56 protein-coding genes (1 of these 56 cut by a window edge) are annotated in these 54139 nt (G+C 74.6%); 24 read left to right on the top strand and 32 right to left on the bottom strand.

Annotated features, from left to right (window positions below; all coding sequences use genetic code 11):
• A protein-coding gene (locus tag ADK41_RS05420) for a winged helix-turn-helix transcriptional regulator (RefSeq protein WP_030831438.1) crosses the window boundary here: on the bottom strand, nt 1-138 show its beginning. It extends 489 nt beyond the left edge of the window; only the first 138 of its 627 coding nucleotides appear in the window; it begins with the start codon at nt 136-138; its stop codon lies off the left edge, out of view.
• A gap of 83 nt (nt 139-221) precedes the next feature.
• Here ADK41_RS05420 and ADK41_RS05415 point away from each other — a divergent pair, with 83 nt between their 5' ends.
• Both ADK41_RS05415 and ADK41_RS05410 read left to right on the top strand, forming a co-directional pair.
• On the top strand, nt 222-1430 hold the full coding sequence (locus tag ADK41_RS05415; RefSeq protein WP_030831435.1) for a pyridoxal phosphate-dependent aminotransferase: 1209 nt from the start codon (nt 222-224) through the stop codon (nt 1428-1430).
• 42 nt (nt 1431-1472) lie between these two features.
• Nucleotides 1473-1799 carry a hypothetical protein gene (locus ADK41_RS05410; RefSeq protein ID WP_030831433.1) on the top strand — a complete coding sequence of 109 codons (327 nt, stop codon included), beginning with the start codon at nt 1473-1475 and terminating at the stop codon, nt 1797-1799.
• A gap of 166 nt (nt 1800-1965) precedes the next feature.
• Here the strand turns inward: ADK41_RS05410 and ADK41_RS05405 are convergent, their stop codons facing one another.
• Entirely contained in the window at nt 1966-2388 is a 423-nt protein-coding gene (locus tag ADK41_RS05405; protein WP_030831432.1) for a winged helix-turn-helix transcriptional regulator, read from the bottom strand.
• A gap of 87 nt (nt 2389-2475) precedes the next feature.
• On the opposite strand from ADK41_RS05405, the gene ADK41_RS05400 reads away from it, so the two are divergent.
• The gene (locus ADK41_RS05400) at nt 2476-3288 is read left to right on the top strand and encodes an NAD(P)H-binding protein (RefSeq protein WP_030831431.1); all 813 of its coding nucleotides are present in this window, start codon (nt 2476-2478) and stop codon (nt 3286-3288) included.
• A 51-nt stretch (nt 3289-3339) separates the two neighbouring features.
• Here the strand turns inward: ADK41_RS05400 and ADK41_RS05395 are convergent, their stop codons facing one another.
• The gene (locus tag ADK41_RS05395; protein WP_030831430.1) at nt 3340-4197 is read right to left on the bottom strand and encodes a helix-turn-helix transcriptional regulator; all 858 of its coding nucleotides are present in this window, start codon (nt 4195-4197) and stop codon (nt 3340-3342) included.
• Between the two features lie 154 nt (nt 4198-4351).
• On the opposite strand from ADK41_RS05395, the gene ADK41_RS05390 reads away from it, so the two are divergent.
• Nucleotides 4352-5311 carry an MBL fold metallo-hydrolase gene (locus ADK41_RS05390; RefSeq protein ID WP_051843382.1) on the top strand — a complete coding sequence of 320 codons (960 nt, stop codon included), beginning with the start codon at nt 4352-4354 and terminating at the stop codon, nt 5309-5311.
• A 190-nt stretch (nt 5312-5501) separates the two neighbouring features.
• Here ADK41_RS05390 and ADK41_RS05385 read toward each other — a convergent pair whose 3' ends face one another.
• A complete protein-coding gene (locus ADK41_RS05385; protein WP_030831427.1) occupies nt 5502-6146 on the bottom strand; it encodes an MBL fold metallo-hydrolase in 645 nt (214 codons plus the stop codon).
• A 183-nt stretch (nt 6147-6329) separates the two neighbouring features.
• On the opposite strand from ADK41_RS05385, the gene ADK41_RS05380 reads away from it, so the two are divergent.
• Nucleotides 6330-6755, top strand: coding sequence for a MarR family winged helix-turn-helix transcriptional regulator (locus ADK41_RS05380; RefSeq protein ID WP_030831425.1), 426 nt, complete (start codon nt 6330-6332; stop codon nt 6753-6755).
• A 132-nt stretch (nt 6756-6887) separates the two neighbouring features.
• On the opposite strand, the gene ADK41_RS05375 is transcribed toward ADK41_RS05380, so the two are convergent.
• Entirely contained in the window at nt 6888-7457 is a 570-nt protein-coding gene (locus ADK41_RS05375) for an SMI1/KNR4 family protein (protein ID WP_030831422.1), read from the bottom strand.
• A gap of 33 nt (nt 7458-7490) precedes the next feature.
• Nucleotides 7491-7946, bottom strand: a complete 456-nt coding sequence (locus ADK41_RS05370; RefSeq protein ID WP_030831418.1) for an ATP-binding protein — start codon at nt 7944-7946, stop codon at nt 7491-7493.
• A 148-nt stretch (nt 7947-8094) separates the two neighbouring features.
• On the opposite strand from ADK41_RS05370, the gene ADK41_RS05365 reads away from it, so the two are divergent.
• The 6 genes from ADK41_RS05365 (at nt 8095) to ADK41_RS05340 (ending at nt 12165) form a co-directional block, all read left to right on the top strand.
• Entirely contained in the window at nt 8095-8922 is an 828-nt protein-coding gene (locus ADK41_RS05365) for a helix-turn-helix domain-containing protein (protein ID WP_030831415.1), read from the top strand.
• Complete coding sequence (locus ADK41_RS05360) at nt 8922-9128, top strand: DUF397 domain-containing protein (RefSeq protein ID WP_030831413.1); 207 nt, start codon at nt 8922-8924, stop codon at nt 9126-9128. The genes ADK41_RS05365 and ADK41_RS05360 overlap by 1 nt, the downstream gene beginning before the upstream one ends.
• Entirely contained in the window at nt 9125-9766 is a 642-nt protein-coding gene (locus tag ADK41_RS05355; RefSeq protein WP_030831410.1) for a hypothetical protein, read from the top strand. The genes ADK41_RS05360 and ADK41_RS05355 overlap by 4 nt, the downstream gene beginning before the upstream one ends.
• A 62-nt stretch (nt 9767-9828) precedes the next feature.
• A complete protein-coding gene (locus ADK41_RS05350) occupies nt 9829-10251 on the top strand; it encodes an acyl-CoA thioesterase (RefSeq protein ID WP_030831407.1) in 423 nt (140 codons plus the stop codon).
• A gap of 276 nt (nt 10252-10527) precedes the next feature.
• Nucleotides 10528-11409, top strand: coding sequence for a lysozyme (locus tag ADK41_RS05345; protein ID WP_030831404.1), 882 nt, complete (start codon nt 10528-10530; stop codon nt 11407-11409).
• A 96-nt stretch (nt 11410-11505) separates the two neighbouring features.
• On the top strand, nt 11506-12165 hold the full coding sequence (locus ADK41_RS05340; RefSeq protein WP_030831401.1) for a peptidoglycan recognition protein family protein: 660 nt from the start codon (nt 11506-11508) through the stop codon (nt 12163-12165).
• A 49-nt stretch (nt 12166-12214) separates the two neighbouring features.
• Here the strand turns inward: ADK41_RS05340 and ADK41_RS05335 are convergent, their stop codons facing one another.
• From ADK41_RS05335 to ADK41_RS05300, 8 genes are all read right to left on the bottom strand, one after another.
• Entirely contained in the window at nt 12215-13429 is a 1215-nt protein-coding gene (locus ADK41_RS05335) for a glycosyltransferase (RefSeq protein ID WP_030831398.1), read from the bottom strand.
• Nucleotides 13426-14226 carry a MerR family transcriptional regulator gene (locus ADK41_RS05330; protein WP_030831395.1) on the bottom strand — a complete coding sequence of 267 codons (801 nt, stop codon included), beginning with the start codon at nt 14224-14226 and terminating at the stop codon, nt 13426-13428. The genes ADK41_RS05335 and ADK41_RS05330 overlap by 4 nt, the downstream gene beginning before the upstream one ends.
• Nucleotides 14227-14319: 93 nt before the next feature.
• Nucleotides 14320-15699, bottom strand: a complete 1380-nt coding sequence (locus tag ADK41_RS05325) for an 8-oxoguanine deaminase (protein WP_030831392.1) — start codon at nt 15697-15699, stop codon at nt 14320-14322.
• A 37-nt stretch (nt 15700-15736) separates the two neighbouring features.
• Nucleotides 15737-16645 carry a factor-independent urate hydroxylase gene (gene pucL, locus ADK41_RS05320; protein WP_030831390.1) on the bottom strand — a complete coding sequence of 303 codons (909 nt, stop codon included), beginning with the start codon at nt 16643-16645 and terminating at the stop codon, nt 15737-15739.
• A 3-nt stretch (nt 16646-16648) separates the two neighbouring features.
• Nucleotides 16649-17035, bottom strand: a complete 387-nt coding sequence (gene uraH / locus ADK41_RS05315; RefSeq protein ID WP_030831388.1) for a hydroxyisourate hydrolase — start codon at nt 17033-17035, stop codon at nt 16649-16651.
• Nucleotides 17032-17556, bottom strand: a complete 525-nt coding sequence (gene uraD, locus ADK41_RS05310) for a 2-oxo-4-hydroxy-4-carboxy-5-ureidoimidazoline decarboxylase (RefSeq protein WP_030831385.1) — start codon at nt 17554-17556, stop codon at nt 17032-17034. The genes uraH and uraD overlap by 4 nt, the downstream gene beginning before the upstream one ends.
• A gap of 134 nt (nt 17557-17690) precedes the next feature.
• Nucleotides 17691-18059 (bottom strand): helix-turn-helix domain-containing protein, encoded by a 369-nt coding sequence (locus tag ADK41_RS05305; RefSeq protein WP_030831383.1) that lies wholly within the window; start codon nt 18057-18059, stop codon nt 17691-17693.
• Nucleotides 18056-18307, bottom strand: coding sequence for a hypothetical protein (locus ADK41_RS05300; protein WP_030831380.1), 252 nt, complete (start codon nt 18305-18307; stop codon nt 18056-18058). The genes ADK41_RS05305 and ADK41_RS05300 overlap by 4 nt, the downstream gene beginning before the upstream one ends.
• 309 nt (nt 18308-18616) lie before the next feature.
• Here ADK41_RS05300 and ADK41_RS05295 point away from each other — a divergent pair, with 309 nt between their 5' ends.
• From ADK41_RS05295 to ADK41_RS05285, 3 genes are all read left to right on the top strand, one after another.
• Nucleotides 18617-18856, top strand: coding sequence for a hypothetical protein (locus ADK41_RS05295; protein WP_030831377.1), 240 nt, complete (start codon nt 18617-18619; stop codon nt 18854-18856).
• A 159-nt stretch (nt 18857-19015) separates the two neighbouring features.
• Nucleotides 19016-19741, top strand: a complete 726-nt coding sequence (locus tag ADK41_RS05290) for a hypothetical protein (RefSeq protein ID WP_030831374.1) — start codon at nt 19016-19018, stop codon at nt 19739-19741.
• Nucleotides 19742-20002: 261 nt separating this feature from the next.
• Nucleotides 20003-20548 (top strand): GNAT family N-acetyltransferase, encoded by a 546-nt coding sequence (locus ADK41_RS05285; RefSeq protein ID WP_030831372.1) that lies wholly within the window; start codon nt 20003-20005, stop codon nt 20546-20548.
• Between the two features lie 138 nt (nt 20549-20686).
• Here ADK41_RS05285 and ADK41_RS05280 read toward each other — a convergent pair whose 3' ends face one another.
• Together ADK41_RS05280 and ADK41_RS05275 are read right to left on the bottom strand one after the other, a co-directional pair.
• Nucleotides 20687-22300, bottom strand: coding sequence for an AMP-binding protein (locus ADK41_RS05280; protein WP_030831369.1), 1614 nt, complete (start codon nt 22298-22300; stop codon nt 20687-20689).
• Complete coding sequence (locus ADK41_RS05275) at nt 22297-23970, bottom strand: AMP-binding protein (protein WP_030831366.1); 1674 nt, start codon at nt 23968-23970, stop codon at nt 22297-22299. Before ADK41_RS05275 ends, ADK41_RS05280 begins: the two co-directional genes overlap by 4 nt.
• Before the next feature lie 140 nt (nt 23971-24110).
• Here ADK41_RS05275 and ADK41_RS05270 point away from each other — a divergent pair, with 140 nt between their 5' ends.
• From ADK41_RS05270 to ADK41_RS40595, 3 genes are all read left to right on the top strand, one after another.
• On the top strand, nt 24111-24950 hold the full coding sequence (locus ADK41_RS05270; protein WP_030831363.1) for a helix-turn-helix transcriptional regulator: 840 nt from the start codon (nt 24111-24113) through the stop codon (nt 24948-24950).
• A gap of 156 nt (nt 24951-25106) precedes the next feature.
• On the top strand, nt 25107-27911 hold the full coding sequence (locus ADK41_RS05265) for a helix-turn-helix transcriptional regulator (protein WP_030831360.1): 2805 nt from the start codon (nt 25107-25109) through the stop codon (nt 27909-27911).
• A 195-nt stretch (nt 27912-28106) separates the two neighbouring features.
• A complete protein-coding gene (locus ADK41_RS40595) occupies nt 28107-28247 on the top strand; it encodes a hypothetical protein (protein WP_267883153.1) in 141 nt (46 codons plus the stop codon).
• 89 nt (nt 28248-28336) lie between these two features.
• Here ADK41_RS40595 and ADK41_RS05260 read toward each other — a convergent pair whose 3' ends face one another.
• A complete protein-coding gene (locus ADK41_RS05260; RefSeq protein WP_030831357.1) occupies nt 28337-29431 on the bottom strand; it encodes a winged helix DNA-binding domain-containing protein in 1095 nt (364 codons plus the stop codon).
• A gap of 101 nt (nt 29432-29532) precedes the next feature.
• On the opposite strand from ADK41_RS05260, the gene ADK41_RS05255 reads away from it, so the two are divergent.
• Both ADK41_RS05255 and ADK41_RS05250 read left to right on the top strand, forming a co-directional pair.
• Complete coding sequence (locus ADK41_RS05255; protein WP_030831354.1) at nt 29533-30462, top strand: polysaccharide pyruvyl transferase family protein; 930 nt, start codon at nt 29533-29535, stop codon at nt 30460-30462.
• A 59-nt stretch (nt 30463-30521) separates the two neighbouring features.
• A complete protein-coding gene (locus tag ADK41_RS05250; RefSeq protein WP_030831351.1) occupies nt 30522-30842 on the top strand; it encodes a DUF3040 domain-containing protein in 321 nt (106 codons plus the stop codon).
• A 324-nt stretch (nt 30843-31166) separates the two neighbouring features.
• Here the strand turns inward: ADK41_RS05250 and ADK41_RS05245 are convergent, their stop codons facing one another.
• From ADK41_RS05245 to ADK41_RS05215, 8 genes are all read right to left on the bottom strand, one after another.
• Nucleotides 31167-32063, bottom strand: coding sequence for a glycosyltransferase family 2 protein (locus tag ADK41_RS05245; RefSeq protein WP_030831346.1), 897 nt, complete (start codon nt 32061-32063; stop codon nt 31167-31169).
• On the bottom strand, nt 32060-32935 hold the full coding sequence (locus tag ADK41_RS05240; protein ID WP_030831343.1) for a glycosyltransferase family 2 protein: 876 nt from the start codon (nt 32933-32935) through the stop codon (nt 32060-32062). Before ADK41_RS05240 ends, ADK41_RS05245 begins: the two co-directional genes overlap by 4 nt.
• A 91-nt stretch (nt 32936-33026) precedes the next feature.
• The gene (locus tag ADK41_RS05235; protein ID WP_030831341.1) at nt 33027-33965 is read right to left on the bottom strand and encodes a glycosyltransferase family 9 protein; all 939 of its coding nucleotides are present in this window, start codon (nt 33963-33965) and stop codon (nt 33027-33029) included.
• Between the two features lie 97 nt (nt 33966-34062).
• On the bottom strand, nt 34063-34212 hold the full coding sequence (locus tag ADK41_RS41560; RefSeq protein ID WP_158717694.1) for a hypothetical protein: 150 nt from the start codon (nt 34210-34212) through the stop codon (nt 34063-34065).
• On the bottom strand, nt 34209-35159 hold the full coding sequence (locus ADK41_RS05230) for a glycosyltransferase (RefSeq protein ID WP_030831338.1): 951 nt from the start codon (nt 35157-35159) through the stop codon (nt 34209-34211). The genes ADK41_RS41560 and ADK41_RS05230 overlap by 4 nt, the downstream gene beginning before the upstream one ends.
• Nucleotides 35156-36151, bottom strand: coding sequence for a glycosyltransferase family 9 protein (locus ADK41_RS05225; protein WP_030831336.1), 996 nt, complete (start codon nt 36149-36151; stop codon nt 35156-35158). The genes ADK41_RS05230 and ADK41_RS05225 overlap by 4 nt, the downstream gene beginning before the upstream one ends.
• The gene (locus tag ADK41_RS05220; protein ID WP_051843380.1) at nt 36148-36714 is read right to left on the bottom strand and encodes a D-glycero-alpha-D-manno-heptose-1,7-bisphosphate 7-phosphatase; all 567 of its coding nucleotides are present in this window, start codon (nt 36712-36714) and stop codon (nt 36148-36150) included. Before ADK41_RS05220 ends, ADK41_RS05225 begins: the two co-directional genes overlap by 4 nt.
• Entirely contained in the window at nt 36711-37715 is a 1005-nt protein-coding gene (locus ADK41_RS05215; RefSeq protein ID WP_030831330.1) for a glycosyltransferase family 2 protein, read from the bottom strand. The genes ADK41_RS05220 and ADK41_RS05215 overlap by 4 nt, the downstream gene beginning before the upstream one ends.
• A gap of 200 nt (nt 37716-37915) precedes the next feature.
• Here ADK41_RS05215 and ADK41_RS05210 point away from each other — a divergent pair, with 200 nt between their 5' ends.
• Both ADK41_RS05210 and ADK41_RS05205 read left to right on the top strand, forming a co-directional pair.
• Nucleotides 37916-38422, top strand: a complete 507-nt coding sequence (locus tag ADK41_RS05210) for a polysaccharide deacetylase family protein (protein ID WP_051843379.1) — start codon at nt 37916-37918, stop codon at nt 38420-38422.
• A gap of 157 nt (nt 38423-38579) precedes the next feature.
• Nucleotides 38580-39020, top strand: coding sequence for a hypothetical protein (locus ADK41_RS05205; RefSeq protein ID WP_030831327.1), 441 nt, complete (start codon nt 38580-38582; stop codon nt 39018-39020).
• Between the two features lies 1 nt (nt 39021).
• On the opposite strand, the gene ADK41_RS05200 is transcribed toward ADK41_RS05205, so the two are convergent.
• The 3 genes from ADK41_RS05200 to ADK41_RS05190 all read right to left on the bottom strand — a co-directional run bounded on the left by ADK41_RS05200 (nt 39022) and on the right by ADK41_RS05190 (nt 44127).
• Entirely contained in the window at nt 39022-41658 is a 2637-nt protein-coding gene (locus ADK41_RS05200; RefSeq protein ID WP_051843376.1) for a S1 RNA-binding domain-containing protein, read from the bottom strand.
• Complete coding sequence (locus tag ADK41_RS05195; protein ID WP_051843374.1) at nt 41651-42526, bottom strand: hypothetical protein; 876 nt, start codon at nt 42524-42526, stop codon at nt 41651-41653. The genes ADK41_RS05200 and ADK41_RS05195 overlap by 8 nt, the downstream gene beginning before the upstream one ends.
• 140 nt (nt 42527-42666) lie before the next feature.
• A complete protein-coding gene (locus tag ADK41_RS05190; RefSeq protein ID WP_158717693.1) occupies nt 42667-44127 on the bottom strand; it encodes a hypothetical protein in 1461 nt (486 codons plus the stop codon).
• Between the two features lie 94 nt (nt 44128-44221).
• Here ADK41_RS05190 and ADK41_RS05185 point away from each other — a divergent pair, with 94 nt between their 5' ends.
• Nucleotides 44222-46099: a hypothetical protein gene (locus tag ADK41_RS05185; RefSeq protein WP_030831315.1), complete on the top strand. Its 1878-nt coding sequence runs from the start codon at nt 44222-44224 to the stop codon at nt 46097-46099.
• Here ADK41_RS05185 and ADK41_RS05180 read toward each other — a convergent pair.
• Genes ADK41_RS05180 through ADK41_RS05165 form a run of 4 tightly spaced genes read right to left on the bottom strand, consistent with a single transcriptional unit; the run spans nt 46035 to nt 51101 of the window.
• Nucleotides 46035-47249, bottom strand: a complete 1215-nt coding sequence (locus ADK41_RS05180) for an XdhC family protein (RefSeq protein ID WP_078662076.1) — start codon at nt 47247-47249, stop codon at nt 46035-46037. The two genes, ADK41_RS05185 and ADK41_RS05180, sit on opposite strands and share 65 nt — an antisense overlap.
• A gap of 53 nt (nt 47250-47302) precedes the next feature.
• Nucleotides 47303-49690 (bottom strand): xanthine dehydrogenase subunit D, encoded by a 2388-nt coding sequence (gene pucD / locus ADK41_RS05175; RefSeq protein WP_030831309.1) that lies wholly within the window; start codon nt 49688-49690, stop codon nt 47303-47305.
• Between the two features lie 2 nt (nt 49691-49692).
• The gene (locus ADK41_RS05170; RefSeq protein WP_030831306.1) at nt 49693-50211 is read right to left on the bottom strand and encodes a (2Fe-2S)-binding protein; all 519 of its coding nucleotides are present in this window, start codon (nt 50209-50211) and stop codon (nt 49693-49695) included.
• Nucleotides 50211-51101, bottom strand: a complete 891-nt coding sequence (locus ADK41_RS05165; RefSeq protein WP_030831304.1) for an FAD binding domain-containing protein — start codon at nt 51099-51101, stop codon at nt 50211-50213. Before ADK41_RS05165 ends, ADK41_RS05170 begins: the two co-directional genes overlap by 1 nt.
• Nucleotides 51102-51444: 343 nt before the next feature.
• Between ADK41_RS05165 and ADK41_RS05160 the strand changes: the two genes are divergently transcribed.
• Both ADK41_RS05160 and ADK41_RS05155 read left to right on the top strand, forming a co-directional pair.
• Nucleotides 51445-53118, top strand: coding sequence for a PucR family transcriptional regulator (locus ADK41_RS05160; protein WP_030831301.1), 1674 nt, complete (start codon nt 51445-51447; stop codon nt 53116-53118).
• A gap of 160 nt (nt 53119-53278) precedes the next feature.
• Complete coding sequence (locus tag ADK41_RS05155) at nt 53279-54046, top strand: hypothetical protein (protein ID WP_030831298.1); 768 nt, start codon at nt 53279-53281, stop codon at nt 54044-54046.
• The last annotated feature ends 93 nt before the right edge of the window (nt 54047-54139 follow it).

Genomic DNA, 54139 nt, shown 5'->3' with positions numbered 1-54139 from the left:
CAGGTCCGCGTGCAGGTCGGTGTAGCGGCGCGGTCCCGCGAGGAGTTCCCGGACGATCAGCAGGGTCCAGCGGTCGCCGACGGCGTCGAGCGCGCGGGCTGCGGAACAGTACTGGTCGTAGCTTCGGCGTGGTGACATGCGACGCAGTCTAGACATGTTGTTGGACTTTCCAAGCTCCCACTTGGTAAAACCAAGCAACACGACGTGAGGGGAAGCGGCGCATGGAGTTCCGGCAGTCGAGCAAGCTCAGCGAGGTCTGTTACGAGATCCGCGGTCCGGTGATCGAGCACGCCAACGCGCTGGAGGAGGCGGGGCACAGCGTGCTGCGCCTGAACACCGGCAACCCGGCCCTGTTCGGTTTCGAGGCGCCGGAGGAGATCCTCCAGGACATGATCCGGATGCTGCCCCGGGCGCACGGCTACACCGACTCCCGCGGCGTCCTCTCCGCCCGCCGCGCGGTGGCGCAGCGCTACCAGACCCTGGGCCTGGAGGTCGACGTCGACGACGTCTTCCTCGGCAACGGCGTCTCCGAGCTGGTGTCCATGGCCGTGCAGGCCCTGCTGGAGGACGGCGACGAGGTCCTGATCCCCGCACCGGACTTCCCCCTGTGGACCGCGGTGACCAACCTCGCGGGCGGCAAGGCGGTCCACTACCTGTGCGACGAACAGGCCGACTGGTACCCGGACCTGGACGACATGGCCGCGAAGATCACGGACCGCACCAAGGCCGTGGTCGTCATCAACCCCAACAACCCGACGGGCGCCGTCTATCCGAAGGAGGTGCTCGAGGGCATCCTCGACCTGGCCCGTCGGCACGGCCTGATGGTCTTCGCCGACGAGATCTACGACCGGATCCTCTATGACGACGCCGTGCACCACTGCACCGCCGCACTCGCCCCCGACCTGGTCGTCCTCACCTTCTGCGGCCTGTCCAAGACCTACCGCGTGGCGGGCTTCCGCTCCGGCTGGCTGGTGGTCACCGGTCCGAAGCAGCACGCGAAGGACTACCTCGAGGGCCTGACCATGCTGGCCTCCATGCGGCTGTGCGCCAACGCGCCCGCCCAGTACGCCATCCAGGCCGCGCTCGGCGGCCGCCAGTCCATCCACGAGCTCACCGAGCCCGGCGGACGACTGCGCGAACAGCGGGACGTGGCCTGGGAGAAGCTGAACGAGATCCCCGGCGTGAGCTGCGTGAAGCCGAAGGGCGCGCTGTACGCGTTCGCGCGGCTGGACCCGAAGGTGCACGAGATCCACGACGACGAGAGGTTCGTCCTCGACCTGCTGCTGCGGGAGAAGATCCAGGTCGTCCAGGGCACCGGCTTCAACTGGCCCTCCCCCGACCACTTCCGCATCCTCACCCTCCCCCACGCGGACGTCCTGGAGACGGCGATCGGCCGGATCGGGCGGTTCCTGAGCGGATACCGGCAGTAGGGCCCGGGAACCACCGCCGGGACGATCACGTCGGATCAAGGTATGCGGGAAGAGAGACTGGGCTGTGCGGGCATCCTCCTTGCGGCCTTCGGCGCGGTGGTCGCGGCGGGCGCCTGGGCGCCGCGGGCGCGGGTCAGCGTCCACGGCGGGTTCGAGGGCATGCACCGGGACCTGAGCGTCCTCTACGTCGACCTCCCGCTCATCGCCGCCGGCGGCGCGCTCGTCCCGCTCGCCGCCTGGCTGCTCACCCTGCGCGCGCTGCGCCGCCCCTGGCTCGCGGCCGTGGTCGCGGCGGGCGCGCTCGCGCTCGGGGTCTGGGGGTTGCTCAGCTGGTGGACGCCCTACCAGGCGCCCGAGTTCACGGGCTAGGTTCCCCGCCCCCACCGGGGCCGCGGGAGGCCGGGGCCTCGTCCCACGTGTCCGGCACGTCACCGTGTCCCTCGTTCCGGGCCGCCGCCTCGACCGGGGCGGGAAGGACCCGTTGCGGGACCACGTGACCTGTCGCCGGGATCCCGGAGCGGGGCGAGGATCCCCGTCAGCGGATGTCGTGGTCGGGGTGGGCCCGGTCGTAGGCGCGGCGCGCCTCGGCGATGGCCCCGCGGTGGGCCAGGGACCAGTCGGCGAGTGCTTTGACCAGATGGGTCAGGCCGGCCCCCGTCCCGGTGAGGCGGTAGTCGACCCGGGCCGGGACCGTCGGGTACACGGTGCGCAGCACGAGGCCGTCGCGTTCGAGCCTGCGCACCGTCAGGGTGAGCATGCGCTGGGAGATGCCCTCGACGGCGCGCTGGAGTTCACGGAACCGGCGGGGTCCGCCCGCCAGTTCGACGATCACGAGCACCGACCACTTGTCCCCGATGCGGTCCAGGACGTCGCGGATGCCGCAGTCGGGGTGGTCCTCCCGTCCGCAGGGATCGAGTTCGGCGGGGGCGGTGGTTACCCCCGTGTGCGTGAGTGACATCAGGATGCCTTCTTGTGGCCGGGCTGCGTGCGGTCGAGGATCAAGCGTAGTTACCGATGAGAACCACGACGGAAGACTTCGACTGACATGATCTTGGTGACCGGAGCGAACGGGAACCTCGGCTCGGCCGTTCTCGCGCGGTTGCGCGCCGACGGCGCCGCCGCCACGGGCGGCAGCCGCACGCCGGACGACGGAACGCGGCGGCTCGACTTCGACGACCCCCCGGGCCTCGACCTGGCGGGCGTGTCGACCCTGGTGCTGGTCTCCGCCGGTTACGCCGAGGACGACCAGGTCCTCGCGCGGCACACGGCGGTCCTGGACGCCGCCCGCCGCGACGGTGTCCGCCACGTCGTCTACACCAGCCTGACCGGCGCCGGCGACCATCTCGGTTTCGCACTGGCCCACCGTGCGACCGAACGCCTCGTGCGCCGGAGCGGCCTGGCGTGGACGATCCTGCGCAACGGCCTCTACGCCGAACTGTTCGGCGGTCTCCTGATGTGGACGGACGGAGCCCTGGAATCCGCGTTCGGCGACGGGGCCCTGGCCGCGGTCGCGCGGGCCGACCTCGCCGACGCGGCGGCGCTCGTCGCGGCCGATCCGGCGCGGCACTCCGGGCGCGTCCTCGACCTCGTCGGCACGCCGGTCACGGCGGAGCGGGTGGCGACGCGGCTGGGGGTCCCGCACCGCTCCGTCGGCCTGGGCGAGTACCGGCGCAGGCTCCTCGACGAGACCCCGGGGCTGCTGCCGTTCCAGCCGCCCATGCTGGTCTCGATCGCCACCGGCGTCCGGCACGGCTTCCTGGACGGCACCACCCACGACCTCGCGGACCTGCTGGGCCGTCCGCTCCGCGATCCGCTGGCCACGGCCGCCGCGGCCGCGTCCGCCGCACGGCCGGAGTGAGCGCCCTTACGGCGGCCCGGGTTCACCGGTCGGCAGGCCCGCCTGCCGAGGTCACGGGACGGCGCCGCACGTCCGTCGCAGCGTCGTCAGGGCCGCGGCGGAGGGGGATCCGGGCTCCGCGGTGAGGGTGACGAGGGACTGATGCGGTTCCTGCGGGACCCGGAACGCCTGCTGCGTGACGGTGAGGTCCCCGACGACCGGGTGTGCCAGGGCGTGGACGTCGCGGCCGCAGGGGTCGACGGTGTGTTCGTCCCACAGGGCGGTGAACTCGGGGCTGCGGTTCCTCAGTTCGCCGAGCAACGCGGCGAGGCGGGCGTCCTTCGGATCGCGGGCCGTCAGGTTGCGCAGGTTGCCGACCACGGCGCGGGCCTTGGCGGGCCAGTCACGGTAGAGGGCGCGGGTGGGGGCGTCCAGGAAGACCAGCCGGGACAGGTTGGGGCGGGTGTCGGGGCCGTCGGGCGAGGCGGGATCCAGGTGCCCGGCGAGCAGCGCGTGCCCGGCCGCGTTCCAGGCCAGCACGTCGTTGCGGCGGCCCACGACGAGGGCGGGCACGTGGTCCATGGTGGTCAGCAGCGCGCGCAGATCGGCGGAGGCGTGCTCCGTGCGGGGCGTCGCCGGCCGGGCCCGGTGACGCGTCGTCGACAGGACGTGCAGGTGTTCCCGCTCGGCCCGGGTCAGTCGCAGGGCGGTCGCGATCGCGTCGAGGACCTCCGCCGAGGCGTTGACCGGCTGTCCCTGTTCGAGCCGCGTGTAGTAGCCGGCGCTGACCCCCGCGAGCATCGCGACCTCCTCCCGGCGCAGCCCGGGCACCCGGCGCCGGTCCCCGTACCGGGGCAGGCCGACGTCGTCCGGGCTCAACCGCGCCCGCCGCGCCCTCAGGAACTCGCCGAGCGGTGATCTGCGGTCCATGGGCCCAGTATGCGCGGCGGCGACGCCCGCAGCCTGCACCTGGCAGGGGTAGGCAGGAGCGGGGCTGGCCGCCCCGGCCGGGGGCCCGCAGAGTCGAGGGCACGGCCTGCCGCGGACGTCGTTCCGCGGCCCCCGCTCCGAACGAGGGAGACACATGCCCACCACCACCCTGAAACTGGGAGACGTCGAGATCACCCGCGTCATCGAGTTCTCCGACGTCTCACCGATGACGACCGACGTGTTCTTCCCCGGCAGCGAGCCGGAGCAATGGCAGCGGCACGCCGCCCTGCTGGACCCGGACCACTGGGACGCCCGCACCGACCTGACCCGCGTCGCCACCCAGTCCTGGGTGCTGCGCAGCGAGGGCGGGGTCATCGTGATCGACACCGGTGCGGGCAACGGCAAGTACCGTCCCCTGCAACCGATCTGGTCGTACCTGGACACCGACTACCTGGGAAACCTGGCCGCGGCCGGCGTCCGGCCGGAGGACGTCGACCTCGTCGTCAACACGCATCTGCACGACGACCACGTCGGCTGGAACACCCGTCTCGACGGACGCGACTGGGTGCCCACCTTCCCCAACGCAACGTACCTGATGCCGCAGACCGACGTCACGTACTGGCATCCCGACAACCTGCACCGCACCCGGTTCGGCCGGGGGAACCAGAACGTCTACGAGGACAGCGTCCAGCCGGTGATCGACGCGGGGCTCGTCACGACCTGGGAGGACTCCTACGTCATCGACGCCCACCTCCGACTCGAACCGGCCCCCGGGCACACCCCGGGTTCCTCGGTCGTCCACCTGGAGTCCGAGGGCGACCGGGCGGTGTTCGCCGGTGACCTGCTGCACGGCGCGATCCAGATCCACGAGCCCCACCTCAACAGCTGCTTCGAGGAGGACGAGGACGCCGCCCGCGCCAGCCGGGCACGGATGTTCGCCTACGCGGCCGACCACAACGCCCTCGTGCTCCCCGCCCATCTGCCCGGCCACGGCGCCTTCGAGATCCGCCGCGAGGGCGCCGGCTTCGGCCTCTCCCGCTGGGCGCCCTTCTCCCGTACGGCAGCTGCGGGCGCGCCGGCTGCGGTCCGCGCCCGGCGAGGCGGAACCGCATGACGCGCTGGTCCTCGGCCTCGATGAACACCCGCTGCCCCGGTGCGCACGGGGACGGTGCGCGGCATCGACCAGCCGACGGCGTTCCTCCGGGGCGTACGCGGGGAAGCGGACCCGCCTCGTTCGGCGACGCGGTCGAGCCGCCGGCCGTACATGCCGCGGAACGCATGCCCGCCCCCTGGGGTCCGGGGTCTTACAGCTGGACGGTGGTGCCGGGCTCGAGGCGGTCGATCGGGGTGCCGGTCAGGCCCTTCTCGCCGAGGAGACGGGCGGTGGAGTGCTGACCGAGGTCGCTGAGCATGAGTTCGTGGATCTGGATGATGCGCTCGGGCCTGACGGTGCGGACGTAGTCGGCGGCTTCACCGAGCTTCGTCCATGGGCCGCTGGTCGGCAGCAAGAGAGTGCGCACGGGAACGCCGGGCGCGAAGTAGGCGTCGCCGGGATGGTAGACGGCTCCGTCGTCGAGGAGGTAGCCGACGTTGTCGGGGCACGGGATGTCGGCGTGGATCGGCGCGTGACGGTGGCCGTGGACGGTGGCGGTGAGGGAACCGACGCTGAAGGCGTCGCCCGCGGCGACGGCGTGAACGCGGCCATCGTGGCTGCCGAGGGTGGCCGCGACAGCGGCTGTGCCGTAGACCTGCAGCCCGGGCCGGGCTTCGAGAGCAGCGGCGACGAGCTCTTCGTCGAAGTGGTCGAAGTGGTCGTGGGTGATCAGGACGGCGTGGGCCCGGGCGACGGTCTCTGCCGCGTCCGGGGTGAAGGTGCCGGGGTCGATGACCAGGCGGGTGCCGTCCTTCTCGAGCGTGACGCAGGCATGGGCGTGCTTGGTGAGCTTCACGGTGGGTCCTTTCCGAGCCGACCACATTTCTACAGCCAGACTGTACAGTCTGGCTGTAGACATCTCGTCGCGAGGGTCGTCGGCGCCTTGACTTCGGCACCCCGCCCCGACCCCTGTGACGCCAAGCCAAACAATGCATATAGGTTGTACAGTTTGGTTTACGAATGTGGGTAAGCTGGCGCCATGGACGAGAATCAGCTGGCGGAAGAACTTCGCCTGACTGTCGGACGGCTCGTACGCACGGTGCGCACTGCCGACAAGATGCCGCCCGGCGAGGCCGCGGTCCTGGGCTACCTGGACCGCGGCGGCCCGCTGACCACCGCCGACATCGCACAACAGCGGCGAGTCAGCCACCAGTCGGCCGCCAAGGCGGTCAAGGAACTCCTGGCTCAGGGCCTCGTGCGCGCCGAGGCACACCCCAGCGACGGGCGCAAGGTGTTGCTCCACCTCACGCCGACGGGAAGCGGCCGGCTGGCCGAGGAGCGCCGAAGGCGTGCCGACTGGCTCGGCACCGCGATCAACGACGTCCTCAGTTCCGATGAACGAAAGACGCTTGAGGCGGCGTTGCCGCTGCTGTCACGCCTGACCACACACTTGAACGGCGAGTAGCCAAGGGGCTGCCATGCGGATGACTTCGGCGAAGACCGCCGGTCACCGGGAGACTCCGCGCTCGCCGCGCACCGCCATCCGACATCCCGGCTCCTCGCTCACCGCCCCGACCCGTACCGGGCCATCGGCTGGTCACGACCAGACGAGACGGCCCTCGGACACCCGGCACACCGGGTGACTCCCGTCGACGATCCTGGTCAGCGTCCGCGCCAGGGAGTCGAAATAGTCGGCCAGGGTCTCGTATTCGCCCGTGATCGTGATCTCACCCACGAACCATCTGCCGATGCGTCCGTCCCGCGCGTCGATGAACTTCCCCGACCAGCCGTCCCGGTCCGACAGGAACGGGATCCACTCGTTGCGCCAGAAGGGGTTGTCCGGCTGGTCCGGAGGGTCGAAGCCCACGGACGTCACGCGGTTCGCGTACAGCCTCTCCATCGCACGGATGCCCAGGAAGAAACTCCCCTCGTCCGGGAACCCGGCGAAGCCGCAGCACTGCGCGTCGTCGTCCACGTCCTCCTCGGGAAGGTCCAGGTTGTTCCGCAGCAGCCACGCCCGCAGATCCCGAGGGAAGGAGAGACCCATCCGCTCCTCGGCGTGCGCGAGCATCTCCTCCGTGGCGGGTCCGGGCAGATCCGCGTGATCGGCCGGGGCGTGCTCCCGGAGCAGACGCATCACGCGGGACCAGCTCTCCACCGCACCCATTGCCCACTGCCCCTTCGACCGGCTCCCGAGCCGTCACCCCAGCGGGACTTCGCACCACACCGTCTTGGTGTACGGGTCTCCGCAGGTGGTGCCCCAGTGGGTGGCCAGCGCCTCGACGAGGAGGAGGCCCCGGCCGGACTCCGTGTCGGGTTCGGCGGGGGCGAGCGCGCCGGGGGTCGGGGGGTGGCGGTCCGGGCGGGCGTCCGTGACCTCGATACGGAGTGTGGCGTCCTCCGGGTGCAGGGTCAGGCGCAGGACGACGTCACGGCCCCGTACCCGCCCGTGCCGTACGGCGTTCGCGGCGAGTTCGGCCACGAGCAGTGACGCCGTGCGGTTGCCCTCGGAGTCGTACGGACGGCCCCACGAAGCCAGTTGGCCCGCCGTCAGGTGACGCGCGAGCCGGGCGCCCCGGGCCGTGGCCGAGAGGCGGATGCGGAAGCGGCGGGCGGGGCCGGTGTGTTCGTCCACGGGGGCGATCTCGACGTTCATGTCACTCAGCGTGTCCATCCGGCTCCGCCGTGAACAGACCCGGCTGCCGTACCCGGGAGCGCCGTACGGAAGGTGTCCGGGCCTGTCCGGGTCGCGACGCGTGACGTCCCGCACCCGCCGCGTGTTGACCCCACGGAGGTGTGGGGACATGAGCGTGGAACCTTACGGCGCGGACGAGGAGTCGGCGGCCGTCCTGCGGACCGTCGGACGGGTCATCAAGATGTGCCGGGAGCGGGCGGGCATGACCCAGGCCGGTCTCGGAACGGCCATTCGGTACAGCGAGGAGCAGGTCTCGTCCGTCGAGCGCGGGCGCAGGGCTCCGGCGGAGGAGTTCCTGGAGGCGGCGGACCGGGTGCTCGAAGCGGGCGGGCTGATCTCGGGGCTGAAGAACGACGTGGCGAAGGCCCGGTTCCCCAAGAAGGTGCGGGACCTGGCCAAGCTGGAGGAAGAGGCGGTCGAGTTGTGCGCCTACGCCAATCACGTCGTGCACGGCTTGCTTCAGACACCGGAGTACTCACGGGCCATCTATGGCATGCGGCGGCCTCCGTACACGGAGGAGCAGGTGGACGAGCTGGTCGAGGCCCGCTTGGCACGTCAGAGGGTCTTCGACCAGCAGCCCGCTCCCGTCTTCGGCTTCGTCCAGGAAGAGGTGACGCTGCGCCGCCCGCTCGGGGGCAGAATGGTGATGCGGAAACAGCTCGAACGCTTGTTGGAGGTCGGTCAGCGGCGAAATGTGGAGATCCAGGTGCTGCCCACAGACCGTGAGGACCACGCGGGGCTCGCTGGGGCGCTTCAACTGCTGCGGCTGAAGGAGGGGGTCACTGTGGGCCACGTCGAGGTCCAGCTGATCAGTCGGCTGATCTCCGACCCCAAAGAGATCCAACTTCTCGAGATCCGCTATGGCATCATCCGGGCCCAGGCCCTCGCACCGCGTGAGTCGCTGGCCTTCATCGAGAAAGTGCTGGGAGAGACCTGATGACCAACCGCCCGTCCGGGAACGGTCCCGCGCTGGAGTGGTTCAAGAGCAGTTACAGCACGAACGACGGCCCCGAGTGCGTGGAGGTCGCCTTCGCCCCCGAAACCGTCCACGTCCGCGACTCGAAGCACATACAGGGCCCCCGCCTGACCTTCGCCCCCCGGCAGTGGGCCACCTTCCTCCCGTACGCCTGCGGACGCCGATGACCCGACCGCTCACCGCCGCGCAGCGCCGCCTCGTCGACGCCGCCGATCCCGGCACCGGGCGGCTGAGGGGCACGCCGGCACAGCTCGCCGCGCTGGTGAAGCGCGGGCTCGCCTTCCGGCACCCGAGGCCGCCGCACGATCACTTCCTGACCCCGGCGGGGCATCGGATACGGGAGGCGGAGCCGGAGCCGGAGCCCGCCCCGGTGAAAACGGACGGACCGGCCCCCACCGGGGTGTTCGCCGCGCGGGTCGGCGGTGAGCACCCCGCGCCGGAGCCGGGCCCCGCCCGGCTCCGGGAGGTGCGCGGCGCCTGGCAGGGCATGCTGGAGCTGCGCCGGATGACCAACACCGACGGCGCCACCGACCGGCCGTGCGGCTGGGAGCGCGCGCACCTGGTGCAGGCCGCCGCGCTCGCCCTGGAGGCCGCCGGGCACCGCCCGGCCGGCGCGGACGCCGAAGGCGGCGGTTACCGGGTGCGGGAGACCCCGCAGCCCGAGGCGGTCGCCGTGCACGAGCCGGACGGCGAGGCGCTGCGGGCCTGCGCGACCACCCTGGAGGGGGCCGGCTGGCAGGTCGGGGAGTACACGGAGCCGAGGACGCGGGCCCGCTATCTGCTGGCCTCCCCGCGCCGGGTGTGAGGGACATGCCAGGATCGGCGGGTCGGGCGACCAGCCGATCAGGCGTGAGAGGGACAGACGCGATGAGCGAGCCGTTTTCCGTCCGGGTGACCGTGCGCGGGTACGAGACCGACGTGCAGGGCCACCTCAACCAGGCCGTGTACCTCAACTACGCGGAGCACGCACGCTGGTCGCTGCTGCGGGAAGCGGGGATCACCCAGTCCCGCCTGCGCTCCGAGGGCGTGGGGCCGGTCGCCCTGGAGACCACCATCCGCTACCGGCGCGAGCTCCTGGCCGGTGACGAGGTCGACGTGAGCTGCGTCTTCGTCTGGAACGGGGGCAAGACCTTCACCATCGAACAGACCGTCACCAAGACGGACGGCACCGTGGCGGCCGAGATCACGGCCGTCGGCGGTCTGCTGGACCTGGAGAAGCGCAAGCTGGTGCCGAACCCTCAGGACGTCTTCCGGGAGCTGACGGAGGACGCCGGTCCGTTCGGGCTGTAGGGACCGCGGGCGCGCCCTCCGCGGCCGGGCTCCGGGAAACCGGGGCCCGGTTCTCCTTTCATCCGATGAAAGTTTCCTCCGTTCGGCTCCCACGTTTCCTGGCCATCCACTCCTACGGTGGACCAGACCACCAGAGAGAACGGGAAACCCTTTACAGGTGGTGAGCGCACGTGCGTAATTAATGACGCGCGCACGCCAGAAAGTACGGAACTGTCCGGGTGGCAGCGGCCGACGTCACCTCCTTCTCATCCCCACATGTGTCAGGAGGCAGGTCCCATGCAGGTACTCCCCCGCGTCTTCCGCCTCGGAAGACGGACGGCCACCGCGCTCGGTGTCCTCGGCGCCGCCCTGGCGCTCACGGCCACGACCGTCGGCGTCGCGAACGCAGCACCGCGGCCCGATCCGAAGCCCCTCCACGTCCAGCCCGGCCAGGCCTACATGGGCGTCGGCGCCCGCATCCACGAGGGCGTTCCCGCCGAGAAGCCGGCGCGGGGCCTGCTCGCCCCCACCGACGGCGTGCAGGGCATCGACGTCTCGCACTGGCAGGGCGGCATCGACTGGACCTCGGTGCGCGACGCCGGCATCCAGTTCGCCTGGATGAAGGCGACCGAGGGCACCACCTACAAGGACGACCGGTTCAACACCAACTACCCCGCCGCGCACGCCGCGGGCGTGATCCGCGGCGCGTACCACTTCGCGCTCCCCGACGCCTCGAGCGGCACCGCCCAGGCGACCTACTTCGCCGCCAACGGCGGCGGCTGGTCGCGGGACCACCTGACGCTGCCCGGCGTCCTGGACATCGAGCACAACCCGTACGGGGCGATGTGCTACGGCCTGTCCACCACACAGATGCGCACCTGGATCAACGACTTCCACACCACGTACAAGGCGCGCACCACCCGTGATGTCGTCATCTACACGACGGCGAGCTGGTGGAACACCTGCACCGGCAACTGGACCGGCATGTCCGCCAAGAGCCCCCTGTGGGTGGCGCACTGGACCTCCGCCTCCTCCCCGGCCGTCCCCAGCGGCTTCCCCACCTGGACGGTGTGGCAGTACACCAGCACCGGTTCGGTCCCCGGCGTCTCGGGCAACGTGGACCGCGACCAGTTCAACGGCTCCCGCGACCGGCTGCTGGCGCTCGCCGACGACACCTGACGGCGCGGGCCCGGCACGTACGCGATCACGTGGTGGGACCGGCGGCCCTCCGTCGCCGGCCCCACCACTCCCCACCCCCTCCCCACGAGGAGTGACGTGCATCCCCACAACGCCCTCCGGCGCCGTCTCCTGCTCTCCGGCGCGGCCTCCCTGGCCGCCGCCACCGTCCTGCCGGGCACCGCGCACGCACGCGACGCCGACGCCATGGAGCCGGACATCGACTCCACCGCGGACTGGGGCGCCCGCTCCCCGCAGGGGACCATCGGCCTCCTGCGGTACCGGCCGAGCCGAATCGTCATCCACCACACGGTGAGCGCCAACGGCTCCGACTTCTCCCGCGCCCAGGCACACGCCCACGCCCACTGGGTGCAGGACCTGCACCTGGACAAGAACGACTGGGTCGACACCGGCTACCACTTCCTGGTCAGCCGGGGCGGCTGGATCACCGAGGGCCGGCACGGCAGCCTCCGGGCGCTCGCCGGAGGCCGGGACTTCGTGCTCGGCTCCCACACCTCCGGACAGAACGAGCAGGCCGTCGGCATCGCGTGCGAGGGCGCGTACCACGCGGGCGCGGTGCCGCCGGACGCCCAGTGGGACGTCCTGGTGACGCTGTGCGCGTACGTGTGCGCGCGGTACGGCATCCCCTCCGCGCGGCTCCACGGCCACAAGGAGTACGGCGGGACGCTGTGCCCGGGCGTGTACCACGAGATGCTGCCCCGGCTGCGGGAGGAGGTGGCGGCGGCGCGGGCGGCGTAGCGTACGGCCGGCCGGCCGCGGGGCCGGGGTGGGCGGGAAGCCGCCGGCGTCAGCTCCCGGTCAGCCGCTCGACGGTCTTGAGGACGTCGCCCGCTCCGTCCTCGGTCGCCATGTGCCGGGCCGCCGTCGCGGCGGCCCGCGCGTACGTCTGCCGCCCCACCACCCGGTCGAGGGCGTCGGCGAGCCGTTCGGCGGTGAGGGACCCGAAGGGGATCGGCTCGGTCGCGGCGCCGAGGGCGGCGAGCCGTTCCGCCCAGAACGGCTGGTCGGCGGTGACCGGCACCGGGACCGCCGGCGCCCCGGCGCGCAGCGCGGCCGCGGTGGTGCCGGCTCCGGCGTGGTGGACCACCGCGGCCAGGCGCGGGAACAGCAGGGCGTGCGGCAGGTCCCCGACGGTGAGGAGGTCGTCGCCGTCGGCGGCGAGCCCGGCGCTTCCCGTCTGGAGGATGCCGCGCAGTCCGGCGCGGCGCAGGGCGCGCACCGCGAGGTCGCTCAGCCGTTCTCCGTGGCCGCCCGCCATGCTGCCGAAGCCGATGAGGACGGGCCGGGGGCCGGCGTCCAGGAAGTCCTCCACCCGTGCGGGAAGCCGTTCGGTCGCCTCGTGGTGGGGCCACCAGTTGCCCACGACCTTCAGGCCGGGGCGCCAGTCGGAGGGGCGGGGCACCAGGACGGTGCTGAAGCCGTGCAGGACGGGCCAGTCCGCCCGCTCCTGCCGTCGGCGCGTCCGGGCGGCGGAGAGGGGAGGCAGCTGGAGTCGGTGGCGCAGTCGTGCGGCCGCCTGTGCGTAGAGGCGGTCGGTCATGTGCAGCGCGAAGCGTCCGGCCAGCCGGTTGGCGGTGCGGCCCAGTGAGCGTGATCCGGTGACGACGGGCGGGAAGTCGCCGGTGGGCGCGGTGGGCTGGAGGTACGCGCCCAGGGTCGGCGTGCCCGTGGCCTCGGCCAGGTGCCAGCCGAGCGGGGCCGTGGTGGTCGACAGCAGGAGCAGGTCCGTGCCCTCGGTCATCGCGTCGGCGAAGCCCTGGCCCAGTTCGGCGATGAACGCGGCGGCGCTGCGCATCAGTTCGCGCTTGTCGGTGACGGCGCCGCGCCCGCGTGGATCGGCGGGCAGGGAGCGGAAGGCCAGTCCGGCGTCGCGTGCCAGGGGTGCGAAGGCGTCCGTGGTGGCCAGGGTGACGTCGTGTCCGGCGTGGCGCAGTGCGGCTCCCAGGCCCGTGTAGGGCGCGACGTCGCCGCGCGATCCGGCCGCGGCGATCAGGATCCTCATCGGTTCTCCTCGGGTTCGGCAGGGCCGCCCGTGCGGCGGGCGGCGTTGGCGTGGACCGCCTCGCGCAGGTAGGCGGCCAGGCCCGGGCGCTGCTGCGAGTGCGGTACGACCAGGGCGAAGGCGCGCGGGTCGGCGGCGAAGTCGTCCGCGATGCGCCGGTGCATGTCGAACGGGCAGGAGGTGAACCAGCGTGAGATGTGCAGGCGGTGTTCCTCGGCGAGGTCCATGGCCCGCTCGCCGTCGCCCGGCTCCCCCTGGTCGAAGGCCGTGAGCAGCTCCGCGCGCCAGGCGGCGGCCTCCTCCATGAGCCGGCGCCAGTCCTCCTTGGTGTGGGCGTCCGCGCGTTCCATCGCCTCGCGCCGCCCCGCCGAGTGCGCCCACTTCAGCTCCGCCTCGGTGGCGTAGCTCAGGTCGAAGGTGATCTCGCCGAAGACCTCGAAGCGCTCCTCGGGGGTCAACGGCACTCCGGTCCGCTGGACCTCGATCGCCCGCTGCGCCACCTCGGCCAGCCGCCGCAGCCGGGCGATCTCCTCCTCCAGCTTCCGTTGTCTGGCCCGCAGGTGTTCCAGGGCGTTCGCCTGCGGGTCCGCGAAGATCTCGGCGATCTCGTCGAGGGAGAAGCCCAGCTCCCGGTAGAAGAGGATCTGCTGCAGACGCACCAGGTCGGCCTCGCCGTAGAGCCGGTAGCCGGCGGGACTGCGGTCGCCGGGCGAGAGCAGCCCCGCCTTGTCGTAGTGGTGCAGCGTCCGCACCGTCACCCCGGCGAAGGCCGCGACCTGCCCCACGGAATAGCCCACTCGTCCGCCCCTTTCCTCGGCCCGAAGTCTCAAGCCTGACGTAAGGGGAGGGTCAACCCGTGCCCGTCCGGCCCGCCGGACGCGCCGGGGTGCTCAGTCGCGTGCGGCAATCCGGGCCAGCCGCCGGGCCTGCGTACGGGTGGAGCGGGCGATCTCGTCCTCGTCGGCGGTGAGCAGGCGGCCGTTCTCCACGATCTGGCGGCCGTCGACGAAGGACGCGGTGACCGGGGCCGCCGCGCCGAGGACCAGCGCGGCCACCGGGTCGGCGATGGAGGCGTGGGCGAGGGTGTCCATGCGCCACAGCACCAGGTCGGCGAGCTTGCCCGGCTCCAGGGAGCCGGTCTCCCCCGCGCGGCCCAGCACTAGGGCCCCGCCGTACGTGCCGAGGCGCAGCGCCTGCCGTGTGGTCAGGGCGGCCTGGCGGTGGGGGCCGAGGCGGTTGACGAGCAGGGCGTTGCGCAGTTCGGTGTGGAGTTCGCCGGACTCGTTGGAGGCGGTGCCGTCGACCCCGAGGCCGACCGGGACGCCGGCGGCGAGCAGGTCGGGGACGCGGGCGAGGCCGGCCGCGAGGCGGGCGTTGGAGGAGGGGCAGTGGGCGACGCCGGTTTTCGTACGGGCGAAGGCGGCGATGTCGGAGTCGTTCATGTGGACGCAGTGCGCCATCCAGACGTCCTCGCCGAGCCAGCCGGTGGATTCGAAGTAGTCGGTCGGGCCCATGCCGAACCGTTCGTGGCAGAACTTCTCCTCCTCCACGGTCTCCGAGCCGTGGGTGTGCAGGCGCACCCCGAGCCGCCGGGCCAGTCCGGCTCCCTCCCGCATGAGTTCGGTGGAGACCGAGAAGGGCGAGCAGGGGGCGACGGCGACCTGGGTCATGGCGCCGGGGGAGGCGTCGTGGTGGCGGCGCACCGTTTCCTCGGTGGCGGCGAGCGCGTCGTCGAGGGTCTCGACGGCGAAGTCCGGGGGCAGTCCGCCGTCCTTCTCGCCGCGGTCCATGGAGCCGCGGGCGAGGGTGAGGCGGACGCCCAGGTCACGGGCGGCGCCGATGACGGCGGCGGACAGGTCGCCGGCGCCCCGGGGGAAGACGTAGTGGTGGTCCGTGGCGGTGGTGACGCCGCCGCGGGCCATCATCGCGAGGGAGCCCCGGGCCGCCGCGCGCACCATCGGCTCGTCGATGCGCGCCCACATCGGGTAGAGGGCGACGAGCCAGTCGAAGAGGTTGTGGTCGGTGGCCAGGCCCCGGGTGATCCACTGGTAGAAGTGGTGGTGGGTGTTGACCAGGCCGGGGGTCGCCAGGTGCCCGGTGCCGTCGATCCGGCGGACGACGTTCTCCAGGCCCGCGGGGGCCGCGCCCGCGCCGAGCGACTCGATGCGGTTGCCGGTGAGGACGACGTGCCCCGACGCGTACTCGGTGTCCTGTGCGTCGACGGTCGCGATCGCGCAGTTATCGATGACGGTGCGCCGGTCCGCTGCCATGGCCGGTCCTTTCCGGGTACGCCGAAGTGCCGTGCGCTCAGGGGTGGGTGAGGTCCGCCGGTATCCGCGCCTCGCAGCCGTCGCGCAGGACGGTGGCCTCGATCAGGCCGTAGGGGCGGTCGGCGGCGAAGTACACGGCGCCGTCGGCGGTGTCGTTCTCGAGGCCGAACGGCTTCAGGTCCACCAGGAAGTGGTGGCTGTTGGGGAGGGAGAAGCGGACCTCGTCGATCTCTCCGCGGTGGTCGATGATCCGCGCGCCCATCCGGTACATCGTCTGCTGCAGGGAGCGCGAGTAGGTCTCGGCGAAGGCCTGGAGCAGGTGCTGGCGCGTCTCCTCGTACGACGTCTCCCAGTCGGGCATCTCCTGTGCGTCGTCGGTCCAGTTGAACCGCCAGCGGCCGAAGACGGAGGTGGCGAGGACGCGGTCGCGGGTCTCCTCGAGCGTCGTGTACGCGTCCTTGGCGTAGCCCCGGAACTCGGAGTCGGTGGAGTTCAGCACCGTCAGGTCCTTCAGGCCGGAGACGACCTCCCACTCCTGCCCGTCGTAGGTGATCTGGGCGAGCCGGGTCTCCTGGCCCCTGCGGACGAAGGAGTGCCCGCCCTCGCCGGCCGTCCCGATCCGCTCCCAGGCGTACTCCTCGACGCGCACGCGCGCCCGGTGGATGGGCTCCTGGGAGGTGACGAAGTGGCGGGCGAGGTGGATGCCGAACCGTTCGGCGGACGCGATGCCGTGCTCCTTGGCGAACGCGAACACGGTGTTCTTGGTGGTGTCGGTCGGCAGGACGTTGGCGTTGGAGCCGGAGTAGTGGACCTCGTCCATGTCGCCGGACAGGGCGACGGAGACGTTCAGGTCCTTGATGTGGTGGGTGGCGCCGTCCCGCACGATCCTGACGACCCGGTTCTCCGCCTTGCCGTACTGGTTCTGGCCCAGGATGGTCGGCGTCACTCGTCAGCTCCCTCGGTAGACGGAGTAGCCGAACGGGCTGAGCAGCAGCGGTACGTGGTAGTGCTCGCCCGGTACGACGGCGAACGTGACCGCCACCTCCGGGAAGAACACGTGGGCGCCGCCGTCCCGCCGCGCCTCGGCCCGGCTGCCCGCCGGCTGTGCGAAGTACGCCTCGACCGCGAAGTCGAGCCGCACGTGGGTGGTTCCCTCCGGCAGGGCCGGCAGGTCCCCGCACCGCCCGTCCGCGTCGGTCGCACGGCCGCCGAGCGCCCGCCAGTCCGCGTCCCGGCCCGAGCGGGCGGCGAGGCGGACGGCGACGCCCCCGGCGGGGCGGCCGGCGCTGGTGTCCAGGACGTGCGTGGACACGGAGGCGGTGGTGTCGGTGCTCATGTGCGTCGGTCCTCTTCGGCGTCGACGAGGCGGGCCAGCCGGATGCGGTTGATCCTCCCCAGTTCGGCGCGGACGATCCCGCGCTCCCGTTCCGGCGTGTTGCCGAGGCGTTCCCGGACGGCGTCGCGCAGCTGCTCGCCGGTCCGGCCGGTGGCGCAGACGAGGAACACCTGGCCGAGCCTCTCCCGGTAGGCCAGGTTCAGTTCGAGCATCTCGGCCCTCAGTCCGTCCGGGGCGCCGGCCATGCCGCTCTGTTCCCGGGCGAAGGCCGCGTCCCTGGGCCCGGGCCGGCCGATCGGCGGGTGCCCGGCCAGCGCCTCTTCCAGGCCGGCCGCGGTCAGGTGGGCCGTGGCGGCGTCACTGGCGGCGTACAGGTCGTCGGCGGTGGGGTAGGGGCGGGCGGCGAGCAGCCGCCGGGCCCATGCCGTGGAGGCGCAGACCTCGTGGAGCGCGGCGAGGGCCGCGCGCTCCTCCAGGGCGTTGAAGCGGGCCAGGCCCGGGGGCGGGGAAGTCGACGTCACGGAGGCCTCCGTGGCCGCGAGCGGCCTTGGTGTCGAGCGGGCGTGCCGCCAGTGAACGCCGCCACGGACGACCACGTCAACAGTTTGTTGAAAAATCGGCGTCACCGCAGGGGCGCTTCCGCCGGCCGGCGGATTCAGGCGCCCTTCTCCCGGTTGAGGTAGTTGTAGACGGTGAAGCGGCTGACGCCGAGCGCGCTCGCCACGGTCTCCACGCCGTGCCGTACGGCGAAGGCGCCGCGCGCCTCCAGAGCGCGCACGACCTCCTGCTTGGCCCTGCGGTCCAGGTCCGCGAGCGGCATGCCCTTGCCGCGCTCCAGCGCCGCGAGGATGCGGTCGAGGGAGTCCGCGAGCTGCGGCAGCCGTACGGCGACGACGCCGGCGCCCCGCCAGGAGAGCACCACGTCGTCGGTTCCGGCCTCGTCCGGCGGGACCATCTCGCCGCCCACGGCGTCGACCAGCGGTTTCACCGCCGCGATGAAGGCCTCGTCACCGGCGCCGGTCACCGGTCGCGCTCCTCGACGACGTTGACCTGGAGCGAGATCCGGGTGGCGCCGGCCGTCAGCGCCCCGCGCAGCACCGCGTCCACGGCGCCGAGCACCGCGTCGGCGCCGCCCTCGGCGGTGTTGCCGAAGGGTCCGACGTCGACCGCGTCCAGCTCGGCCGCCTCGACGACCTCCCGCGCCACCACCGCGTGCGCGGGCGCCTCGTCGAGGTCGAAGGGCTCGGTCGTGAACTCCACTCTCAGTCGCACGCGCACAACCTAACGCGCGGCGCGGTTCCCGGGAGCGCCGGGAAGCGGGGCGGGACCGCCGGCGGTCCCGCTCTCCTGACAGGCCCGGGGCGCCGGGGCCGCCCGGGACCCGGCCCGACGGGTCCGACGACTCGCGCACGGCCCGCGGCGATCCCGTACGACCCCGGTGAGGGGAGGGGTCCCGGACCGTCGCATCCGCCGCGGCCCCGGGTCCGCACCCCCTGCGGCGTCCGGATGCGGGCGGCCCCCGTCCGGGCGCTCCGCCGCATCCGGGGTGCGGATCCCTCCGGTGCGCAGCAGCCTGAAGGCATGGCACATCCGACGGAACATCCGCACATCGTGGTGCACTCCCCGGCCCTGGACGGTTCCCGGCGGGTCACCTCCGGCGACGAGATGCTGGGCATCGCCACGCACGTCGACGACGTGGGCGAGATCCTGCGGCTGGCCGACCTGTACGTCACCGACGTCGAGGGGACGGACCTGATCGAGTGGCAGGGCGGCGGCCCCGACGACTGGCCGGGCCTGTCCGAGCACCACGAGACGGCCTGAGCACGGCTACGGCATCGGCCGTACGACGGCTACGCCACCCTCAAGCGAACCTCTGAAGGCGGCCCGGGAGGCTTCGACCACCCCTGCGAACGGGCACACTCCCCGCACACGGGACCCGCCGGCACGGGGGCGGCGGGCCCCGGCCGAGGGGGGCCTGCCATGACCGACACCGGGCGCGTCCGGGGAACGCCGCACGAGATCGCCCTGCTGGCCGGCGGGCCGCGCGCCGCGGTCACGGTGGCCGTCGTCGCCCTGCACCTGCGGGGCGCCGTCGAGGCGGGGGCGCCCGGCACGATCCGGGCGGTCGACGGGGAGGCGGGACGGGCCCTGCCGCCGCTGCCGCCGCCGGGGGTCTCACTGGACGTGGCGGCCGAGGTCGCCGTGGGACGGGTGGACGCCCTCACGGGCGAGGTGCGCGCGCTGTACCTGGAGAGCGCGGTCCACCGCTGCCTGGCCGAACCCTCCGACCTGCGGGAGCTGCTCCGGCACCCGGACGTCCGCTGGGCGTTGGCCGAGGTGCGGGTCGGGCTGGCGGAGGCGGGGATGCTGCGCGCCGTGCCGCTGCGCGCCGTGCCGCTCCGGCCGACCAGGGCCGCCCGCAGGCGGGTGGGCGTCCTGCGGAAGGCGTTCCCGGTGCCGTCGAGCAGGCACGCCCTGTCCGACGACCGGAAACTGCTCGCCGTCGCCCTGCACGGCGAGCCCGCCCTGAGAGTCCTCGTACCGCGCTTCGCTCTGCGGGCGGGGCTGACCGAACGGGTCAGGATCAGGGGCAAGGGCCTTCGCCGCTCCCCCGGCGGCGGCGCCTACGGCGGTGGCGGCGCTCCCTTCGGCCACGGAGGCGGCGGCTGCGGAGGCGGCGGCGGATGCGGCGGGGGCGGGGGATGAACACGTCCGGGACGGCCCCGGACGCCTGCGGGCCCGACCGGCCCCCGGTGTCCTGATCGGCGCCGGCGCGTGTCCCTGTACTTCTCCGCCGCCGGATACGACGAGGAGGCCCGGGTCCGCGCCGGCGCCCCGGGCGTCCCGCTGTTCCCGCCCGGCCCCGTCGGCGCCCCGCGGCCGGTGGACGGGCCCGCGGCGCGCCGGACGCCTACGAGGCCTGAAAACCGGGCGACGCGCCCGCCGCGGGCACCCGATACTCGGCGGATGCGCATCCGTTCCGCCGCCCCCGGTGAACTGCCCGCCCTCCAGGACATCGAGCGGGCGGCCGGCGAGCCGTTCCGCGGCCTCGGCATGCCGGACGTCGCCGACGACGAACCGCCCGCCCTGGACGTGCTGGAACGCCACCGGCGGGCGGGCCGCTGCTGGGTCGCCGCCGAGGCCCCCGACGACCGGCCCGTCGCCTATCTGATCGCCGAACCGGTCGACGGCGCGCTCCACGTGGAGCAGGTCTCCGTCCACCCGCGCGCCGCCCGCCGGGGCGTGGGCCGCGCCCTGCTCGCCCACGCCGCCGGGCACGCCCGCGAGCGGGGTCTGACCGCGCTGACGCTGACCACGTTCGCCGACGTGCCGTGGAACGCCCCGTACTACGCACGGCTCGGCTTCCGCACCCTGGACGGGCCCGGACTCACGCCCGGGCTGCGCCGGATCCGCGCCGAGGAGGCCGCGCACGGGCTCGACCGGTGGCCGCGCGTGTGCATGCGCGCCGAGGTCGCGCACATGGGCGGGACGGCCACCGGGCTGCCCGGATGACGAGCGGACCGGCGCCGTCGCCGGCGGCGCCCGCGTCCTCCACGAGCGCCTCGGCTTCCTCCTCTCCGAGGCCGCCGCTGCGGGTCCAAAGGGCGGCTCACGGCAGGTCTTCCGCCGGGGCGGTCGGGGGAAGCGGCGCTACTCCGCCGCGTACCGCTCCCGCAGTTCCACCTTGCGCACCTTCCCGGACACCGTCATCGGGAAGGCGTCGAGGAGCCGGAGCCGGCTCGGGATCTTGTAGTGGGCGAGGCGGTCCGCGCAGAAGGCGCGCAGTTCCTCCAGGGTGAGCGGGTCGGCCGGGTCGCGCGGGACGACGCAGGCGAGCACCTCCTCGCCGTACCGCTCGTGCGCGACCCCGACGACCTGCACGTCCGCGATCTTCGGGTGGGCGTGGAGGAACTCCTCGATCTCGCGCGGGTAGACGTTCTCCCCACCCCGGATGATCATGTCCTTGATGCGGCCGACGATCTCCACGTACCCGTCGTCGCGCATCACCGCGAGGTCCCCGGTGTGCATCCAGCGGGCCGCGTCGACCGCCTCGGCGGTCCTCTCCGGCTCGTTCCAGTAGCCGAGCATCACGCTGTAGCCGCGGGTGCACAGCTCACCCGAGGTGCCGCGCGGCACGGTCACGCCGGTGGCCGGGTCCACGACCTTGACCTCGATGTGCGGCAGCACCCGGCCGACGGTGCCGGTGCGGTGCTCCAGGTCGTCGTCCCCACGGGTCTGGAGCGACACGGGGGACGTCTCGGTCATGCCGTAGCAGATGGAGACCTGCTCCATGTGCATCTCGGCGACCACCCGTTTCATCACCTCCACCGGGCACGGCGAGCCCGCCATGATGCCGGTGCGCAGCGAGGTGAGGTCGTACGACGCGAAGTCGGGCAGGTTCAGTTCGGCGATGAACATGGTGGGCACGCCGTAGAGCGAGGTGCAGCGCTCCTGTCGGACGGCCGCCAGCGTCGCCGCCGGGTCGAAGGAGGGCGCGGGGATCACGATGCAGGCGCCGTGCGAGGTGGCGGCCAGACACCCCATCACCATGCCGAAACAGTGGTAGAACGGCACGGGCAGACACACCCGGTCCTGTTCGGTGTAGCCGATCGTGCGGCCCACCCAGTAGCCGTTGTTGAGGATGTTGTGGTGGGAGAGCGTGGCGCCCTTCGGGAAGCCCGTGGTGCCCGACGTGTACTGGATGTTCACCGGGTCGTCGCAGCTCAGGCCCGCCGCGACGGCCTCCGGGCGCTCGGCCGGGACCTCGGCGGCGGCCGCGGTGAGCGCGTCCCAGGACGGGTCGCCGATGTAGACGGTCTCCCTCAGCTGCGGGCACGCTCCGCGTACTTCGTCCACCAGGGCCCGGTAGTCGCTGCCCTTGTGCGCGAGGGAGGACACCAGCAGGGCGACGCCGGACTGCCGGAGGACGTACTCCAGCTCGTGCGCCCGGTAGGCCGGGTTGATGTTCACCATGATCGCGCCGATGCGGGCGGTGGCGTACTGCACCAGGACCCACTCGGGGCAGTTGACCGCCCAGATGCCGACCCGGTCGCCCGTCCCGACGCCCTTCGCCAGCAGTCCGCGCGCCACCTCGTCGACGGCCGCGCCGAACTCGGCGTAGGTCCAGCGCCGGCCGGACGGTACGTCGACGAGGGCCTCGCGGTCGGGCCAGGCGGCGATCGTGCGGCCCAGGTTCGCGCCGATGGTGTCGCCGAGCAGCGGGGTGGCGCCGGCGCCGTGGGCGTACGACAGGGATGCGGTCACCGGAAGTCCTCCTCGCGGTACTCGTCCGTGGAGCCGGCGGCCGTGGCCTCGCGCAGTTCGATGCGGCGGATCTTGCCGGAGACCGTCTTGGGCAGCTCGCCGAACTCCAGGCGGCGGATCCGCTTGTACGGGGCGAGCGCCTCGCGGGAGTGCTCGAAGAGCGCCTCGGCGGTGTCCGGGCCGGGCCGCCAGCCCTCGGCGAGCACGACGTACGCCTTGGGGACGGCCAGCCGCAGCGCGTCCGGGGCGGGGACGACGGCCGCCTCGGCGACCGCCTCGTGCTCCAGCAGGACGCTCTCCAGCTCGAAGGGGCTGATCTTGTAGTCGCTCGCCTTGAAGACGTCGTCCGCGCGCCCCACGTAGGTGATGTACCCGTCCTCGTCGCGGGAGCCGATGTCGCCCGTCCGGTAGTAGCCGCCGGCCATCGCCTCGGCCGTGCGGTCGGGGTCGCCGTGGTAGCCGGTCATCAGGCCCACCGGGCGGTCGGAGAGGTCGAGCGCGATCTCGCCCTCGGCGGCGCCGGGGGCGCCGGAGACCGGGTCGAGGAGTTCGACGCGGTAGCCGGGGCTGGGGCGGCCCATGGAGCCGGCCCTGAGGACCTGGCCGGGGCTGTTGGAGACCTGGACGGCGGTCTCGGTCTGGCCGAAGCCGTCCCGGACGGTGACGCCCCAGGCGCGCCGGACCTGCTCGACGACCTCGGGGTTGAGGGGTTCGCCGGCGGCGACGACCTCGCGGGGCGGGGTGCGCAGTTGCGCCAGGTCGGCCTGGATGAGCATGCGCCACACGGTCGGCGGGGCGCAGAACGTGGTGACGCCGGCCTTGTCCATCTCGGCCATCAGACGGGCCGCGTCGAAGCGGGTGTAGTGGTGCAGGAAGACGGTCGCCTCGGCGTTCCACGGGGCGAACAGGTTGGACCAGGCGTGCTTGGCCCAGCCGGGCGAGGAGATGTTGAGGTGCACGTCGCCGGGTTTCAGGCCGATCCAGTACATGGTCGCCAGATGGCCGATCGGATACGAGGTGTGGGTGTGCTCGACCAGCTTGGGGCGGGCGGTGGTGCCGGAGGTGAAGTACAGCATCAGGGGGTCGTCGGGCAGGGTGGGCCCGTCGGGCGCGAAGTGCTCGGCGGCGCCGTAGGCGTCCGCGTACGGCTGCCAGCCGCCGCCCGCCCCCTCCCCCACCGCGATCCGGGTGTAGTCGCCGGGCACCCCGTCGAACTTCGCGGTGTCCGCGGCGCGCGCGATCACGTGGCGGACGCGGCCCCGCTCGACGCGGTCGCGCAGGTCGGCGGGGCCGAGCAGCGGGGTGGCCGGGATGACCACGGCGCGCAGCTTCATCGCGGCCAGGGCGGTCTCCCACAGCTCGGCCTGGTTGCCGAGCATCACCAGCACCCGGTCCTCGGCGGCCACGCCCCGCTGCCGGAGCCAGTTGGCCACCTGGTCGGAGCGGCGGGCGAGGGCGGCGAAGGACAGCCGGGTCTCGTCGCCGTCCTCCTCGACGAGGTGCAGCGCGGTGCGGTCGTTGCCGTCCGCGATCACGTCGAACCAGTCGAGGGCCCAGTTGAACCGCTCGGGCCGGGGCCAGACGAAGTCCCGGTGGGCGGTGGCGTAGTCCTCGCGGTGTTCCAGCAGGAAGTCCCGGGCCCTGCGGAACTCCTCCGTCGCCGTCGTCATGTCTCCTCCTCGTGCCGGACCATTGCCGGGCGGCTCCCCGCCATCGTGTAATCCGTGATGCGGGTCTCACTACCCCCGAACGGGGGTGTGCGTCCGCACGGGAGCCGCGGTGAAGGGACGAACAGGTGACAGCTGACCCGATGGGGGCGGGCGACGCGGTGGAGATCCGCGGGGCGCTGGCCCGGCTGCGGCGCGCGACCGGGCTGCCGGTCGCCTTCGGCGGGCTGGTGGAGCCCGGGCGGCGGCAGGTGCGCATCAGTGAGCTGAGCGGCACCGCGACGCCCGCGCTGAGCGCGCTCGCGGTGACCTCGGGCAACGGTCTGGGCGGCAGGGCGGTGGCGCTGGCCCGGCCGTGCGCGGTGACGGACTACTCCGTCTCGCGGCGGATCAGCCACGAGTACGACGTCCCGGTGGCCGCCGAGGGCCTGCGCGCCGTCGTCGCCGTACCGGTGGTCGTACGGCGCCGGGTGCGGGCCGTGCTCTACGGCGCCCTGCGCGCGGCGCAGCCCCTGGGCGACCGCACGCTCGGCGCGGCGGTCCAGGCGGCGCGGGACGTGGAGCAGGCGCTGGTGGTGCGGGAGGAGGCGGCGGCGCTGGTGGCGGCCGCCCGGCCGGGTCCGGCTTCCGGGGCGCCGGGCGGCGGGTCCGGGGCGGCCCGGGAGCAGGTGCGGGAGGCGCACGCGGCGCTGCGGGCGCTGGCGCCGCGCCTCGCGGATCCCGCGCTGCGGGCCGAGCTGCTCCGGGCGTGCGCCCTGCTCACCGCGGACGCCGCGCCGGCCGCGGCGGTGCGGCTCGCGCCCCGGGAGGTGGACGTGCTCGCCTGTGTGGCGGCGGGGTCGACCAACGGTGTGGCCGCGGAGCGGCTGGGGGTGACGGCCGAGACCGTCAAGGCGTACCTGCGGTCGGCGATGCGGAAGCTGGGGGTGCGGACCCGGGGGCAGGCCGTGGTCGCGGCCCGCCGGGCGGGGTGGTTGCCCTAGGTTTGCGGTGTTCTCCCCTCGCGGGTATTACCAGCGGTACGACTTTGGATTTCGCCGTCGTCCGGACCGCTGTAATTTGCCTCACTACCCGGTCCGTCCGGAATTGAGGAGCCCGTTGCCTAATATTGGCCAGGACACGCCACACGGAGGGGAGCGGTGACCGTGCGACGGGACTTCAAGGAGTCTGCCAGGTGCCGCCCCGACCTGGTCATAGGCCGGGAGGAGCTGTACTCCGAGGCGCGGGAGCAGCTGGCCCGTGGGGGCAGCGTGCTGCTGCACGGCCCGGCGGGAATAGGAAAGTCGACCGTGCTGCGGGCACTCGCGGCGGAAAACGCCGGTGCCACGGGGACGGTGTTGCGCTGCTCGGCCACGGAGTCCGAATCCCATCTTCCGTTCCTGGCGCTGGCCGATCTGTTCGGTCTGGTCCTCGACAGGGTCTCCGCCCGGCTGCCCGCCGCCCAGCGCACCGCCCTGGAGTCGGCGCTCACCGGGCGCGGCGAGTCCACCCTCCAGCGGGACGGCCTCGCGCTGCGCCTCGCGGTGCTCTCGACGCTGCGGGCGCTGGCCGCCGAGGGACCGGTCCTCGTGGTCGCCGACGACCTCCAGTGGCTGGACTCCGCCAGCGCCGAACTCCTCGGCTTCGCCGCCCGGCGGCTCGGCGACAGCCCCGTGCGGATGCTGTGCGCGGTGCGCACGGACGGCGAGGAGTACGACCGTCAGCTGCGCGCCTGTCCGCCGGACACGCTCGCGGTGCGGCTGGGCCCGTTCTCCCGGACCCAGGTGTCCGCGCTCCTCGACCACCGCGGCTACACCGGTCTGTCCCGCTCCACGACCCGTGACATCCACCGCACCAGCGGCGGCAACCCGCTGTTCGCCCTCGAACTGGGCCGCGCCCTCGCCGAGAGCCCCGCCCGGCCCCGACCGGGCGAGCCGCTGCCGGTGCCGACCTCGCTGCGGGCCCTGGTGCTGAGCCGTCTGGAGATGCTGTCGGACGAGGCGCGCCGCACCCTGCTGGTGGCCAGCGCGGGCGCCCGCCCCACCCTGGCGCTGCTGCACGCGGCCGGCCGGGAGAACGCGGAGGCGGAGACGGCGCAGGCCGTCGCGCTGGGGCTGCTGGCGACGGACCCGGAGGAGCCGGCGCTGCGGTTCGCGCATCCGCTGATTTCGGCCGCCCTGTACGCGGAGGCCCCGGCAGGGGAGCGGCGGGCGGTGCACACGGCGCTGTCCACGGCGGCCTCCGACCCCATCGAGCGGGCCCGGCACCTGGCGCTGGCCGCCACCGGCCCCGATCCGGAGGTGGCGGCCCGGCTCGCCGGGGCCGCCGCGCTGGCCCGGGACCGCGGGGCGCCCTCGGTCGCCGCCTCGCTCGGGCTGCTCGCCGCCCGGCACACCCCGGCCGACGGCGAACCGGGACCCGACGCGCGGCGGCTGCGGGCCGCCGAGGACGCGATCACCGCGGGCGAGGCCGACCTGGCCCGGGACATAGCGCGCGAGGTGCTGACCCGGGCGACGGCGCCGGCGGAGCGGGTGCGGGCGTGGATGGTGGTCATCGAGGCGGCCGGGCAGGCGCTCGGCGAGGTCGACGCCGTGTTCCCGCAGGTGCTGGCCGACGCCGGTGACGACCCCCGGCTGCTGGCGCTGGTCCACTACCAGCTGGCCTGGCGGGAGGTGGTGGTGGACGGCGACTTCGCCAAGTCCCGCCAGGAGGCCGCGCACGCCGCGGAGCTGGCCGCCCGGGGCGGCGACCGGCGCACCGAACTGCTGGCGCTCGCCTTCCAGTCGTCCACCGAGACCCTGATGGGCCATCCCGACGCCCCCGCCACCATCCAGCGGGCGCTCCAGGAGCCCCAGGACCCCGACGTGGCCTGCCACCACAACGGCGCCGCCATGGCGAGGTTCCGCTGGCTGCTCATGAGCGACCGGCTGCCCGAGGCCCGTACGGCCATCACCGCGCTGCTGCGGGAGGCGCGGCGGCGCGGCATGGTGGAGAGCGAGGTGCACTTCTCGCGGCTGCTCGCCGACACCGAACTGCGCTTCGGGCACTGCGGCCGGGCCCTGGACCTGGCCCGCGAGAGCCTGCGGATGGCCCGGGACTCCGGGATCGGCGAGAGCGCCTCGGCCATGCTCGCCTCGCTCGCGGAGGCGTCCGGCGGGGACGTGGACCGGGCGCTGACGCTGGCCCGCGAGGCGGCGGACCACGCCGAGGTGGACGGCGACCAGCTGTACCTCTCCCTCGCCCTGGCCGCCCTCGGCTACGCCCAGTCGGTGGCGGGGGACGCGCAGGCCGCGGTCCGTTCGCTGCGCCGGGTGCGGGAGCTGGAGCACGGCATGGGCATCAGCGACCCGGCGCGGGGCCGCTGGCAGGGCGACCTCGCCGAGGCGCTGGTGCGGATCGGCGAGGTCGGCGAGGCGCAGGAGCTCATCGACGTCACGCGGACGCACGCGCTGCGTCTGAACCGCGCGAGCGTCCTCGCGGTGCTCGACCGCGCCGAGGCGCTGGTGCGTGCGGCACGCGGTGAGCACCAGGCGGCACACGCGCAGTTGGCGTCGGCGCAGGAGCGTCTCGGCAAGCTGGGGTACGGCCTGGAGGAGGCGCGGTCCGCCTTCGCGCTGGCCCGGCTGCGCGGGCGGGCGCCGGGGGCGTACGACGAGGCCGCCCGGCTGTTCCGGCGCTGCCGCGCGCTGCCGTGGCTGCGCCAGGTGGAGCGGGCCGTGACCGCCGGTCCCACGGAGCCGGAGACCGTGCCCGCCGCCGCACCGAGCGCCCTGGACGGGCTGGCCGCGATGGAACGGCAGGTCGCCGCGCTGGTGATGGAGGGCGCCACCAACCGGGAGATCGCCGGCCGGCTGTTCATCAGCGTGAAGACCGTCGAGGCGACCCTCACCCGGGTCTACCGCAAGCTGGGCATCCGCTCCCGGGTCGACATCGTCCGCCTGGCGGCGGGCCGCCGCACCCCGTAGCCCCGCGGGGCGCCGCCGGGCGACCGAGGGTTTTCCCTGCCCCGACTCCCCTAGGGGGTTCCCTCATTGGGACGGTCGCGCTCCGGCTCGTAGCGTAACGGGGTGCCGCTCGCCGGGCACACGGGGCCGGTCCCGAAGCCCTCGTGCCCGCCCCTCACCCCGCGCGACCCCCACCGGCAACCCGTGAGGAGACCCATGCCCGGGCTCACCCGTGCCAAGAAGGCCGCCGTCGCGGCGACCGTCGCCGCCGCGACGGCGCTGATCGCCGCCCCCTCCTCCGCCGTCGCCGCCCCGCAGCCGATCGTCGGCGGTACGACGACCACGACGTCCGCCTGACGGATTCCCGAGCAACCCTCGGGCGGCAGACCAGGGGGCGTTGCGGGCTTCCACGAGCAGCCCGCAACGCCCCCTCTCCAAGCCCGCGTTCACTCCCGCACGGTCCCGAAGCGGATGTCGTGCGCGCTCCCCGGGTACATCACGTGGAGCATCCGCTCCCCCTCGGCGACGACCTCCGCCCGCCGCCTCCCGTCGAGCCGGCCGAACGGCTCGACGACGAGGGCGTGTTCGTCCAGCCGCCACAGCCCCGCCAGGAAGCCGTCGACGAGGAGGGTGCGGTAGGCGGTGTTGCCCCGCCAGTGGCGGCCCCGGTGCTCGGGCGGCACGACGCGGGTGCGGTCGGCGTGGGAGAGGAGCAGGTTGTCGAACTCGGGCAGGAACCGCGGCGGGGCCGGGGTGTCCGGGGCGGGGCGGGGCGCGTCCGGGAGGTCGAAGAGCTCGGCGCCGGCCTCGTCGCGGAAGGTGACGAGGTCCGGGCGGAGGCGTTCGAAGGCCTCGCGCAGCCGGGTCAGGCCGGCCCAGGTCTGCATGTCCTTCACGGAGGCCGGTCCGAAGGCGGCGAGGTAGCGCAGCACGGTGCCGTCGGGCGCCGGCGTGGGCTCGGCGGGCCCGCCCAGCCAGTGCTCGGCGGTGGTGAGCGTGACCTGGCCGCTGCGGCCCCACAGTCCGCGCGGGGTGACCTGCACGAGGGGGAGCCTGCAGCGGGCGGCGACGGAGAGGGACTGCGGGTCGGCGTCGGGCCACTCCTTCAGCAGGGCCTCGCGCAGCTGCCTCATGGTGCGCGGTTCGGCCTCGACGAGGTCCCGGGCGAGGACGGCGAGCCGGTCCAGGTCGACGCCCACGAGTCCTTCGCGGAACTGGTTCAGCTCGCGGTCGCGGGCGTGCTGCACCAGCGGCCGCAGGGTGAGGCAGTCGCGGGCGGTGTGGGTGTGGAGGGTCGAGCGCAGGGTGACGAGACGGGCGACCGTCCGGTCGGCCATCGGCCGGGACAGCGCCTCGGGGGTGAAGCCGTCGAGGCGGGCGGCGAGCGCGTGGTAGGGCGGCTTGACGTTCTGCGCCTGGAGCCCGACCAGGTGCCCGACCGCGTCCTCGGCGGACATCGGCGAGCGCTCCAGCAGCAACTGCCGTGCGAGGGTGGCCCGGTTCAGCGCCCGTGTGCCGAGCACCCGCTTCGTCGTCGTCATGCCCGCACGCTAGCGGTCATCGAGGACGGGTTCTGTCCTCGACGACCGGCGGTGTGCGGTGCTGATTGCGCCCCGCCGGAGCGGGGCACCCGGTGCGCGCTGTGGACGGACGAGAGCGACCGGGACCGCGCAGGGTCCTGCTGACCGGGTGGTTCAGCTTCCGCGACGGGGAGGCGACCGCCGGGGACGTGCTGGCGCTGCGCCGCGTGGAGGAGGTGCTGCGGGGCGCCGGGATGGCGTACGACGTCGTGTGGAGCCCCGGTTTCCGGCCGGAGGCGCCGCACTTCGGCGACGTGCGCCCCGGCGACTACTCGCACCTGGTGTTCGTGTGCGGGCCGCTGCACGGGCCGCAGGTCGAGGAGCTGCACCGGCGCTTCGCGCACTGCGTGCGGATCGCCGTGGGGACGTCGGTGATCGACCCGGACGGCGCGGCCGTGACCGGCTTCCACCACGTGCTGGCGCGGGACGCCCCCGGCAGCGAGCCGACCGAGGACCTGGCGGCCCGCGCCCCGGCGGTGCCCGCGCGGCCCGTGGTCGGGGTGATCCTCACCCACGGGCAGCAGGAGTACGCGGGACGGCGGCGGCACGGGCAGGTCGCGGAGCGGGTGACGCGCTGGCTGGCCGGGAAGGACTGCGCCCGGCTGGAGCTGGAGACCCGGCTGGACACCCGGGACTGGCACCTGAGCGCGACGCCGGCGCAGGTGCAGTCGGTGCTGGCCCGGCTCGACCTCGTCGTCACCGACCGGCTGCACGGGCTGGTGCTGGCGCTGCGGGTCGGCACGCCGGTGCTGGCGGTGGACCCGGTGGCCGGCGGCGCCAAGGTGACCGCGCAGGCCCGCGCCTGCGGCTGGCCCGCGCTGCTGGCCGCCGAGCGGCTGGAGGCGCGCCGGCTGGAGCGGTGGTGGGACTGGTGTCTGACCTCGGGCCGGGTGGCCGCCCGGCAGCTGCGCGACGCGTTCCGTGAGGGACGGGCGCCGGACGGGGCGGACCGGCTGGTGGAGGTGCTGGCGCCGCGCGCCGGCGCCGGTTAGGCGGGGCGCGCGGCGGGCACCCGGGCGCCCATGCCCGCGCGGCCGTGGGAGGAGGGACGGTGGCCCTCGGTCGGCTCCCCGAGCACGAACAGCGCGTCCTCGACGAGATCGAACGGACGCTGTGCCGCGACCGCCGCCTGGACCGGCGGCTGCGCACCCTCCGGCTCCGCCGGAGGCCCGGTCCGACGCGCCCGTCGGCGCGGATCGCCTCCGGCCGGCCGCACGGCCGGACCGTGGCGGCCCTGCTCGCGGTGTCCGTCGCGCTGATGGTGACCGGCATCGTCACCTCGGCCCCGTGGGCGATCGGGGCCTTCGCGGCGGTGTGGCCGCCCACGCTCTTCGCGGCGTTCCGGCTGCTGTGCCGGTGGTCCGGCGGCTGAGCACTCGCCCCGTGCGGGCGGCAGGGAACCGGTGCGGCGGGAGGTGAGCGCCGTACCCGGACCCGGAAGCGAGAGAGAAGCACGGCGCCCGCCCGGCCCGGCTCCGCGAGGACGCCGGGGCTCCGGGGTCTTCGGCCAGGACTCCGGCACGGCCACCGGCGAGGAGCCGCGGGAGGGCGAGGGCCCGCGCGGCCGCGGCCCGCGCACGGAACGCTCTCGCGGCCCCGGGGGCGAACGCCCGGTGAGCACGGACCGGGCCCCCGCACCGGGGCTCGCCCCGCGCTTCGTCCGGCGGCGGGCGGACCCCGGTGCGCGTGGCGGGGTTCAGCCGATGTAACGGCGGGCCGTGGAGGTGCGTTGGGCGGGGTCCAGGAGGCGCAGGCGGGACTCGACCTCGTGGGGGAGGACCCGGCGTTCGCGCAGGACCCAGGGCAGGGCCGCGGCGGCCTCGGCGAAGGCGCGCAGGGAGGCGGTGTCGCGGGGGACGGTGCGGGCCAGGTCCAGGGTGCGGCGCAGGGCCGGGCGGACCGGGCGGCGCAGCCACGTGAACCACAGGGTGTTGCGGATGCCGTGCATCCGGCGCAGGGTGGCGTCCCGCGCGGCCGACGCCCGGTGGTGGACCGTCAGGTGATCGGCGTACGTGAGCCACCAGCCGTCGGCCGCCAGGTCGGCGGCGAGCAGTTCCTCCTCGCCGCCGAGCCACAGACGCGGGCTGAAGCCGCCGGCGGTGCGGAAGGCGTCGGTGCGCAGGACGGTCGCGGCGGCCAGGAAGGAGCCGAGGGCCGGGCCGGGCAGCCAGGGCGGACCGGGGAGGGGCGAGTCGCGCAGTTCGCGGACGATCGGGTCGTCGGTGCCGTCCGGTTCGACGATGATCCGCGCCGTGACCGAGCCGAGCGCGGGGTGCCGGTCGAGCAGGTCGGCGGCGCCGGCCAGGGAGCCGGGCGACCACCAGGAGTCGTCGTCGCAGAAGGCGACGTACGGCGTGCGGACGTCCCGTACGGCGAGGTTGCGGCCGACGGCGCCGAGGTTGCGGCCGGGGCGCAGCAGGCGGACGTCCGGGTGGCGGCGGGCGACGGCTTCCGCGGTGCCGTCGGTGGAGCCGTTGTCGGTGACGACCACCGGGGGCTCCTCGGGGAGTCCGGCGAGTTCGCCGAGGGTGCGCAGCAGTTCGGGGCGCCGGTTGTGGGTGATGACGACGACGGTCGTACGGGGGTCGGTCATACGGTCGTCCTTTCGGGTTCCAGCAGGCGGGCGGCCCGTTCCACGTGCGGGGGCAGCGGCCTGCGCTCGCGCAGCGCCGCCGGCAGGCGGGCGAGGACCTCCCGCAGGGCGCGCCGGGCCTGGTCGTCGTCGCGCGCCTCGGCCGCGAGGGCCGCGGTGCGGGCGAGGGCGTACGGGACGGGGCGGCGCAGCCAGGCGGTCAGGACCGCGTTGCGGCGCTGGAGCGCCGGGCGGCCGGGGCGGGCCGTGGGGGCCGGGTGGTGGTGGGCGACGACGTCGGGGCAGTGGGTGACGCCCCAGCCGCGCGCGGCGAGGTCGTAGGCGAGCAGGGTCTCCTCGCCGCCGAAGAACAGCAGCCGGTGGAAGCCGCCCGCGTCGAGGTGGGCGCCGCGGCGGACGACGGCGCCGCAGGCGAGGAAGCCGAGCACCTGGGTGCCGGGGAGATCGGCGGCCGGGCCGAGGGGGGAGCCGGCCAGGACGTCGTTGAGCGGGTCCGGGTCCGCGCCGGGGCCGACGAGGGTGCGGGCGGCGACCAGACCGAGCCGGGGGTGGGCGTCGAACAGTTCGGCCGCCCGGCCGAGGGCCCCCGGCGCCCACCAGGAGTCGTCGTCGCTGAACGCCACGTACGGGGTGTCGAGGGCGCGGACCCCGTGGTTGCGGGCGAGGGCGCCGTGGTTGACGGGCAGTGCCAGCACCCCCACCCCGGGGAAGTCCCGGGCGATCATGGCGCGGGTGCCGTCGGTGGAGGCGTTGTCGGCGACGAGGATCTCGGGCCGCTCGGGCAGCCGGCGCAGCTGCCGGAGGGTGCCGGCGAGCCGCTCGCGGCGGTCACGGGTGGCGATGACGACGCCGAGGCGCGGGTGATCGGTCATGGTGCGTCCTCCCTCTCGCCGGCCGGCCCCGCGCCGGCGACGGCTCCCGGCAGCGCGCGTCCGGGCCGGCGGCGGCCCGTGGGCGGGGCGGTCACGGCGGGATCTCCCTTTCCGGGAGCCGGTCGAGGGCGCGCAGCACCTCGCCGGGGGTGATGCGCAGAAGGGCCGGGTCGGGGCGGCGGCCGTGGGGGTCGCCCTCCGGGCCGTGCCAGAGGGCGAGGTGGCGGGGGTGCGCGGGCGGGCCCCACCGGGCGGGCGGGACCGGGCCGAAGAGGGTGACCGTCGCGGTGGCGTGGGCGACCGCCAGATGGGCGATGCCGGTGTCGCCGCTGACGACGGCGCGGGCGCCGGCGACGAGCGCGGAGAGCCGGCCGAAGGGCAGGCCGCCGGCGAAGACGTCGGTGTCGGGCAGCCGGGCCTCCTTGGCGAGCCGCGTCACCAGGTCCTCCTCGTCCGCTCCGCCGGTGACCACCACCCGCAGCCCGCGCTCGCGCAGGACCCCAGCGACGGTCGCGTACCGCTCCACGGGCCAGCGGCGCGCGGGCGCCCCCGCGCCGGGGTGCAGGACGACCGCGCCGGGGGCGGGGGACGCGGCGGGCGGGCGGGGCAGCAGCAGATCGGCGGGGTCGGCGTCGACGCCGTACCAGCGCAGCAGCCGGCACCAGCGGTCCCGTTCGTGTTCGTCCGCGTACCAGGGCGGGCCCTCGATCCGCGGGGTCGCGGGATGCGCGAACGCCATCAGCCGCACGGGGCGCAGCTCCTGCAGCAGGCGGTGGCTGGGCGGTCCGTTGCCGTGCAGGTCCACGGCGACGTCCGGGGGCGGGCCGGTCCAGCCGAGGGCGCGGGGCACGGCCCGTCCGGGGGCGGAGGCGGGCAGCACCCGGTCGACCGCTCCCGTGGCCCCGGCGACCGGTGCGAGCCCGGCGGGCGCCGCCAGCACGAGTTCGTGGCCGGGGAACCCCCGCCGCAGCGCCCGCAGCGCGGGGACCCCGGCGAGCAGATCGCCGAGCCCGAGGGCGCGCAGCACCAGGAGCCGCGGCCGCGGCCGCGGGCCGGCGGCGGCGCGTCGTGCGGACGGGGACGGCGCCGTCCCGGCCCCGCTCCCCGCGTCCGTGGGCACCCGTCCTTCACCCGGCCCGGACGGCCCGGACGGCCCGGTCGTGGCCCTCGCGGCGGGCCGGCCGGGGGCGGGCGCGGCGCGGGAGCACGGCGGTGCCGTCGACGTCGCCGGGTGCGGCGAGAGGGCTCGTGTGCCCGGACACCGCGGCGGTCCTCATCGGGTCACCTCCTTCAGCAGCCGTTCCCAGTCGTCCAGGAACCGGGACAGCCCGTAGCGGGCGAGCGCCGCCGCGCGGGCGCGCTCACCGGTGCGGCGGGCGTGCGCCGGGTCGGCGACGAAGTCCCGTACGGCGTCGGTCAGCACGTCGACGCGGTTGGACACCACACCGGCGCCGGGCGGTACGGCCTCGGTGACCTCGGTGGTGGCGAGGGCGACGACGGGCATGCCGAGGTGCATCGCCTCCAGCAGGGACAGACCGAGGGAGGTCCAGCGCACGGGGTGGACGTAGACGCGGCGGCGGGCCAGCGCCTCGTGCAGTTCCGCCTGGGTCAGTTCGTACGCGCGGCAGCGGTCGGGGGGCAGGCCGAGGTGGCCGGCGAGGCCCTCGGTCCGCATGCCGAAGACGTCGAGGGGCGCGGCGTCGGCGAAGGCCGGCAGCAGGTCGGTGCCGGTGGTGCGGCCGCGCCGCACCGGTTCGTTGACGACGACGGCGGCGTGCGGGAGTTCCCCGGTCCACAGCGGGCCGGGGTCGACGATGCCGTGTTCGACGACGGTGGCGGGGACGCCCCGGTCGTCCCACATCAGACGGTTGAAGTGGGTGACGTGGACGAGGGTGACGCCGGGGATGTCCGCGGCGGGGTGCCGGGTGTCGGGCACGTCTCCGTGCGGGGCGTTGTGCTCCAGGTAGACCAGGGGCGGGCGGCGTCCCAGCCACCGGTCGACCAGGGCGAGTTCGTGCGGGCGTTGCAGGACGACGACGTCGACGTCCTCCTCGCTCAGGCGCTCCGGGGGCACCTCGACGACGGAGTCGGGCCAGTCGAAGGTGCGGGCGCGGCCGAGTCCGTCGGGTCCGCGGTCCGGGGTGACGGGGACGACGTAGGTGTGCGGGCCCCGCACGAAGGCCGTGGTCCACGACCCGTGCACGTGCCACAGCAGGATCCTCATGTCGCCTCCACGAGCTTGTCGACCGCCGCGACGACGTCGAGCGCGGTCACGGTGTCCAGGCAGGGGTGCCCGGGTACGGGGCAGCTGCGGGCGCGGGTCCCGGCGCAGGGCGCGTCCTGGTCGCCGAGCAGCACGTGCGGCACCCCGTACGGCCGCCAGCGCTCGGCGGGGACGACCGGCGCGAACAGGGACACCACCGGGGTGCCGACGGCGGCGGCGAGATGGGCGGGACCGGTGTTTCCGGTGACCACGCAGGCGGCCCCGGCGAGCACGCCGGCGAGTTCGGCGGCTCCGGTGCGGCCGCCGAGGTCGACGGCCCGGCCGCCGGCGACGTACGCGGTCAGGTCCCGCTCCCCCGCGCCGCCGGTGACGGCCACCCGGCGTCCGGCGGCGGCGAGTTCGCGCACCGCCTGCGCGCACCGGTCGGGGCTCCAGGCACGGGCGGGCACGCTGGCGCCCGGGTGGACGACGACGTACTCCCCCTCCCCGAAGCCGGTGAGCGCTCCGGTCGCGGGCGGCGGGAGCACCCGCAGCCGTCCGTCGTCGACCCGGGGGAAGCCGGCGGCCTCGGCGAGGTCGAGCCCGGCCTCCGCCTCGTGGGCGCGGGGGGCGCGGTGGTGGCGCACGTCGAGGAGGGAGCCGGGGTGGTCCTCGCTGTCGGCGGCGATGCAGCGGACGCCGGCCAGGCGCAGGAGGAGGGCGGTGGGCAGCGGGGACTGGTGGAAGGAGGTGAGGATCAGCGCGGTGTCGGCGTCGACGGCGTCGACGAGTGCGTCGATCTCCTCCCGGCTGACCTCGGGCGGCTGGAACCCGGTCCACGGCGAGTCCCAGACGAGCACCTCGTCCACCCCGGGCAGCAGCCGTGCGGCGGGCGCCCCGTGCGGCCCGCACAGCAGGGTCACGGTGTCGGCCCGGGCGGCGACGGCCCGCACGGCGGGCCCGGCGAGCAGCACGTCGCCGAAGCTGTCGAGCCGGGTGACGAGGGCTTTCACACGGGCCTCCCCCACGGCGGGCGCTCCGCGGGCTCGTTCCACGGCGGGGCGTCCAGGATCAGGCGCACCGCGGCCGGGAGGTTTGGGGCCACATGGGGCGCGGCGGAGGTCTCCTCGGGGCGGGTCTTCGGCGTGGGGACGAGGACGGCGCGGGCGCCGGCGCGTCGCGCGGCCTCCACGTCGGCGCCGATGTCGCCGACGACGACGCAGTCGGCCGGGTCCACCCGGATGCGGCCGGCCGCCCGAAGGATCATGCCCGGCCGGGGTTTGCGGCAGGGGCAGCCGTCGTCGGGGCCGTGCGGGCACACGGCCCAGACGTCGAAGGGGCCGAGGAGGTCGTCGACGCGCCGGTTGACGCGGCGGGCGTCGGCCTCGGTGAGCAGTCCGCGCGCGATGCCGGACTGGTTGGTGACGACGCCGGTGCGGATGCCGCGGGCCCGGAGCGCGTCGAGCGCCGCGCGGGCGCCGTCGACGGGCCGTACCAGGTCGGGGTCGGCGTTGTAGGGGACGTCGTGGACCAGGGTGCCGTCGCGGTCGAACAGCACCGCCCGCACCGGGCTCATCGGGCCGCCTCCCGCCAGGCGGGGGCGTTGCGGTGGCGCCAGGCCCCGGCCAGCCGGTGCCAGGTCGCGGCGGGCGGGATGACGACGCTGGTGGCCAGCACGGTGGTCACCTCCTCGCGGGTGCGCGGGCCGGGCACGATGCGGGCGCGGGCGAACTCGGCGGTCCCGGCGGCCCAGCCGAGCGCGCAGGCGGTGGCCGCCCGGCGGTGCCCGGCGACGGCGAGGGCGCAGGCGGCGGCGCCGGCGGCGGTGATCGCGGCGTGCCGGCGGATCCGGCCGCGCGGCGCGACCGCCTTGTCCCACCAGTCGGGGCCGTGCAGCCGCCGCATCAGCGCGTCGTCGGCGTTGCCGCGCTGCTGCCCCACCGACGCCCAGCGGGAGGCGGAGCGCACCGGGTGCAGCGTGGTGCGGCGGCCCCTGCGGATGCGCCAGCCGGCGTCGAGGAGGCGCAGCGCGAGGTCGGCGTCCTCGCGGAAGGCGCGGGGGAAGCGTTCGTCGAAGCCGCCGGCCTGCCGGAGGGCCTCGGTGCGGTAGGCCATGTCGGCGGTGATCCAGCGGGCCCGGGCGAGTCCGGCGGTGCCGCGTTCCCAGTCGGTGGGGCGGCGTCCGCCGGGCAGCGGCACGGTGATGACGCCCGGGATCCCGGCGGTGTCGGGGGTCGCCTCCTCGAGGTCCTGGACGAGCTGTGCGCACCAGTGCGGCCCCACCTGGACGTCGTCGTCGAGGAAGACGGCCCAGGGCGCGGTGACGGCGCGCAGCCCGGTGTTGCGCGCGGCGGCGGGCCCCCGGCCGCCGGTGGCGGCGATGGTGGTGCGTTCGCGCAGGTCGCCGAGGACGGTCAGGGCGTGGGCCAGCGCGTTGGGCGCGGGGTCGGGGTCGGGCCGGTCGTCCACGAGGACGATCTCGTCGGGGCGCGGCCCGTGCGCGGCGGCCAGCGCGGCGAGGCAGTCGGCGAGGGTGTCCCGCAGCAGGGTGGGGATCACGACGGCGTACGACGTCATCCGAACGCCCTCCCCCGGAAAGGGGCTCTGGTGCGAAGGATGCGCATCGGGGCTGTGCTCCGTCCCTGGGAGGCGTGGTCTTCTACCGGAACGCGGGTGCCGCGTTCGTGGTCGCCTCAAACACTTGGTCACAGCTTGCCCGTATCGGGGCGGCCCTGACGCCTTTTGGGCGGCTCTTCAGGTCACGGCCGCCCGACCGGGTGACGACCGCTCCCGGCGCCGTCGACCGCCGCGAGGTCACGTGCGTCGCGCTCACCTTCGGCGCGGGCGCCGGCGGGCGCTGCGCGCGGCTGCCGGACGCCCTGAAGGAGGAACGGGTCCCGGCGACCTTCTTCCTGCCGGGCAGGCGGCACATCGAGCGGTGCCCGGAGCCGGTCCGGCGGACGGCCGGCGAGGGGCACGAGGTGGCCGACCGCACCTGGACCCACCGCCGCCCGACGGAGCCGGAGCCGGACGGGACACGCGAGGAGCTCGAGCGCACCACCGAGGAGACGGCACGCCTCACCGGCCGCCGCCCCGCCCCGATGCGCCCGCCGCGGGGCCGCACCGACGACACCCTGCACCGGGTCGGCCGGGAACCGGGCCTCTCGGAGGTCCTGCGGAGCGCGACCGCGAAGGACCGCGCGACGACCGGCTCCGCGACGGCACGGCGCCGGCCGTCCCCGGCGTCATCGCCGGACCGAAGAGGCGGGGCTGCGTGTACATGACGGTTCCCCGGCCGCCCGCCCCCGGGGAAGGCGGAGCCCGCGGAGGCGTACCGGTGGGGCCGGTACCGCCCGGGACTGGGCCGGGCGGGACTGGGCCGGGCGGGTGACCCGTGCCCGGACGTGCCGACGGGCCGGGCGGATTTCCTAGGATTCACCCGTGGCCACCTTCCAGCTCCAGCGCACGGCGCCCCTCTCCCCCGACGAGGCCTGGCGCCGACTCACGACGTGGTCCCGCCACGGGGAGGCGGTCCCGCTGACCCGGACGACGGTGCGCACTCCCCCGCCCACCGGCGCGGGCACGAGGATCGTCGCCCGCACGGGCCTGGGCCCGCTCTCCTTCGACGACCCGATGGACGTGACGGTGTGGCGGCCCCCGCAGGAGGGCTCCCCCGGGTACTGCCGGCTGGAGAAGCGCGGCCGGGTCGTCACCGGCTGGGCGGAGATCGAGGTACGGCCGGGGCCGGGCGGCCGGGCGCGGGTGGTGTGGCGGGAGGACATCGGCGTCCGCTTCCTGCCCTCCTTCTGCGACGCGGTTCTGGCACGGACGGGCCGGCTGGTCTTCGGACGGGCGGTGAACCGCCTGCTCAGACAGGAGTGAGCTAGGGGCGCGAAGACCCGTCGCGCCTCGCGACGACCCAGGCCTGGTGCCGCACGAAACGGAACACCGCCTCTTGGGACCGGCGTTCCCACTGCTCACGCTGTCCCCAGGAACCCGGCAGCCACGCGTCGGCCTCCGCGTCGAGGCCGTCGGGGTGGACGATGTTCCCCCGGCTGTCGTAGTGCTCGGCCATGCCGTAGCGGGCGAGGTCCAGCTCGGCGCGTTCGGGATCGGCTCCCAGGGCCTCGTCGGCCTCCCTGAGGGAGAACGAGAGCCGCCGGCGGTCGTAGTCGATGTCGGCGAGGGCGACGAAGACCTGCTCCCCGGGGCTCACGACCTCCTCCGGACGGGAGATACGGCGGCCGGCCAGCTCGGAGCGGTGGACGAGTCCGTCGATCCCCTCCTGGACCCGGACGAGGGCGCCGAAGGAGAGCAGTCTCACGACCGTGGCCTCGACGATCTCTCCCGGTCGGTGGGAGGTCGTGAACTGTCGCCACGGCCCGTCGTGAGCCGCCTTCAGGGAAAGCAGGGGACGCCTCCCGTCGACGTCCGGGCCGAGCACCCGGACATGTACCCGGTCGCCCGTGCGCACCACGTCGGAGGGGTCGTCGACATGCCGCCACGACAGTTCCGACCGCGGGACCAGCCCCACCGCCGTCCCGAGATCCACCACCGCTCCGTCCCGCAGGACCTCGGTCACCGTGCCCCTGCGCACCTGCCCGGACCGCCGTCCCCGGCGAAGGCCCGGCCGGAGGGCGGCGTCGGCCTCCTCCAGCCAGGCACGGCGGGAGAGGTGCACGAGGCCCCGGTACCGGTCCAGTTCGATGATCTTCGCCTTGACCGCCGTACCGAGGAGCCCGTGCGGAGGGTCGCCCTGTCGCCGGACGGCCAGGCCGGACGGCATGAAGGCCCGTACGCCCACGTCGAGGACGAGTCCGCCCCGGACCGCGTCAATCACCGTGCCGGTGACGTGGCCGTCCTCGGCCCTGACGGTCTCGAGCTCGCTCCACGCCTCCACGGACCGGGCGCGCCTGAGGGACAGGACGGCATGGCCCTCCGCGTCCCGGCGCCCCAGGGCCATGACCTGGACGCGGTCCCCCGTCTCCACCGTCAAAAGCGGGTCGGCATCACGCCGGAGCGAGAGTTCACCCGCGGGAACGACACCCGTGAGGCCGTCCAGCGACAGCAGCAGCCCGCCCCCGCGCCGGTCGACGACCGTACCGAACACGAGGTCCCCGGGGGCGGGCTGCCGCCTCCGGGGACCACCGGCGAGCAGCAGTGCGCCCCCTCCGGCCGGCTGTTCGCGCCGGCCGAGCCGCCCCACCGCCTCGTCGAACGAGCGGTAGGCCCCGCGCCCGGTCGACCACCCGCTCGGCGTGTCGGCCAACGTGATCAGCATCGTGGACCCGCGGCCCCACGGGCCGTCCCCCCTGGACGCGATGCGGCGGCAGGTGCGCGAGGAGGCGCGCACCAGCCGCGTCACCGGATGGTCCGCACCGAGTCGCTCGCCGGCCCGCCGCGCCTGCTCCGTCAGTGCCTGCGCGGTCCGCTCCGCTTTGTCCGCCTTGTCGGCCTCGTCGGTCGCGCGCACCGACTCCACCTGTGCGGTGACCAGATTGGTGAGCGTCGCGACGGAGCGGGGATGCTCGGGCCCGAGCCTCGCGTCGAGCCGGCCGGACACGGAGGCGAGCTGGGCGACCGCCCGCTCCAGCCGGGCGGGGGACCGGGTCACCCGGGCGGACTCCACCTGCACCGCCGCGAGATCCGCCAGCACACCGAGGACCTCCGGATGGTCGGCGCCGAGCATCGCCGAGAGCCGCTGGCAGGTGACTTCCAGTACCTGCACCGATGTCGTCAGGGCCTTGGCGTCCCCGTCCCGCAGCGCGGCCGTGACACGGGCGACGGCAAGGCCGGCGACAGAGAAGAAGGCCCGCGGGTCGTCGCCGGCTGTCTCCCTCACGAGGTCGGCGGCCTGGCCGGCGAACGCGCTCAGGGCCACCGAGGAAGGGCCCGGCCGTTCCTCACCGGGCTTGCGCCGGACCGGCTCCCGGCCCCCCGGCCCCGGACCGTGTCCGCTGTCGGCGAGCCGCCACTCCACGGCCGCCAGGACCTCGCGAGGTTCGGCGCTGTGCGGGGCGTCGAGGTGACGCAGCAGGCTCCGGGCGGACCGGGCCCGGGAGGCGGCCGAATCCAGGTCCCCCAGCGTCAGGGTGACGACCGCCAGATTGACGAAGGTGATCAGGGCCAGCGCTTCGTCGACGTCGGCGTCCGCCATGTCGAAGGCCAGGAGATCGAGGAAGGTCCGTACGTCCTCCCCACGGCCGAGCCTCATGCCCACCGCGGCCAGGGCGTTCCCGGCGGCCACGGCGCGATCCGTGTCTCCCGGCAGCCTCATCAGCCTCGCGGTGAGCACGTCGAAGAGCCGAGCGGCCTCACCCCGTAACCCCAGTTCCCACAGCAACCGGTTCAGCCGTACGCCCTCGGCGAGTTCACGCGGATCCCACTCCGCCTCGTCGGGCTCGGCCGGCAAGCGCGTGACGAACGCCACCAGACTGGGCAGATGGGCGAAACGCAGGCCCCCGGGGTCGCGCAGCGCCTCCTCCGCGCATTCCGCCGCCGCCTCGAAGGAGTCAATCATCGTCCGGCTCCCCCCTCAACGTCCGGAACGCCTCGTCGCAGACCTCGTTCGCCAACCGCATGTAGAACGGGCGCATGTCGCGTGCCAGGAGCGGGTTCTCGGCCGCCAGGGCGTTCATCTCCCGGACCATGAACCGGCCGGTCTCGAACACCTCGCTCGCCTTTTCCCTCCTTTTCCGCAAGGGCTCACCGCGACCGGGGGGAGCAGGGTCGGCCCGCATCGCCGGGGGTGCGGGAGGTACGGGGAGTCCCTCACTGAGCAACCCCACCAGATACTCGGCCGACAGCTTCTCGAAGACCTCGAACGCGCTGCTGAGGGCGCCGGCGGCCAGGGTGCCCCCGCCCGTCCCGCTCAGCCGGCCGGAGGCCTCGGGGTCGAGGAGGATGCCGATGACCGCGGGGTCCTGGCCCTCGGTGCGTCGCTCCACGGGCCCTCCGGCATATCCCTCGCCACCGTCGGACGGCGGGTCGCCGACCAGTTCGATCACACACAGCGGACGGCCCCCGCCGTCCCGCCGGTCCGGCACGACGGCGTCCACCGTGCCCCGCAGGACCGTTCTCTGCGGGCCGGGACGGTACGGGGCGAGCCACCCGTCTCCCTTGACGGCGCTGTCGGCCTGCGGTGCCGAGCAGTCGGCGTCCGGGTCGGGCAACACGCTGACCAGGGCGAGCCCGACGTCCTCCGCCAGCTCGTACACCATGGCCCGCAGCGGCAGCCCCTGGGCGGTGTGCAGGTCGACGTGTTCCCGCGTCCGCAGTCCCGGCAGGCAGGCGGTGGAGGTCAGGACGTAGGAACTGGTCACGAAGAAGCCGCCGCCGAGGAGTTCCCCCTCCCGGGATATGGCCACCCAGTAGTCGTCGCGCCCCATGGAGTACCTCAGGTCCCGCTCATCGGCAATGCCGCGCCCTCGTCCGCAGGTCGGTGCAGCCTCGGATGCGGTACGCGGGGCGGCGCCGGCTACGAGAGTACCGGCTCGTACCCGCAGCGCACCGGGTCATGTACGGAATGTCAGCCCCGGCCGAGCACGCGCCGGGCGCCGGCGATCACGGCTGTCGCCAGTACCCACCCGGCGACGACCAGCAGCAGCGCGACGGCCTTGCTCGCTCCCGCGGGGTCCCAGGCGCCCCGGTGCCCGAGGCTCGCGACGGGGATCAGCAGGTCGAGGCTGTACAACACGGGATCCCAGGCGCGCTTGGAGTCGCCGCCGACGGGCGGCGGCCGGTGCGTGGCGAACCACAGCGAGCCCACGGCGACCAGCGACAGCAGCCACAGCAGCGCCCGGCGGGGGGCGTATCCGTAGCCGAACAGCACGTCCTGCACGAGACCCCAGATCCGGCCGGACAGACGGTCGTTGCGACTGAGGTACCGCTCGCGGGCGTGCCGCACGGTGCGGGCGGAGCGTTCGTCTCCGCCGCTCTGGTACGACTTCGCGAGTTGCTCGAAGGTCCGGGCGCCGGCCTGCGGGTCGCGGGTGAGCCAGGAGATCCGGGCGCGCACCTCCACGGACCGTTCCGTCTCCAGCCGCTGGTACGCGAAACCCTCCAGGGACAGGGCGCCCGGCGCCGGCCACGTGGACTCGGAGTCCACCAGGACGTCGACGGTCGCGTCCTGCAGCACCACCCGGCCCGCGGGGGGCTCGCGCAGATCCAGCCTGAGGCGCGGGACGCGGAGCCGGCCGCAGAGCAGGGAGCCGGCGGGCCCGGCGAGGATGCCGTCGTGGAAGGTCACCACGCCCCCGACCTCGGCCGCCCGCAGCAGCACCTGCCCGGTGCTGCGGAACCCCCAGTCCGCGTAGAAGCCCGTGCAGATGATCCCGGTGGCGTCGATGCCGCCCACGTCGGCGGCGTGCAGGTTGACGGCGTGGGTGACGCGGGCGTCCCTCAGGTAGAGGGACCCGTTGGCGGTCAGGCCGCGGCCGTGGACCGAACCCTCGACCGTCAGCCGCGGCGCGAGCAGGGACCAGGCGCCGCCGTCGGCCACGGACAGCTCCTCGACGACGAGGTTCCCGCCGATCCGGGCGTCCGCCAGCCGGAGGACTCCGGTGGCCGTCCCCTCGTGCAGCCGCCGCGGCGCCCGTCGTCCCGTACCGTCGTCCGCCGGATCCGTCATGGGCCTCGGTTCGGACACGCCGTCCCCCAGCCTGGCGCCCGTGAGGCGGAGTTCGCCGTCGACGACCAGGCGGTCGGCGTGCACCGCGGGCAGGACCGAACCCGACAGGTCGAGCGACGGCACCGAGAGTTCCGTCAGGTCGAGCGGCTCCTCGAACACGCAGTCGACGAGGGCCACTGCGGCGTCGAGGCTCCGGCGGTCCAGACGCAGGGCGCCGACGACGCGCAACCCCCGGTAGGCGAGCGTACGTTCACCGTTCCCGTCCCGTGCGGCGAGGGCCGCGCCCAGCGCCCTCGCGTCAACCGTTCCGGACAGGCTCGTCACCCGGCTCGCGCGCCGGGCCCCCCTGATGCGTGACACGGTGCCCCCCTTGTCCCCCGCATGACATATCACACGCGCGTTCCGGCTTCCGTACGAGTCCGCTGCGCCGACTCCGTCCGGCCATACTGGACACATGGAGCATTCCCTGTCCGGCGCCCTGTCCGTCCTCGGTGGCCGGCCCGTGGGCAAGGCGCTGGCCGAGTGGCTCGGCCAGAGTCAACTGGAACTGGAAGAAGCCGACTTGGTGGCGACCGGCGGGAGCGGGGGAATCCTCGTGTCCGGGTTCCTGCGCGATCTGAGGCCCGGACGCACCAGCGGCATGAGGATCGTCAAGCTGGTCCCGTGCTCCGCCCACGCCGACACGGAACCGCGCAATCACCGGGCCGCGCTGTCCGACCGGGTCCCCGGCAACGAGGACTTCATCGACTCCCACCTGGTCGAACTGGACGACAGGACCGCCAGGTTGGACGACTACTGGGTGATGATCCAGCATCCGGCCGGTGACGGCACCGAGGAGGGGATGGGGACGCTCGCCGGGCTGGGCACGGACCGGCGGACGCCCGCCCTCGTGGAGGAGGTCGTCAAGGGGGTGCTGGGCGGCTGGAACCCCGATCCGGTCACCGGTGGGGAGAGGAGGGACGCCGGCGTCGAGCCCCTCTCGGCGGCCCGGTTCGTCGAGGACATGCTGGGCGAGTCGTCCGGCAGAGCGGAAAGGGCCGGACGCTGGCTGCGGGAGCGGATGGGGCCGGACAGCGGGAGTGCCTGGTTCACGCTGGGCGGGAACGCCCGCCCGCTGCCCAATCCGGTGGTGCTCGGGGAGGGTTCGCCGCTGAGCGAGTGCCAGGTGAGACTCGCGGTGCGCGGGCGCGCCCACGGAGATCTGCATCCGGGCAACATCCTCGTGCCGGTCAGCGGGAAGGCCGCGGCCGACGACTTCTGGCTCGTGGACCTGAGTTGGTACCACCGGCACGCGCTGCTGGCCCGCGATCCGGTTCATCTGCTGCTCTGTCTGGTCGCCGACGAGTACCTGCCCCACATGTCCGGACCCGCCCGGGAGGAACTGCTGGCAGCGCTGACCGGTGAGGACCCCGCGTGCGAGGGACCGCTGATCCCGCAAGGGCTGGCGGACACCGTCGCGCGGGTGCGCGGGGCGATGATCGGCTGGGGCGCGGTGCACCGCATCAACACGGGCTGGCGCCACCAGTGGTTCCTGGCGCTCCAGGCCTGCGCGCTGATGGTGGTCGTCCGGCCGCGGTACACGGAGCGGGACCGCTGGTGGTTCTTCCGCCTGGCGGCCGGGGCGTGCCGGGCCTATCTGGAGAAGGCGGGCGTGGAGCCCCCCGGAGGGGCGGTCCCGTCGGCCGAGGTCCCGGCACCCCCGGTGGCCCTCGCACCGGACCCGGACCCGGTACCGGCACCGGCACCGGCACCGGTCGCGTTCGTCCCGGCGCAGGCTCGGGCCGCACCGATGGAGACCGTGTCACCGGCGGCCGACGCTCCGGTGGCCGAGCCGCGGACCGGGCCGGCCGTCCCTTCGGCCGCCGGGACGTACGCTCCGGCGGCCGATCCCGCGGTGCCCGTTCCGGCGCCGTCGCCGGGGGCCGAGCCCTGTGCCGTGGAGGTGCTGGCGGAGATCTGGGACCTCTTCGAACCCGTTCTGCGGCACCTGTCGTCGGTGCCCGTCGGGGAGGTGCCGCGCCACACCCTCGAGTACGTCATGCGTCGTGCCACGGACCTCGGGCTGTCCCTCGGCCACCCCCGGCTCGTCATGCCGCGGCCGGCGGGCGTCCCCGACGAGGAGTGCCGGGAGCAGGTGCTGGACCGGCTGGGCGAGGTGTCCGACCGGGCCGAGGAACTGCACGGAGTCATCGTGCAGCCCCTGCGTCGTATGCAGGAGCTCGCCCACGGCACCGGGCACTCCGGACTCCGTGCACTGGTGAAGTCCCTCAGGGACCTCCTCGACGAGGTCCGTCGTGCCTCCGCCGTCCTGTCGGCCCCCCGTCCGGCCTGACCCCCGTCACGCCGCCGGCCCGCTCCGGCCCGTGGGCGCCGTCGTGGTGGATCGGGGTGTGGGCCCCGGTGAGGGACACGCCTGCGCCGCCGTGCCGGTTCGCGACGATCTCCGCCGCGATGGACAGGGCGGTCTCCTCCGGAGTGCGGGCGCCCAGGTCGAGGCCGATCGGCGACCTGAGACGGGCCAGCTCCGCCTCGGTCACGCCGGCCTCGCGCAGGCGGGCGGCGCGGTCCAGGTGGGTGCGGCGGGAGCCCATCGCGCCGACGTACGCCACCGGCAGGCGCAGGGCCAGTTCCAGCAGGGGCACGTCGAACTTGGCGTCGTGGGTGAGGACGCACAGGACCGTGCGCGCGTCGACGGGCGTGCGTCGCAGGTAGGTGTGCGGCCACTCGACGACGATCTCGTCGGCCTCCGGGAAGCGGGCGCGCGTGGTGAACGCGGGGCGGGCGTCGCACACCGTGACGTGGTGGCCGAGGAACGTGCCGACCCGGACCAGTGCCGACGCGAAGTCGACCGCCCCGAAGACGATCATCCGGGGCGGGGGGACGGAGGACTCGACCAGAAGCGTGAGCGGTGCTCCGCACCGCGAGCCCCGCGCACCGATCTCCAGGGTCCCGGTGCGGCCGGCGTCCAGGAAGGCGCCCGCCTCGGCGGCGACCGTGCGGTCCAGCTCCGGACGGCCGCCGAAGCCGCCCCGGTACGAGCCGTCCGGGCGGACCGTCAGCGCGCGGCCCCTCAGCTCCGCCGGGCCGTTCACGATCCGCGCCACCGCCGCCGCCTCCCCGCGCGCGGCGGCGGCGAGCGCGGCGGCGAGCACCGGACGGGCGGGGTCCGCCGCCCGTACCGGCGTGACCAGGACGTCGATGACCCCGCCGCAGGTCAGCCCCGCGGCGAAGGCGTCCTCATCGCTGTGGCCGAAGCGCTCCAGGACGGTGTCGCCGTCCCTCAGCGCCTGCTCGCACAGCTCGTACACCGCACCCTCCACGCAGCCGCCGGAGAGCGAGCCGACGGCCGTCCCCGCGGTGTCGACCGCGAGCGCGGCGCCGGGCCCGCGGGGCGCGCTGCCGACGGCCGCCACCACGGTGGCGACCGCGAAGTCACGGCCCTGCCCGACCCACCGGTTCAGCTCCTCGGCGATGTCCAGCATGTCTCGCTCTCCTCGGCTGCGGTGGGGCACGACCGCCCGTAGCGGCGTCGGGGTCACCCGGTCCCGGTGGTGAGGTGTTCCGGGCGGACCGGTGTTCTGCTGAGTTCCAGGCCCGTCGCGTCGCGGATGGCCGCGAGGACCGCCGGGGTCGAGGAGAGGGTGGGGGCCTCGCCCACGCCGCGCAGGCCGTACGGGGCGTGGTCGTCGGCGAGTTCGAGCACGTCGACGGGGATGGCCGGGGTGTCGAGGATGGTGGGGACGAGGTAGTCCGTGAAGGACGGGTTGCGCACCTTCGCGGTCCTCGGGTCGACGACGATCTCCTCCATGACCGCCATGCCCAGGCCCTGGGCGGTGCCGCCCTGGATCTGGCCGGTCACGGACAGCGGGTTGAGCGCCTTGCCGACGTCCTGCGCGCAGGCCAGCTCGACGACCTTCACCAGGCCGAGTTCGGTGTCGACCTCGACGACGGCGCGGTGCGCGGCGAAGGAGTACTGGACGTGGCCGTCGCCCTGTCCGGTGCGCGGGTCGAAGGGTTCGGTCGGCCGGTGCCGCCACTCCTCCTCGGCCTCGACGGCCTCGTCGCCGAGGACGTCCACCAGGTCGGCGAGCACCTCGCCTCCGTCGGTGACGACCTTGCCGCCCTCCAGCAGGAGTCCGGCGCCCGCCCAGGCCGGGTGGGACGGGCCCAGCTTGCGCCGGCCCAGCTCCAGGACCTTCTCGCGCACCAGCTCGCAGGCGTTCCTGACCGCGCCGCCGGTGACGTACGTCTGCCGGGAGGCGGACGTCGACCCCGCCGAGCCGACCCGGGTGTCGGCCGGGTGGACGGTCACCCGGGCGACGCCCAGCTCGGTGCGGGCGATCTGGGCGTGCACGGTGACGCCGCCCTGGCCGACCTCCGCCATCGCGGTGTGCACGGCGGCGACCGGCTCACCGCCGGCCACCTCCAGGCGGACCCGGGCGGTGGAGTAGTCGTCGAAGCCCTCGGAGAAGCCGACGTTCTTGATGCCGACGGCGTAGCCGACCCCGCGGACGACGCCCTCGCCGTGCGTGGTGTTGGACAGGCCGCCCGGCAGCCGGCGCACGTCGGCGCCCTCGCCGGACTCCCACTGGCGCTCCGGGGGCATGGGCCTCGCCTTGACGCGGCGCAGGAGTTCGGCGACCGGCGCCGGGGAGTCGACGGGCTGCCCGGTGGGCATGAGCGTGCCCTGCTCCATGGCGTTGAGCTGCCTGAACTCCACCGGGTCCAGGCCGAGCCGCGCCGCCAGCCTGTCCATCTGCGCCTCGTACGCGAAGCACGCCTGGACCGCGCCGAAGCCGCGCATGGCCCCGCAGGGCGGGTTGTTGGTGTAGAGGGCGACGGCCTCGACGTCGACGGCGTCGACGGCGTACGGGCCGACGCCGAGCGAGGCGGCGTTGCCGACCACGGCCGGGGAGGAGGAGGCGTACGCGCCGCCGTCGAGGACGATGCGGGCCTTGACGTGGGTCAGCCTGCCGTCCGCCGTGGCGCCGTGCTCGTAGTGGAGCTTGGCCGGGTGGCGGTGGACGTGGCCGAAGAAGGACTCGAAGCGGTTGTAGACGATCTTGACGGGCTTGCCGGTGCGCAGGGCCAGCAGGCAGGCGTGGATCTGCATCGACAGGTCCTCGCGGCCGCCGAACGCGCCGCCGACGCCGGCCAGCGTCATCCGCACCCTGTCCTCGGGCAGGCCGAGCACGGGCGCGATCTGGCGCAGGTCGGAGTGGAGCCACTGGGTGGCGACGTAGAGGTGGACGCCGCCGTCCTCCTCGGGGACGGCGAGTCCGGATTCGGGGCCGAGGAAGGCCTGGTCCTGCATGCCGAAGGTGTACTCGCCCTCGACGATCACGTCCGCGCGCTCCCGCGCGGACGCCACGTCGCCGCGCACGACGGGCTGGCGGTGGACGATGTTGGGGTGCGGGACGCGGGCGATGTGGTGGTCGTCGCGGTTCTCGTGGACGAGGGCCGCGTCCGGGGCGAGGGCGGAGGCCTCGTCGGTGACCACGGGGAGTTCGCGGTAGTCGACCCTGATCCTCGCCGCGGCGCGGCGGGCGGTCTCCGGGTGGTCGGCGGCGACGATCGCGACCGGTTCGCCGTGGTGGCGGACCTTGCCGTGGGCGAGGACCGGGGTGTCCCTGATCTCCAGGCCGTAGTTCCTCACGCCGGTCGGCAGGTCGTCGTACGTCATGACGGCGTACACGCCGGGGACGGCGAGCGCCTCGCTCGCGTCGATCGAGGCGATCTCGGCGTGGGCGACGGTGGAGCGCAGGATCTGCCCCCAGAGCATGTCCTCGTGCCACAGGTCGGAGGAGTACGCGAACTCGCCGGTGACCTTGAGGGCGCCGTCCGGGCGGAGGGTGGACTCGCCGATGCCGCCCTTGGTCCCCGAGCCCTGCGTGAGGGTGGTGGGCATCCCTTTCGCCGGCATGCTCAGCCCCTCTCGGCCCGGCGGGCGGCCGCCAGGCGGACCGCGTCCATGATCTTCTCGTAGCCGGTGCAGCGGCACAGGTTGCCCGACAGGGCCTCGCGGATGTCCGCGTCGCTCGGGTCGGGGTGGCGCTCCAGCATCTCGTCGGCGGCGACCAGCAGACCGGGCGTGCAGAAGCCGCACTGGACGGCGCCGGCGTCGAGGAAGGCCTGCTGGAGCGGGGAGAGCCCGGTGTCCTCGCCGGGCCGCGCGACGGCGCCGCGGGAGCGCTGCCCGGCGAGGTCCGCCAGGCCCTCCACGGTGACGACCTCGCGGCCCTGGACCTGCCCGGCGGCGACGAGGCAGGAGCACACGGGCACGCCGTCGAGCCGCACGGTGCACGATCCGCACTCGCCCTGTTCGCAGGCGTTCTTGGAGCCGGGCAGGCCGAGCCGTTCGCGCAGCACGTACAGCAGGGACTCGCCCTCCCAGACGTCGTCGGCCTCCCGGGGGCGTCCGTTGACGGTGAAGTCGATGCGCATCACGCGGCTCCCTCCGTGGTGCGGCGGGCGCCGCGGTACGACTCCCAGGTCCAGGTCAGGGTGCGGCGGGCCATGACGCCGACGGCGTGGCGGCGGTAGCCCGCGGTGCCGCGCACGTCGTCGATCGGGTCGCAGGCGGCGGCGCACAGGTCGGCGAACCGCTGGGCGAGGGACGGGACGACGGCCTTCCCGTTGTCCCAGAGGCCGCCCTCCTCCAGGGCCGCGTTCAGGAACTCCTCGGCGGCCCGCGCCCGGACGGGCGTCGGGGCGGCCGAGCCGATCCCCGTCCGTACCGTCCGGGTCTCCGGGTGGAGGGCGAGGCCGAAGGCGCACACGGCGATGACCATGGCGTTGCGGGTGCCGACCTTGGAGTACTGCTGCGGGCCGTCGGCCTTCTTGACGTGGACGGCCCGGATCAGCTCGTCGGGCGCCAGCGCGTTGCGCTTCACGCCGGTGTAGAACGCGTCGATCGGGATGCGGCGCGCCCCGCGCACCGACTCGGCCTCGACCTCGGCCCCGGCGGCGAGCAGCGCCGGGTGGGCGTCGCCGGCCGGGGAGGCGGTGCCGAGGTTGCCGCCGACGCCGCCGCGGTTGCGGATCTGCGGGGAGGCGACCGTGTGGGAGGCGAGGGCGAGACCCGGCAGCTCGGCGCGCAGGTGCTCCATGATCCGCGCGTACGGGACGCAGGCGCCGAGCCGTACGGCGTCCTCGCCGACCTCCCACTCGTACAGGTCGCCGACGCGGTTCAGGTCCATGAGGTACTCGGGCCGGCGGTGGTCGAAGTTGATCTCGACCATCACGTCGGTGCCGCCCGCGATCGGTACGGCGGCGGGGTGCTCGGCCTTCGCGGCGAGCGCCTCCTCCCAGCCGGCGGGGCGAAGGAAGTCCATGACCGGCTCTCTTCTTCGTCTCGTGGGGCGTACGGATCAAGCCAGTCCGGGTGCGACGGGCCCGGCTCGCACCTGTGCGGTCCACCCGGGGTGCGGCCAGTACACCGCCGTGCGCTCCGTGGGGTCAGTCACGGAAACCATGAAGGAGTTGGCTGGCCAGCGAGGTCATCTTGTAGATTCATATGAACGGAGGTCCTCTGTTACCTCCCCACCTTCCCCCGGAAACAGGGGACACGGTCCAGGACACGGCCGACACCGTTGATCAGCCACCCGACGGGCCCTCTCGGCAAGGCCCCTCCACGGTCCACCGCAGGTATCGAGACAAGAAACGACGGAGACGAGAATGCGGCTGCGCGCACTGCTGGACACCGACGCGCTGGGCCTGAGGCTGCTCGGCGGCGAGGACGAGCTGGAACGCGGTGTGCGCGGGGTGATGACCACCGACCTGAGGGACCCCAGCCGCTATCTCTCCGGCGGGGAACTGGTGCTCACGGGCCTGGCCTGGCGCCGGGACGCGGCGGACTCCGAGCCGTTCGTACGGATCCTGGCGCAGGCCGGGGTGGCCGCCGTCGCGGCCGGCACGGCGGAGCTGGGCGACGTGCCGGAGGACCTGGTCGTGGCCTGTGCGCGGCACCGGCTGCCGCTGTTCGCGGTGCACGAGTCGGTGGCCTTCGCGACCATCACCGAGCACGTTGTGCGGCAGGTGTCGGGCGAGCGCGCCGGTGATCTGGCGGCCGTGGTGGACCGGCACCGGCGGATGATGACCTCCGGACCGGCGGGCGGCGGCCCGGAGGTCGTGCTCGACCTGCTGGGCTCGGACCTGGACCTGCGGGCGTGGGTGCTCTCGCCCACCGGCCGGCTGATCGCCGGGGCGAGGACGGCGGGCCCGGCACTGCCCGCCGACGTGTGCGCGGGGCTCGCCGCGGAACAGCTGGCGGCCGCCCGCACCGGCCGGCGCGGCCCGCACCGGGTCACGCGGGGGCAGACGGCGTACAGCCTCTTCCCGGTGCGCGGCAGCGGACGTTCCGCGTCGGCGCCGCACGACGTGCGCGAGACGGTGCTGTCGGACTGGGTGCTGGTGGTCGAGGCGGACGCCGGGGACTGGGCCGAGGAGCGGCTGGACCTGCTGCACGGCGTCACCCAGCTGATCGCCGTCGAGCGGGACCGCAGGGACGCGGCGCGCACGGTGCGGCGCCGGCTCGCGCAGGAGGTGCTGGAGCTGGTGCAGACGGGCGCCGCGCCCGCGGAGATCGCGGCGCGGCTGCGGGTGGCCGCGCCGGTGCTGCTGCCCGGGCTCGGGACCGCGCCGCACTGGCAGGTGGTGGTGGCCCGCGTCGACTGGGACGGCGGGGAGGTCGACGGCGGGCCGGTGGCCCAGGCCCTGCTGGAGGAGATCCTGGTCGACCCGGCGTCGACGGGGCCCGAGCACTCCGACCGCGTCGCGGTGGCCCACACCGGCGACGAGGCGATCGCCCTCGTACCGCTGTCCTCGGTGACCGGCGAGCACGAGGACTCCGGCACCGGCGTCCTCGCCGACGCGCTCCTGGCGTCCGTGCGCGACCCGCTCACGGCCGGACTCGACGGCGACGGCCGGCTCACCCTCGGCGTCTCCGCCGCCGTGCACTCGGCGGAAGGGCTGCGCGGGGCGCTGGAGGAGGCGCGGCACGCCCGGCGCGTGGCCGCGGCGCGCCAGGGCCGGGTCTGCGCGGCCGGACACCAGGAGCTCGCCTCGCACGTCCTGCTGCTCCCCTTCGTCCCCGACGACGTGCGGCGCGCCTTCACCGCCCGCCTCCTCGACCCGCTGCGGGACTACGACCGCCGGCACCGCGCCGAGCTGATCCCCACCCTGGAGGCGTTCCTCGACTGCGACGGCTCCTGGACCCGCTGCGCGTCCCGCCTCCACCTGCACGTCAACACGCTGCGCTACCGCGTCGGCCGCATCGAACAGCTGACGGGCCGTGACCTGTCCCGCCTGGAGGACAAGCTGGACTTCTTCCTCGCGCTGCGGATGAGCTGAACCCGCCGGGAGGCGGGCGCGCGATTCGGGCCCGCGATCCGGGACTTTGTGAAATCCTTCACCCACCCTCTTGGCCGGGCCCGTCGGTTCGTGCTGAGATGCGGCCACCACTCAACAGCTCGATGGCGTGCTCGGGGAGGGCAACGTGGCGCACACCGCCATGTCCGGTGACGGAACGACCGCCGATGACGATCCCCTCCAGACGGCGGTGTGGCGGCTGCGCTCCCGCGCCTGCTGGGCCGACGCCGCCGCCCTGCTCGAACCGGCCGGCCCGGACGCGGCGCTGCAGCGGGCGTCGCTGCTGGTGGAGCGGTGCCTGTACACCGAGGCGGGGTGGGAGGAGGCCGAGGACGCGCTGCGCACGGCCGAGGCGCTGGCGCACAGCGACGACGAGCGGGGGGCCGCCGCTTGTGAACGCGGGTACTTGGCCTACGCCGCCACGCTGTTCCGGGTCCGCGACCGGGCCGACGAGGCGCGGGCCGCGCTCGGCCGGGCGGCGGCGCTGATCGCGCCGGGCGCGGCGGGGCGGGCGCTGCTGGACTTCCGGCGCGGGCTGATCGCCGAGAACCTCACCCGGTCGCCGCAGGCGGCGCGGGCCGCGTACCGGCGCGCCCACGCGGGCGCCACCGCGCACGCCGACCCGCTGCTGCTCTCGGCCACCTGGCGCCACCTGGCCGGACTCGCCCTGCGCGACGGCGAGTTGACGGAGGCCCGGCGCGGCTTCGCCGAATCCCTGCGGATCCGCGAGGAGTTGGGCTACCTCGTCGGCACGGCCCCGGCCCTGGTCTCCCTGGCCGACACGGAGACCGAACCGGAGGCCTCCCGCCTCCGCGAGGAGGCCCGCCGCCTCTTCCGCCTCCTGGGCGGCGTCCCCACCTGGCTGGCCCACCACCTCACCCCACCGCCCCCGGGCCCGGCGACGGCGTAACCGACCGAACCCGCCCGAGGAACCCCCACCGGGAGAGCGCGAGAACAAGGCCCCCACCCCACCCGACGCTCAAGGACAAGACCCGCCCCCCGT

This window comes from Streptomyces caelestis (assembly GCF_001279005.1).
GTDB lineage: Bacteria > Actinomycetota > Actinomycetes > Streptomycetales > Streptomycetaceae > Streptomyces > Streptomyces heliomycini.
This window is presented reverse-complemented; position numbering and strand designations above follow the sequence as displayed.

Excerpts from the sequence above, each read along its gene's own strand:
- ADK41_RS05415 (WP_030831435.1), top strand. The coding sequence starts at position 222 with ATGGAGTTCCGGCAGTCGAGCAAGCTCAGCGAGGTCTGTTACGAGATC.
- ADK41_RS05410 (WP_030831433.1), top strand. The coding sequence starts at position 1,473 with ATGCGGGAAGAGAGACTGGGCTGTGCGGGCATCCTCCTTGCGGCCTTC.
- ADK41_RS05405 (WP_030831432.1), bottom strand. The coding sequence starts at position 2,388 with ATGTCACTCACGCACACGGGGGTAACCACCGCCCCCGCCGAACTCGAT.
- ADK41_RS05400 (WP_030831431.1), top strand. The coding sequence starts at position 2,476 with ATGATCTTGGTGACCGGAGCGAACGGGAACCTCGGCTCGGCCGTTCTC.
- ADK41_RS05395 (WP_030831430.1), bottom strand. The coding sequence starts at position 4,197 with ATGGACCGCAGATCACCGCTCGGCGAGTTCCTGAGGGCGCGGCGGGCG.
- ADK41_RS05390 (WP_051843382.1), top strand. The coding sequence starts at position 4,352 with ATGCCCACCACCACCCTGAAACTGGGAGACGTCGAGATCACCCGCGTC.
- ADK41_RS05380 (WP_030831425.1), top strand. The coding sequence starts at position 6,330 with ATGGACGAGAATCAGCTGGCGGAAGAACTTCGCCTGACTGTCGGACGG.
- ADK41_RS05375 (WP_030831422.1), bottom strand. The coding sequence starts at position 7,457 with ATGGGTGCGGTGGAGAGCTGGTCCCGCGTGATGCGTCTGCTCCGGGAG.
- ADK41_RS05370 (WP_030831418.1), bottom strand. The coding sequence starts at position 7,946 with ATGAACGTCGAGATCGCCCCCGTGGACGAACACACCGGCCCCGCCCGC.
- ADK41_RS05365 (WP_030831415.1), top strand. The coding sequence starts at position 8,095 with ATGAGCGTGGAACCTTACGGCGCGGACGAGGAGTCGGCGGCCGTCCTG.
- ADK41_RS05360 (WP_030831413.1), top strand. The coding sequence starts at position 8,922 with ATGACCAACCGCCCGTCCGGGAACGGTCCCGCGCTGGAGTGGTTCAAG.
- ADK41_RS05355 (WP_030831410.1), top strand. The coding sequence starts at position 9,125 with ATGACCCGACCGCTCACCGCCGCGCAGCGCCGCCTCGTCGACGCCGCC.
- ADK41_RS05350 (WP_030831407.1), top strand. The coding sequence starts at position 9,829 with ATGAGCGAGCCGTTTTCCGTCCGGGTGACCGTGCGCGGGTACGAGACC.
- ADK41_RS05345 (WP_030831404.1), top strand. The coding sequence starts at position 10,528 with ATGCAGGTACTCCCCCGCGTCTTCCGCCTCGGAAGACGGACGGCCACC.
- ADK41_RS05335 (WP_030831398.1), bottom strand. The coding sequence starts at position 13,429 with ATGAGGATCCTGATCGCCGCGGCCGGATCGCGCGGCGACGTCGCGCCC.
- ADK41_RS05325 (WP_030831392.1), bottom strand. The coding sequence starts at position 15,699 with ATGGCAGCGGACCGGCGCACCGTCATCGATAACTGCGCGATCGCGACC.
- uraH (WP_030831388.1), bottom strand. The coding sequence starts at position 17,035 with ATGAGCACCGACACCACCGCCTCCGTGTCCACGCACGTCCTGGACACC.
- ADK41_RS05295 (WP_030831377.1), top strand. The coding sequence starts at position 18,617 with ATGGCACATCCGACGGAACATCCGCACATCGTGGTGCACTCCCCGGCC.
- ADK41_RS05290 (WP_030831374.1), top strand. The coding sequence starts at position 19,016 with ATGACCGACACCGGGCGCGTCCGGGGAACGCCGCACGAGATCGCCCTG.
- ADK41_RS05285 (WP_030831372.1), top strand. The coding sequence starts at position 20,003 with ATGCGCATCCGTTCCGCCGCCCCCGGTGAACTGCCCGCCCTCCAGGAC.
- ADK41_RS05275 (WP_030831366.1), bottom strand. The coding sequence starts at position 23,970 with ATGACGACGGCGACGGAGGAGTTCCGCAGGGCCCGGGACTTCCTGCTG.
- ADK41_RS05270 (WP_030831363.1), top strand. The coding sequence starts at position 24,111 with ATGGGGGCGGGCGACGCGGTGGAGATCCGCGGGGCGCTGGCCCGGCTG.
- ADK41_RS40595 (WP_267883153.1), top strand. The coding sequence starts at position 28,107 with ATGCCCGGGCTCACCCGTGCCAAGAAGGCCGCCGTCGCGGCGACCGTC.
- ADK41_RS05260 (WP_030831357.1), bottom strand. The coding sequence starts at position 29,431 with ATGACGACGACGAAGCGGGTGCTCGGCACACGGGCGCTGAACCGGGCC.
- ADK41_RS05245 (WP_030831346.1), bottom strand. The coding sequence starts at position 32,063 with ATGACCGACCCCCGTACGACCGTCGTCGTCATCACCCACAACCGGCGC.
- ADK41_RS05240 (WP_030831343.1), bottom strand. The coding sequence starts at position 32,935 with ATGACCGATCACCCGCGCCTCGGCGTCGTCATCGCCACCCGTGACCGC.
- ADK41_RS41560 (WP_158717694.1), bottom strand. The coding sequence starts at position 34,212 with ATGAGGACCGCCGCGGTGTCCGGGCACACGAGCCCTCTCGCCGCACCC.
- ADK41_RS05230 (WP_030831338.1), bottom strand. The coding sequence starts at position 35,159 with ATGAGGATCCTGCTGTGGCACGTGCACGGGTCGTGGACCACGGCCTTC.
- ADK41_RS05220 (WP_051843380.1), bottom strand. The coding sequence starts at position 36,714 with ATGAGCCCGGTGCGGGCGGTGCTGTTCGACCGCGACGGCACCCTGGTC.
- ADK41_RS05215 (WP_030831330.1), bottom strand. The coding sequence starts at position 37,715 with ATGACGTCGTACGCCGTCGTGATCCCCACCCTGCTGCGGGACACCCTC.
- ADK41_RS05200 (WP_051843376.1), bottom strand. The coding sequence starts at position 41,658 with ATGATTGACTCCTTCGAGGCGGCGGCGGAATGCGCGGAGGAGGCGCTG.
- ADK41_RS05195 (WP_051843374.1), bottom strand. The coding sequence starts at position 42,526 with ATGGGGCGCGACGACTACTGGGTGGCCATATCCCGGGAGGGGGAACTC.
- ADK41_RS05185 (WP_030831315.1), top strand. The coding sequence starts at position 44,222 with ATGGAGCATTCCCTGTCCGGCGCCCTGTCCGTCCTCGGTGGCCGGCCC.
- ADK41_RS05180 (WP_078662076.1), bottom strand. The coding sequence starts at position 47,249 with ATGCTGGACATCGCCGAGGAGCTGAACCGGTGGGTCGGGCAGGGCCGT.
- pucD (WP_030831309.1), bottom strand. The coding sequence starts at position 49,690 with ATGCCGGCGAAAGGGATGCCCACCACCCTCACGCAGGGCTCGGGGACC.
- ADK41_RS05170 (WP_030831306.1), bottom strand. The coding sequence starts at position 50,211 with ATGCGCATCGACTTCACCGTCAACGGACGCCCCCGGGAGGCCGACGAC.
- ADK41_RS05165 (WP_030831304.1), bottom strand. The coding sequence starts at position 51,101 with ATGGACTTCCTTCGCCCCGCCGGCTGGGAGGAGGCGCTCGCCGCGAAG.
- ADK41_RS05160 (WP_030831301.1), top strand. The coding sequence starts at position 51,445 with ATGCGGCTGCGCGCACTGCTGGACACCGACGCGCTGGGCCTGAGGCTG.
- ADK41_RS05155 (WP_030831298.1), top strand. The coding sequence starts at position 53,279 with ATGTCCGGTGACGGAACGACCGCCGATGACGATCCCCTCCAGACGGCG.